Source organism: Micromonospora sp. SD19 (genome assembly GCF_054462275.1).
Map to the genome: position 1 here is coordinate 396815 of NZ_JBTLMN010000004.1, position 57671 is coordinate 454485.

A 57671-nucleotide genomic window follows, 5' to 3' on the forward strand; every position below is an offset into this window, starting at 1 on the left:
CCGCCGAGCCACACGTTGTCGCCGATGGTGATCGGTCGGGCCGCCTCCCACTTGTCCCGTCGCGGGCCGGGTTCGACCGGGTGTGTCGGGGTGAGCAGCTGCACGTTCGGGCCGACCTGGACGTCCGCGCCGAGGGTGATCCGGCCGACGTCGAGGAAGACGGCGTTGTAGTTGACGAAGCTGCGCGGGCCGATTCGGATCTGCCAGCCGTAGTCGCAGTAGAACGGCGGGCGGATCCAGGTGTCCTCGCCCAGTTCGCCGAGGAGGTCCCGCAGCGCCGTGATCCGGGCCTGGGGGTCGTCGGCGGGACTGGTGTTGAAGCGTTCCATCAGCCGGGCGGCCCGGGCCAGGTCGGCGACGATGTCCGGATCGTCGGCCAGGTACGGCTCGCCGGCGAGCATCTTGTCCTTCATGGAGGTCACCGCCCGATCATGCCGGCCCGGTTCGTCGGCTCGTGGCGGGTCCGTCATTTTTTGTACTTCATTTTGCATACCCAGTATGTAATTGTGGGATGTCAATGCGACTCCCATGTATCAAAGACGCTTGACCAGGAGGATCCGTTGCATCAGACAAGAAGATTGGCCGCCGTCGGCCTCGTGCTCACGCTGGCGCTATCCGCGCCGGCTCCCGCCTCAGCCACGGCCACCGCGCCCGCCTTACCCGGCGGCACCGGCCAGACCACGCCGGGTGGACCCACCGCCAACCGCTCGAGCACCGTCACGCTGATCACCGGTGACCGGGTCACCGTCACCGGTTCCGGCGCCGCGGTCCGGCCCGGCGCCGGCCGGGAGAGCGTGCAGTTCCTCGTCCGGCGCGAGCGCGGACGCCTCTCGGTGACGCCGACGGACGCGCTGCCGTTGCTGCGTTCGGGCCGGGTGGACCGGCGACTCTTCGACGTCACCGGGCTGGTCGAGGCGGGTTACGACGACGCCCACCGCGACACCCTGCCGCTCCTGGTGACGTACGGCGCGACGGGTGCCGCCCGGCGTGCCCCGGCCGCGCTGCCCGGCACCCGGCAGACCCGCGACCTGCCGGTGATTCGCGGCGCCGCGCTGGCCAGCGACAAATCCTCTTTGGGCGCGGTCTGGGAGACGGTGACCACCGGTCCCGCTGGGGCCCGGCTCGACGCGGCAGGGGGCGTCGAACGGATCTGGCTGGACGGCCGTCGACGGGTGACCCTCGACCACAGCGTGCCGCAGATCGGCGCGCCCGCCGCCTGGGCGGCCGGGTTCACCGGCGCGGGAGTGTCCGTCGCGGTGCTGGACACCGGCGTCGACGCGACGCACCCCGACCTGGCCGGCAAGGTGGCCGAGGCGCGCAACTTCACCGAGGCCACCGACGCTCGGGACACGGTCGGCCACGGCACCCACGTGGCCTCGACCATCGCGGGCAGCGGCGCGGCCTCCGGCGGCAAGTACCGGGGTGTGGCGCCGGACGCGACGCTGCTGGACGGCAAGGTCTGTGAGGACGCCGGCTGCAGTGACTCGGCGATCCTCGCCGGGATGCAGTGGGCCGCTGTCGAGAAGAAGGCCGCCGTGGTCAACATGAGCCTCAGCGGCTGGGACACCCCCGAGGTGGACCCGCTGGAGGAGGCCGTGCAGACGCTGACCGCGCAGACCGGCACCCTCTTCGTCCTCGCCGCCGGCAACGACGGCTCGGACGGCTCGGTGGGCTCCCCGGCCAGCGCCGACGCCGGGCTCGCCGTGGGTGCGGTGGACCGGGACGACGAACTGGCCGACTTCTCCAGCCGGGGTCCCCGGGTCGGCGACGACGCGGTGAAGCCGGACATCACCGCGCCCGGCGTCGACATCGTCGCCGCCCGGTCCGCCAACGGCTTCATCGGCGATCCGGTCGACGACCGTTACGTCACCATCTCCGGCACCTCGATGGCCACCCCGCACGTGGCCGGGTCGGCCGCGCTGCTGGCCCAGCAGCACCCGGGATGGCGGGCCGACCGGATCAAGGCCACCCTGATGGCCGCCGCCAAGCCGCACCCGGAGCAGACCGCCTACCAGCAGGGAGCCGGGCGGGTCGACGTCGCGCACGCGATCACCCAGCAGGTCACCACCGACCCGGTGAGTGTCTCGTTCGGGCGTGCGCTCTGGCCGCACGGTGACGACGCGCCGATCACCCGCACGGTGACCTGGCGCAACGACGGTCCGGCGGCGGTCACCCTGGAGCTGAGCGTCGAGGGCGCCGGCCCCGGCGGTCGCGCGCTGCCAGCCGGCCTGTTCCAGTTGGGTGCCAACCAACTCACCGTGCCGGCCGGCGGCACGGCCGCCACGACCGTCACCACCGACACCCGCCTCGGCGACGCCGACGGCTACTGGACCGGGCGGATCGTGGCCCGATCCGGGGCGGCGGTCGCGGTCACCCCGTTGGCAGTGAACCGGGAGGTGGAGAGCTACACGCTGACAGTGGAGCACCTGAACCGGGCCGGTGAGCGCACCGCTGACCACTGGACCTTGCTGCTCGGGATGGACACCTTCGGCGCCTGGGACGTCGTCAGCTCCGACGGGGTGGCCAGCGTTCGGGTGCCGAAGGGGCGCTACGGCCTCAGCGGTCTGGTCTTCGAGCCCGGTCCGGAGGATGAGCCGCGCGGGATGTCCCTGTTGGCGCAGCCCGAGGTGACAGTCGAGCGGGACACCCGGATCGTGGTGGACGCCCGCCGCGCCAAGCCGGTGCGGACGACCATTCCGGACCGGACCGCCGTACCGCTCCTGATCGACGTCAGCGGCAACTTCACCGCCGACGACGGCAGCGCGTACGCCGTCGGCCTCTGGGCCGAGACGTTCGCCGACCTGACCAGCGGTCAGCTCGGCAAGCCGAGCCCCGCCGACCGGTTCGTCGCCACCGTCAGCAGCCAGTGGACCACGCCGGACCCGACCAACAGCCCGTACCTGTACGCGCTGGCCGAGGCGATCCCCGGCCGGATGCCGACCGGGTTCGTCCGCGACTACACCCGACGGGACCTGGCAACCGTCGTGCACCGGTTCCATGGCGGCTACCCGGGCATGCAGGCCGAGCGGATCGTGTACCCCGTACTGGAGTACAACGTCGGCGGCTCCGCCCTGATCCTGCCCACCGCCGTGCCCGGCCAGCGGGTCGAGCACTACAACACCAAGGGGGTGACGTGGGAATCCGAGGTCTCCTTCGGGACGGTGGACGACGAAGGCTGGTTGAACCCCCAGACGGTGCTGTTCTCCGTCCCCACCGCGTACCGGGCTGGGCGGACGGTGCAGGAGATCTGGAACCAGGGCCCGTACGGACCGTCGTTCCCGAAGCCGCGCTGGCCGCACCAGAGCGTCACCCGCGACGGCGACACGATAGTGGTCGACGTGCCGATCCACAGCGACGCGGCCGGGCACCCGGGCGGCTCACTGAACGACAGCGCGCAGACCAAGCTCTGGCGCAACGGCAAGCTGGTCGGCGAGAGCGAGTACGCCGGCTACGGCGAGTTCACAGTGCCACCGGGCAGGGCGGACTACCGGCTCGTCACGTCGGCGAAGCGCAGCTTCACCGACCTGAGCACCGAGGTGGAGTCCAGTTGGACCTTCCGGTCGCGGCACGTCGCCGGTGACACGCCGGCCCGACTGCCACTGTCGGTGGTGCGCTTCGCGCCGCCGCTGCGGGTCGACAACAGCGCTCCGGCCGGTCAGGGCTTCGTCATCCCGGTACGGGTGCAGCGGCAGCCCGGCGCGCCCAGCGCCCGGGTGGAGAAGCTCACCGTCGACGTCTCCTACGACGGCGGGAAGACCTGGGGCAGGGCGAAGCTGGTCCGCACCTCGGCCGACGGCTGGTCGGCGCTGTTGCGGCATCCGGCCGGCACCGGCCACGTGTCGCTACGGGCCACCGCCCGGGACACCGCCGGTAACACGGTGACCCAACGGATCATCCAGGCGTACCGGTTGCGCTGAGGCGTACCCCGTCCGGGTCCGCGGCCGAACGCCGCGGACCCGGCGGGGCCGTCAGTCGTTGGCGTGCAGGGCGGCGTTCAGCTCGATGCCCCGGCCGGTGCGCGGCCGGGCCTCCAGCCCGCCGGTGACCGAGTTGCGCCAGAACAGCAGCCCGTCGACGCCGGACAGCTCCCGGGCCTTGACGACCCGGCCGTCGGGGAGCGTGATCTTCGACGCGGCGGTGATGTAGCAGCCGGCCTCGACCACACAGTCGTCGCCGAGCGAGATGCCGACGCCGGCGTTCGCGCCGACCAGGCTCCGCTCACCGATGCTGATCTTGTCGGTGCCGCCGCCGGAGAGGGTGCCCATGATGGAGGCCCCGCCGCCGATGTCGGAGCCGTCGCCGACCAGCACGCCCTGCACGATCCGCCCCTCGACCATCGAGGTGCCCACGGTGCCGGCGTTGAAGTTGACGAAGCCCTCGTGCATCACTGTGGTGCCGGCGGCCAGGTGCGCGCCCAGGCGGACGCGGTCGGCGTCGGCGATCCGCACCCCGGACGGCACCACGTAGTCGGTCATCCGGGGGAACTTGTCCACCCCGTACACCGACAGGTGCCGGCCGGCCGCCCGCTCGATCACCCGCAGCTCGTCCACCCGCTCCGGTGGGCACGGCCCGGCGGACGTCCAGGCCACGTTGGCCAGCTTGCCGAAGATGCCGTCCAGGTTGACCTGGTTGGGTCGCACCAGGCGGTGCGAGAGCAGGTGCAACCGGAGGTACGCGTCGGAGGCGTCCTTGATCGGATCGTCCAGCGAGCCGATCACGGTGACCACCTGCACGGTACGCAGACCGGGCAGCGGCCGGTCACCGAGCGCGGCCGGCGGCAGGTCGAGCACGTCCGCCTTGTCCTCGCCGGCGACCAGCGGCAGCTCGCCCAGGCCCAGCTTGCCGGTCGGGTACCAGGTGTCGAGCACCTGCTCGTCTGCGGTGACCGTAGCCAGGCCGATGCCCCAGGCGGAATCTGCGGACGTCACTGTTACACCTCTCGGTCACGGCCGGGCTGACCTCGGCTCGCTCCTCGCACTGACAGACCTGAAGGTACCGTGCGAACCATGGAGAACCCGCTGACCCCCGAGGTCCTCGCCGATCCGGTGCAGCTGACCCGCGCTCTGGTCGACATAGAGTCCGTGTCCCTCAACGAGAAGGCGATTGCCGACTGTGTCGAGGAGGTGCTGCGGGGCGTACCGCACCTGACCACCCACCGGCACGGCAACACGGTGATGGCGCGCACCGACCTCGGTCGGCCGCAGCGTGTCGTGCTGGCCGGGCACCTCGACACGGTGCCGTTGAACAACAACTTCCCGTCGACCATGCGCGGCGACCTGATGTACGGCTGCGGCACCTCCGACATGAAGTCCGGCACCGCGTACGCGCTGCACCTGGCGGTCACCCTGCCCGAGCCGCGCTACGACGTGACGTACTTCTTCTACGAGGCCGAGGAGATCGAGTCCCGGTACAACGGCCTCAACCTCGTCGCCCAGGCGTTCCCGGAGTGGCTGCAGGCGGACTTCGCGGTGCTGCTGGAGCCGACCTACGGCATCGTCGAGGCGGGCTGCCAGGGCACCATGCGTTCGGTGGTCACCACGACCGGGGTACGCGCCCACTCGGCGCGCTCCTGGCACGGGGTGAACGCCATCCACGCCGCCGGTGAGGTGCTGCGGCGTCTCCAGACGTACGAGGCCCGCCGGGTCACCATCGACGGTTGCGACTACCGCGAGGGCATGAACGCGGTACGGATCAACGGCGGGGTCGCCGGCAACGTGGTTCCCGACCACTGCGAGGTCGAGGTCAACTACCGGTTCGCGCCGGACCGTACGCCGGCCGAGGCGGAGGCGCACCTGCGGGAGGTCTTCGACGGCTTCGAGGTGACGGTCACCGACATGGCTGCCGGTGCCGCGCCCGGGCTCGAAGCGGCCCCCGCGAAGGAGTTCCTGGCGGCGGTCGGCGCCGCGCCGATCGGCAAGCTGGGCTGGACGGACGTGGCCCGGTTCGCGGCGATGGGCATCCCCGCGCTCAACTTCGGCCCCGGCGACCCGAACCTGGCCCACCACCCCGACGAGCACGTCGAGATCAGCAAGATCCGCGACGGCGCGGCAACCCTGCACCGCTGGCTAGCCCCAGCCTGACCGGTCGCGGCCCGGCTTCCGTCGGTGATCAAGAGGTTTGCGTCAGCCTGGCCCGTTGTCGGCGACGCAAACCTCTTGATCGGCTCCGGACGGGGTGGGGGAGGTGGGGATCGGGTTCTGCTGGCGGGTGCGGCGGCGTTCGGCCACCACGTCTCGGATCCGTCGCTGCATCTGGCGACGGATCCGGATCATCTCGCTATTGCTGATCACGCTGTCTCCTCCCCCGAAGGCGCGCGCCGGGGCATACCCGGTATGTGAATAGTAAGACGTACGGGAGCGTCGAATAGTTGCCCTTGATCGCGAACAATTTCTCGGCGTCCCCGCCCCGCGCACCCGGCCGGTGCTGCTCCACTACGGTTGCTCCATGAGCCAGAGCAACGGGCGGGAGGCCGGTCGCGGTCCGGGCCAGGAGCGGCATCGCGGTGCGGTCACCCTGCGCAGGGGGGCGATCCCGAGCAGCACCGCCGACCAGCGTCTGCTGGATTCGCGGGGGCGCGGCGACTGGAAGACCAAGGACGCCTGGCGCGCGCTGCGCATCCTCGCCGAGTTCGTCGAGGGCTTCGACACCCTCGCCGACGTGCCGTCGGCGGTCAGCGTCTTCGGCTCCGCGCGCAGCGCGCCGGACAGCGCCGAGTGCCAGTTGGCCGAGGAGTTGGGTGGCGCGCTGGCCCGAGCCGGCTACGCGGTGATCACCGGAGGTGGGCCCGGAGTGATGGAGGCCGCCAACCGCGGCGCCAGCGAGGCCGGCGGGCTCTCCGTGGGCCTCGGCATCGAGCTTCCGTTCGAGCAGGGCATCAACGAGTGGGTCGACCTGGCCATCGACTTCCGCTACTTCTTCGCCCGCAAGACGATGTTCGTCAAGTACGCCCAGGCGTTCGTCGTGCTGCCCGGCGGGTTCGGCACCATGGACGAGCTGTTCGAGGCGCTCACCCTGGTGCAGACCGGCAAGGTCACCCGGTTCCCGGTGGTGCTGATGGGCGTCGCCTACTGGCAGGGCCTGCTGGACTGGCTGCGCGACACGATGGCCGCCACCGGCAAGATCGGGCCGGTCGACCTGGACCTGATCTGTCTCACCGACGAGGTCAACGAGGCGGTCCGGTACATCGTCGAGGCGGAGGCCGTGCTCTCCGCCGAGCAGGAGGCGGTCCGCGAGGAGGCCGTCGCCCGGACCGGGGCGGACCAGCAGGCCGCCGCCGTCCAGGCCACCGAGCAGCCCCGGGATCACGACTGATGGCGGCGATCTGCGTCTTCTGCGCCTCCTCTCGTACCCTCGACCAGCGCTGGTTGGACCTGGCCGCCGAGACCGGTGCGGAGCTGGCCCAGCGCGGGCACACGCTGGTCAGCGGCGGTGGCTGCGTCGGCATGATGGGCGCGTTGGCCGACGGCGCCCGCTCCGCCGGTGGGCGCACCCTCGGCGTGATCCCGCAGTCGCTGGTCGACCTGGAGGTCGCCGACCTGGCCTCGGACGAGCTGCTGGTGACCGACTCGATGGCCACCCGCAAGACCGTGATGATCGACAAGTCGGACGCCTTCCTCACCGTGCCCGGCGGCCTGGGCACCCTGGACGAGTTGTTCGAGGTCTGGACGACCGCCACCCTCGCCCTGCACGCGAAGCCGATGGTGCTGATCGACACCGACGGGTTCTACCGCCCCCTGTTGGACTGGCTCGACGCGCTGGCCGATCAGACCTTCCTGAAGCCCGCCGGCCGCGACCTGCTGACCGTGACCACCACCGTTACCGAGGCCCTGGACATCCTCGAATCCCACCTGACCTGACCCGCACCCCTCCGCCCCTGCGGTGATCATGAAGTTGTCGACGTCGCTGTCGGCGTGTCGCGCCGCTAACTTCATGATCGACGAGGTGGGTTGGGGTGTGGGTGGGTTGGTGTCGGATGGGTCTGATGGGATGAGCTGATGCAGGCGTACCGGTTGGTGCGGCGGCCCGGTGGGCCGGCGCGGGGGGACGGGGCGACGCCTGACGGCGCTTCCGTGCCTGCCAGCGACGGCACGTCCGGCGGCGGTGTCGGGGCGGCGGGTGGGTCCGCGCGCCCGGGTGGGTCCACCGGCGTCGGTGGGGCCGAGCGTGTGGTCGGGCCTGAGGTGGCGGTCGGCGGCGGCTGGCGGGCCGATCCGGTGCAGGCCGAGGTGGTCGGGCACACCGACGGGCCGATGCTCGTGCTCGGTGGTCCGGGCACCGGCAAGACCAGCACGCTGGTCGAGGCGGTCGCCGCCCGGGTGGCCGAGGGGGTCGACCCCGAACGGATCCTCGTGCTGACCTTCGGCCGCCGAGGCGCCACCGCACTGCGGCAGCGCATCGAGGCCCGCATCGCGCAGGACGGCCACCGGGTGCTGCGGGAGCCGCTGGTGCGCACCTTCCCGGCGTACGCCTTCGGGTTGCTCCGCCGCGCCGCCGCCGAGCGGGGGGAACCGTCGCCCCGGCTGCTCACCGGCCCCGAGCAGGATCTGATCATCCGTGAGCTGCTGGACGTGGTGGGCGAGGAGCCCGAGGACGACCCGGTCGGCTGGCCGACCGACCTGCGCCCAGCCCTGCGGACCAGGGCGTTCGCCGGCCAGCTGCGTGACCTGCTGATGCGCGCCGCCGAACGCGGGGTGGGCTCGGCCGACCTGGCCCGGCTGGGTGAGAAGCTCGGCCGCGCCGACTGGCCCGCTGCCGCCCGCTTCCTGCGGGAGTACGTGGCAGTGCTCGCCCTGCGCGACGTCAGCAACCGCGGCTCCATCGCGTACGACCCGGCGGAGCTGGTCCGGGCGGCCACCGGGCTGCTGCGCGACGACGAGGAGTTGCTGGCCGCCGAGCGCCGCCGGCTCGCCCACGTCTACCTCGACGAGTTGGCCGACACCGACCCTGCCCAACTGGAGCTGCTCTCGGTCATCGCGGGCGGCGGCAAGTCGCTTGTCGCGTTCGCCGACCCCGACTCGTCCACGTACGCCTTCCGGGGCGCCGACCCGGCCGGGGTGACGCCGTTCACGCACCGGTTCCGGACGGCCTCCGGTGCGCCCGCCGCACAGGTGCTGCTGTCCACGTCGTACCGGGCCGGGCCGGGTCTGCTCGCGGCGATCGCCCGGCTGGGTCGCCGGTTGCGGGGTCCGGCCGCGCACCGCCGGCTGCACCCGCTGCCGGACGCGCCGCCTGGTGTGGTCGAGGTGCACACGTTCCGCTCGGCGACCAGCGAGGCCGCCTGGTTGGCCCACGCGCTGCGCTCGGCGCACCTGCTCGACGGCGTGCCCTGGTCCCGGATGGCGGTGCTGGTGCGGTCCACCGCGTTGCAGCTGCCCACCCTGCGACGGGCGTTGCACGCGGCCGGGGTGCCCACAGTGGTGCACGGTGAGGATCTGCCCCTGCACCTGCAACCGGCGGTCGCGCCGCTGCTGCTCCTGCTGCGGTGCGCACTGGAGCCGGAACGCCTCGACGAGGAGTCGGCTGTCGCACTGCTGCACTCGCCGCTGGGTGGGGCAGACCCGCTGGCCGAGCGGCGACTGCGGCAGGGCCTGCGGGCGCTCGCGCTGGCTGCCGGTGACCGACGTCCCTCCGGTGAGCTGATCGTCGAGGCGTTGCGCGATCCGGAGGAGTTGGCCGGCATCGACCGTCGCTGGGCGGAACCGGCGCAGGCGGTGGCCGGGCTGCTGGCCATCGCACGCGAGGCCGCCGATCGGCCGGGTTCGACAGCCGAGGACGTGCTCTGGGCCGTCTGGCAGGCCAGTGGTCTCGCCGAACGCTGGGCCGGCGCGATCAACCAGGGCCGCCCGGAGGCCGGCGAGGGTGACCTGGCCCGGCGACGGCGGGCCGAGGCGGCCGACCGTGACCTGGACGCCGTGCTGGTCCTCTTCGACGCGGCGGCCCGGTTCACCGACCGGCTGCCCGGTGCCCGTACCGAGGTGTTCCTCGATCACGTGCTCGCCCAGGATCTGCCGGCCGACACCATCGCGCCGACCGCCGACCGGGGTGCGGCGGTACGCCTGCTCACCGCGCACGCGGCGAAGGGCCTGGAATGGGACCTGGTCGCGGTGGCCGGCGTGCAGGAGGGCATCTGGCCGGACCTGCGGCTGCGCGGCAGCCTGCTCGGCTCCGAGCGGCTGGTCGACGTGCTGGCCGGCCGGTCGGTCGACGGCGCGAGAGCGGCGAACGTGGTGGGTCAGACCTCGGCGTTGCTGGACGAGGAGCGTCGGCTCTTCCACGTCGCCGTCAGCCGGGCCCGGCACAGGTTGCTGGTCAGCGCGGTGGCGTCGGCCGCCGTCGGCGGTGACGATCACGAGGAGCAGCCGAGCCGGTTCCTGCACGAGCTGATCCCGAACACCCCGCCCGGCACGCCGCCGCCCGGCACCCCGCCGACAGCGCCGGGCCCGCCGCCCGGTCCCCGCACCGAGCCGTCCTCCGGTGGCACCACCGCGGGTGAGGCCGGCGACGAGGGGCCGGACCATCCGGGGGCGCTGCCGGTGACCCGTCCACCCCGGGCGCTCACCCTGCCGGCGTTGGTGGCGGAACTCCGTACCGCCATCACCGACCCGGCCGCCCCGGCGACCCGGCGGCGCGCCGCGGCGGCCGAACTGGCCCGGCTTGCCGCCGCCGGAGTGCCCGGCGCGCACCCCGACGACTGGTGGGGGTTGCGGGCGCTCTCCGACGACCGGCCGCTCGTCGACGACGGCGACCCGGTGCGGGTCACCCCGTCGGCCATGGAGAGCGCGCTGCGGTGCAGCCTGCGGTGGCTGTTGGAACGGCATGGCGGCAGCGGGCCGACCAGCACCGCGCAGGGGGTGGGCAACCTGGTGCACGCCGCCGCGATGCTCGCCGAGGACGCCAGTGCCGACCGGGGCGCGCTGCTCGACTACGTGGCCGCCCGGTTCGACGCGATCGAGCTGGCGGCCCGGTGGATGGCCGGGCCGGAGCGGGAGCGCGCCGAGGCGATGGTCGACAAGCTGCTGCGCTGGCTGGCCACCAACCCGCGTCGGTTGCTCGCCATCGAGCACGAGTTCGCCGTCCGCCTGGACGATCCCCACCGGCCCGTCGAGCTGACCGGTCGGGTCGACCGGCTGGAGGTCGACGAGGCCGGGCGGTTGGTGGTGATCGACCTGAAGACCGGCAAGTCCACCGCTGTCACCGGCGCCGACCTGGCGGAGCACCCGCAGCTTGGCGCCTACCAGGCGGCGGTGGAGGCGGGGGCGTTCGCCGAGTTCGGTGACGAGTCCGGGGGCGCCGCGCTGGTGCAGCTGGGGACCACCGCCAAGGACGCCAGGGAGCAGAACCAACCGGCGGCCAGCGAGGGGCCGGCGGCCGGTTGGGCGACCGCGCTGGTCCGGCGAACCGCCGATACGATGGCAGCCGCCACGTTCGCGGCGGTGGCCAACTCGAAGTGCCGGGTCTGCCCGGTGCGCACCAGCTGCCCGGTCTCCGGGCAGGGGCGCCAGGTCGTCGAGCCGCCCACCGTCCGGCGCACCAGTGAGGGCGAGGAGTGAGCCGGTGTTGCGAGCCCCGCAGTCACGAACCAAGACGGCACAGTGAGGGCGAGGAGTGAGCCGGTGTTGCAGCCTGTGACGACACCGTGAGTCAGCCCACCCTGTTCGGCGCGGGTCCCGCACCGACGCCCCGGCTCGCGGACTCCGGCCCCCGGTACACGCCGGTGGAGCTGGCCAAGCTGCTGCGGTTGCCGGCACCGACCCGGGAGCAGGCCGCGATCATCGCCGCTCCGGTGGAGCCGCTGCTGGTGGTCGCCGGTGCCGGGTCGGGCAAGACCGAGACGATGGCCGCGCGGGTGGTCTGGCTGGTGGCCAACTCGTACGTGCGGCCGGAGCAGATCCTCGGGTTGACCTTCACCCGCAAGGCGGCCGGCGAGTTGGCCCATCGGGTACGCACCCGGCTCGACCAGCTGATCCGCCGCGTCGGCCGGCAGGGGCGGGACCCGTTGGACGATCCGCTCGCCGGTGAGCCCACCGTCTCCACCTACCACTCGTACGCGGGGCGGATCGTCACCGAGCACGGGCTACGGGCTGGCTACGAGCCGTCCACCCGGCTGCTCACCGAAGCGTCCCGCTGGCAGTTGGTGGACCTGCTGGTGCGCAACTACGACGGCGACATGTCCGAGGTGGACCGGATGCCGAGCACCATCACCGACGCGGTGCTGGCGCTCGCCGGGGAGTTGGACGAGCACCTGGTCGCGCCGGACGAGTTGGCGGCCTGGACCGGTCGGTTCTTCGCCGAGGTGCAGTCCCGGCCGGGTCGGGTGTACGCCGACGTGCGCAAGGCGCTCACCCTGCAGCAGACCCGGTTGCGGCTGCTGCCGTTGGTGCGGGCGTACGCCCGGCGCAAGGTGGACTTCGAGGCGATGGACTTCGCCGACCAGCTCGCCCGGGCGGCGCGGGTGGCCCGGGACCATCCGGCGGTCGGCGCGATCGAGCGGGACCGGTTCCGGGTGGTGTTGCTCGACGAGTACCAGGACACCAGCCACGCCCAGGTGGTGTTGCTCAACGCGCTGTTCGGTGGGGGGCACCCGGTGACCGCGGTGGGCGACCCGTGCCAGTCGATCTACGGCTGGCGGGGGGCCAGCGCGGGCACCCTGGACCGGTTTCCCACCGAGTTCGCCCGCGCCGACGGTGAGCCGGCCCCGGCGCTGGGGCTCACCACGAGTTGGCGCAACCGTCCGGAGATCCTCCGGGTGGCGAACGCGCTCTCCACCCCGCTGCGGGCGGCGGGTGCCCGGGTGCCGGAGCTGCGCTCGGCGTTGACCGTCCGGGACCCGATCCCGCACCGCAGCCCGGCCGGTGCGGCCGGGGGCACCGTGCACTGCGCGATGCTGCCCACGTACGCCGACGAGGCCGACTGGATCGCCGACAGCGTGCTGGCCGCCTGGCGTGGGGCTGCCGGGATGCCGGGCGTGGCCCCGGAGCACATCCCGGTGGCGCGGCGCCCGACGACCGCCGTGCTGGTTCGGGTACGCAGCCAGATCCCGGCGATCGAGTCGGCGCTGCGCGAGCGTGGTCTGCCGGTCGAGGTGGTGGGGCTGGGCGGCCTGCTGGACACTCCCGAGGTGCGCGACGTGGTGTGCACGTTGCGGGTGCTGGCCGACCCGACCGACGGGGCCGCGCTGTTGCGGCTGCTCACCGGTGCCCGTTGGCGGATCGGGCCGCGTGACCTGGTGGCCCTGCACCGCCGGGCTCGGGCCATCGCTACAGCTCGACGGCAGGTGGCCGCCGACGACGACGCGGAGATCAGCCCCGACCTGTTGGACGAGGCGACTCTGGTGGAGGCGCTGGCCGACCTCGGGCCGGCGCAGGCGTACTCGGCGGAGGGGTTCGCGCGGCTGCGCGCGTACGGCCGGGAGTTGGCGCTGCTGCGCTACCGACTGGACCAGGCGCTGCCGGACCTGATCGCGGACATCGAGCGAACCATCGGCCTGGACGTGGAGGTCGCGGTGCGGGCCGGCCGCGACGGCGCCGGCGACGCGGGCCTGGCCCGGGGGCACCTGGACGCGCTCGGCGACGTGGCGGCCCGGTTCAGCGGGGAGACGCCCGGCGCCACCCTGTCCGGTTTCCTGTCCTATCTGGCCGCCGCCGAGGACGAGGAGCGTGGTCTGGCGCCGGGCGAGGTCGAGGTGGTGGAGGGCGCGGTGCAGGTGGTCACCGCACACGCCGCCAAGGGTCTGGAGTGGGACGTGGTGGCGGTGGCCGGGCTCAGTCGCGGGCTGTGGCCCGGGCCGGTCCGCAACTCCGACCACTGGTTGGGCGGGCTGGGCGTGCTGCCGTTCCCGCTGCGCGGTGACGCCGACGGGCTGCCCGAGTTGGCGCTCGACGAGGCGGGCGACCAGCGGGCCGTGGCGCGGGCGGTGACCGACTTCACCGACGCGTGGCGGGCCCACGACGAGCGGGAGGAACGCCGGCTGACGTACGTGGCGGTGACCCGGCCGCGCCGGCTGCTGCTCTGCTCCGGTTACTGGTGGGGGGAGGGCACGAAGCGACCGCGAGGTCCGTCGGTCTTCCTGCGTGAGGTGTACGACGCCTGCCTCGACGGTGGGCCGGGGCACCTGATCGACGTGTGGGCACCGGAGCCGACCCCGGACGCGACGAACCCCACGGCCGAGGTGGTGCTCCGCGCGGAGTGGCCGGCCGACCCGTTGGGTGGTCGCCGGCCGGCGCTGGCCGAGGCTGCCGGGCTGGTGCGTCGCCTGATGGCCGACGGTCCGGCGGCGGCGCTCCCGGGACCGGTCGGGCCGGTCCTCCCCGGGCCGGTCGGGTCGAGTGGCTCGGTGCCCGCCGGATCGGTGGCGGCGGCCGGCTCGGCGCCCGCCGGGTCGGTGATGCCGGGCGGGCCGACTGTCGAGGCGGCCGAGCCGGAGGTGGACCCGGAGGTGGCGCGCTGGCAGCGTGAGGCGGACCTGCTGCTGGCCGAGCGCGCCGAGCTGACCCGGCTCTCCGGTGCGGTCGAGGTGGCGCTGCCCGGGGCGCTGAGCGTCACCCAACTCGTCGCGTTGCGGCGCGATCCGGCGGCGCTGGCCCGTACGCTGCGCCGGCCGGTGCCGACCGAACCCAACCCGTACGCGCGTCGGGGCACCGCCTTCCACGCCTGGTTGGAGCAGCGCTTCGGCGCGGACCGCCTGTTGGACCTGGACGAACTGCCCGGCGCTGCCGATGCCGATGCCGCACCCGACGAGGCGCTTGTCGAGCTTCAGGAGCGGTTCCTGGCCAGCGAGTGGGCCGACCGGTCACCGGTGGAGGTGGAGGTGCCGTTCGCCACGGTGATCGCCGGGGTGGTGGTACGAGGCCGGATGGACGCGGTCTTCGCCCGGCCGGGTGGCCGGTTCGACGTGGTCGACTGGAAGACCGGCGCGCAGCCCACCGGGCCGGCGGCTGAGGTGGCCGCCGTGCAGCTGGCCGTGTACCGGCTGGCCTGGGCGGAGTTGGCCGGTGTGCCGGTCGAGCGGGTGGGCGCGGCGTTCCACTACGTCCGGCACGGGGTGACCGTACGGCCCGCCGACCTGCTGGATGTGGCGGGCCTCACGGCCATGATCGCCCAGTTGCCCGAGGATTCTGCCCAACATTGACCACTGCGGGGAAAACCGTGGTAGGTTGACCGGGTTGCAGTTTTGGTTACCAGAGACTCTGTGTGCGCCTGGCGGGATTGTGGCCCCAGGCGCTCTTTGTTGTGTCCGGAGTTCTCCGGGCGGGGCGACCAGAAGCGACAGGCGATTCGCGCATCCCCGCGCGGAGCGCTCCTCTTCGGGCGTGCAACAAGTGCGCGTCCGACGTTCCGTCAAGGAGACGAAACACATGGCTATTGGCACCGTGAAGTGGTTCAACGCTGACAAGGGCTTCGGCTTCATCACCCCGGACGGCGGCGGCGCTGACGTCTTCGCCCACTTCTCGGCGATCCAGTCCTCCGGCTACCGGAGCCTGGACGAGAACCAGCGGGTCGAGTTCGAGGTGACCCAGGGCCAGAAGGGCCCGCAGGCGGAGAACATCCGCCCGCTCTGATCTTCGGATCGGTCAGCATTACCTGTCGCGCCCTCCGGGTGTGACGGTGACGGGACCGGCCCGCCCCGCCGCCGCCTGCGTCCGCAGGCGGCGGCCCGGCGGCGGGCCGGCCTGTACTCCCTTCGGTTCGTGCTTGTGAGTCCTGGCGGTCTCTTTCCGCTGGTTGACAGCGCCGACTTCGGCGCCCTCCCTCGACACGTGCCGCGTCGAGGAAGGCTTCCGCATGACCACAGTTATTCCCTCTTTCGCCCATACCGGTCTGGCGCCGGCGCTGCTCACCGCGCTGACCGCGCAGGGCATCACCGAGCCGTTCCCGATCCAGTCGGCGACGCTGCCCGACTCGCTCGCCGGCCGGGACGTGCTGGGAAGAGGCCGTACCGGCTCCGGCAAGACCCTCGCCTTCGGGCTTCCCCTGCTGTCGCGCACCGCCGGCCGTAAGGCCCGGCCGGGTCGCCCGCTGGCCCTGGTGCTGGTGCCGACCCGCGAACTGGCCCAGCAGGTCACCACCGCCCTGGCCCCGTACGCCCGCGCCGTCGGGCTGCGCTGCGCCACCGTCGTCGGCGGGCTGTCGCTGCAACGGCAGGCGGACGCGCTGCGTGCCGGTGCCGAGGTGGTCGTCGCCACCCCCGGCCGGCTGCACGACCTGATCAACCGTGGCGACGCCCGGCTCGACCAGGTCGAGATCACCGTGCTCGACGAGGCCGACCAGATGGCCGACATGGGTTTCCTGCCGCAGGTCACCAAGCTGCTGGAGCAGGTCGCGCCGCAGGGGCAGCGGATGCTCTTCTCCGCGACCCTGGACGGCGGCGTGGACCGGCTGGTCCGCCGCTTCCTGAGCAACCCGGTCACCCACTCGGTCGACCCGGGCACCGCGACCGTCACCGCGATGACCCACCACGTGTTGCACGTCGACGCCGCCGACAAGCCCGACGCGTTGACCCGGATCGCCGCCCGTGAGGGCCGCACCATCCTGTTCATGGGCACCAAGCACCGCGCCGACCGGCTGGCCCGTCAGCTGCTCTCCAAGGGCGTACGCGCTGCCGCGCTGCACGGCGGCAAGTCCCAGCCGCAGCGCACCCGGATCCTGGAGCAGTTCCGCAACGGTCAGGTGACCGCCCTGGTCGCCACCGACGTGGCGGCCCGTGGCATCCACGTGGATGGCCTGGACATGGTGGTCAACGTGGACCCGCCGACCGAGGCGAAGGACTACCTGCACCGGGGCGGCCGTACCGCCCGGGCCGGCGAGTCCGGTTCCGTGGTCACCCTGGTCCTGCCGGAGCAGCGCCGGGACGTGTCCCGGCTGATGGCCACTGCCGGCATCCGACCCGAGTCGGTCCAGGTGCGCCCCGGTGACGCGGCGTTGGCCCGGGTGACCGGTGCCCGTGAGCCGTCCGGTGTGCCGGTGACCATCGTCGCGCCGCCGGTGCCCGCCTCTCGGACGCGTACCTCCGGTGGTTCGGCCTCCGACGGCGGCGCCCGGCCGGCGCACCGCGCGTCGGGACGCTCCCGGCGCCCGCGTCGCCCCCGTACCGTCTGATCTTCCGCTCGTCGACCGACCCGTCCCGCTTCGGCTGGGCGGGTCGGTGTCGTTCCCGCCCATCGCGTGCCCTCCGGGCCGCCTCGTGATGAGGGCTCGGTCACCCGTTCGGCTGAGTCGGTAATCAGCCTCCGCTGGGTCGGCTGGCCGACTGCGCCCCGGCCGGTGGTGGTCGAGGCTGACGGACGGGGGAAGTCGGGCGGGGGGCCCGACACGGGAGGGGTGACCATGGCGGGCGAAGCCGGCTCGGGCGCACTGCGTGAACTGATCCTGGTGGTCGCGGTCGCGCTCGCCGGGTTGTTGCTCGCCATGGTCGCGGCCTTCGCGCCCTGGCATGCCACCCCGGCGGGCAATGCTCCCGCCGGTCTGGTGGAGCTGCACAGTCCTGGCGGCCCGGGCTCCGGCCCGGCGGACGCACACGTGGGCTGAGCAGCGACCGGCCTACCGGTGCCGGCGGAGGGGCAGGCCCGGTCAGGATCGGTGCGAGGTGTGGTCGGGTCGGCGGGGCACCGGCCCGACCACATCACCGTCGCCGCAACCCACCGCAACCCACGCATGCGCCGATCTTGCGCTTTCGGTTGTCAATTCGGCAGGATGCGTCCCTTTTGCCGCGACAGAAAGTGCAAGATCGCGGGATACGGGGACACGGGGGCGCGGGGGCGCGGCGCGGGCGGGCTAGGGGGTTGTGGGGGTTTGGGTTTGGGTTTGGGTGAGCAGGTTGGCGAGGGTGGTGCTGTCGACGACGGTGGCGATCGCCCCGTGCACCGCCAGCCAGACGTCGGTGAGCCCCGCGGCCACTCCGTGATAGTCGGCCCGCTCGGCCGGCAGGCCGCGCACCGTGGTGAGCGAACCGCCGACCGCGCGCAGCACGTCCCCGACGGTGATTTCGTGGGGCGGGCGGGTCAGCGCGTACCCGCCGTCGGCACCGCGGTGGCTGTGCAGCAGACCGGCCCGGCGCAGGTCGAGCAGGATGCCCTGCAGGAAGCTGAGCGGGATGCCCTGCACCTCGGCCAGGCTGGCAGCCTTCACCAACTCGCCGGCCCTGTCGCCGTCGCCGTCGCCACCACCGGCGGCGGCGACGGCGAGCATCGCCCGGAGCGCGTAGTCGCTGCGCGCGGAGACGAACACGTCACTGACCAGCCTGGTCCAGTACGCCCCAGCGACGCCGGATCGCCTTGTCCGCAGCGCCGAACGCGGCGTCCACGACCAGGCCGACGACCAGGATGACGATCATCGTGGAGAGCAGCCAGGGCGCGTCGGACAGTTCGCGGGAGTAGGTGAGCTGGGCGCCGAGTGAGGTCTGCGAGATGCCGACCACGAGCAGCTCACCGGCCATCAGGCTGCGCCAGGAGAACGCCCAGCCCTGCTTGAGCCCGGCGACGATCGCCGGCAGGGCGGCCGGAGCGATGACGTACCGGTAGAGGTTGAGCCCACGGGCGCCCAGGTTGCGGCCGGCGCGCAGCAGCAGCGGCGGCACGTAGTCCACTCCGGAGATCACCCCGTTGGCGATGGACGGTGCCGCTCCGAGCACCACCACGAAGAAGATCGCCTTCTCGCTCAGCTCGAAGAGCAGGATGGCCAGCGGGAACCAGGCGATCGACGGCATGGTCTGCAACGCGGTGATCATCGAGCCGATGGCGGCGCGCAGCACGGTGGACCGGGCCACCGCGAGGCCGAGCAGCAGGCCGACGGCGACCGAGAAGACGTACCCGAGGGCGGCCCGGCGCAACGTGGTGACCAGGCCGTCCCAGAGCTGCGGGCTCTGGGCCTGGGCCATCAGCTCGCGGCCGACCTCCAGCGGGCCGGGCAGCGAGTACGGCGGCTTCCAACCCGAGAGGACCACGAGTTGCCAGGCGGCGATGGCGATGGCCAGCGCGGCGAGCTTGGGCCAGGTGGCCGCCCAGAGGCGGGTGCCCCGGGAGACGTCCTTGTCCCGACCGGCGATCTCCAGCGCGTCCAGGCCGGTGATCTCGGCGTCGGTACGGGCCGAACTGGTGAGGGTGTCACTGGCCATGGCGGCCCACCTCCGTACGGAGCCGCTCGGTGACCTCGGCGGCGATGGCCGCGACCTCGGGGGAGTCGATCCGACGGGGGCGCGGGATGGTCACCTCGGTGGAGTAGATGATCCGGCCGGGTCGGCTGGAGAGCAGGATGATCCGGTCGGCCAGTCGGGCCGCCTCGCGGACGTTGTGCGTCACGAAGAGCACCGAGAGTTGGCGCTCGGACCAGATCCGTTCCAGCTCGTCGTGCAGGATGTCCCGGGTCATCGCGTCCAGCGCGCCGAACGGCTCGTCCATCAGCAGCACAGGGGTGTCCAGGGCCAACGTGCGGGCCAGCGCGACCCGTTGCCGCATCCCGCCGGAGAGTTCGTGCGGGCGCTTGCGGCCGAACTCGCCCAGGTGCACCGTCCGCAGCAGTTCGGCGACCCGCTCGCGGCGTTGGGCCCGGGGGAGCCGGCGCAGCTTGAGGGGGACCTCCACGTTGGCGTCGACGGTCAGCCACGGAAAGAGCGCCGGTTCCTGGAACATCAGGCCCGGGTTGACGTCGCCGGCCAGGGTGATCTGGCCACCGCTGACCCGGTCCAGCCCGGCCACCAGGTTGAGCAGGGTGCTCTTGCCGCAGCCGGACGCGCCGACCAGGCAGACGAACTCGCCGGGCGCGACGTCCAGCGACACACCGTCCAGGGCCAGGACGGCGCTCGACCCGCGTCCGTACACCTTGGTCACGCCGGAGAGCGCGACGGCTGTGGTCGCGCTCCGCGGCGTCGTCGTGGTCGACGTCATGGCTGGACGACCTCGGGCTTGCCGGCGGCCTTCAGCGCGTTGTTGAGGTACTTCAGGTCGTACAGGCCCTTGAGGTCCACCGGCTCGGTCAGCTGCACGTCGACGGCGTGGTCGAGCCCGGCCTTGAGGGAGGACGGGATCGGGTCGTTGGTGAACTCCAACGTCGGCCACGCCTGCTTGATCAGCTTCAGGTCCAGCGGCTTGCCGGTGATCTTGCCGATCGCGTCGGAGATGGCCTGCTGCGCCTCCTCCGGCTTGGTGTTGACGAACTCGTTGGCGGCCACCTGGCCGTCGACCAGCTTCTGCACCACGTCCGGGTGCGCCTTGAGGAACTTCGTGCTCACCAGCAGGTTGGTGATGACGAACTTCTTGTCGGGCCACAGGTCACGCTCGTCGACGAGCACCGTGCCGCCGGCGTTGACCAGGCGGGAGACGAACGGCTCGGGCACCCACGCCCCGTCGATCGCGCCACTGGTGAACGTCTCGATGGTCTGGGCGTTCTCCTGCGGCACGATCTTGACGTCACCGCCACCCTCCTTGGTGGTGGTGAGGCCCTGCTGCTTGAGCCAGTACCGGACCGCCACGTCCTGGGTGTTGCCCAGCTGCGGGGTGGCGATCTTTTTGCCCTTCAGGTCCTGCGCCCCGGTGATGCCGGGCTTGACCACCAGCGCCACGCCGCCGGACGCCGCTCCGGAGATGACCCGGACAGCCTCGCCCTTGGACTTGGAGAAGGCGTTCACCGTCGGGTTCGGACCGATGTAGGTGGCGTCCAGCGCGCCGGAGAAGACCGCCTCGATGGCGGCCGGGCCGGCGTTGAAGGTCTTCGGGTCCAGCTTGACGTCGGTGCCGAGCTTCTCCGCGAAGATGCCCTTCTCCACGCCGACGACCGCTGGCGCGTGGGTGATGTTGGGGAAGTAGCCGAGGCGCAGCGTCACCGGGCCGGAGCTGCCGCCCGCGCCCTCGCTGTCGTCGCCGCACCCGGCGGTGCTGCCCAGGGTCGCCGCGCCGAGGGCGGCGAGGGTCATCAGCGTGACCGTCCGGCGCAGGGGGAGCCGTCTCATCGTCCATCCAATCCGCAGTATTCCTACTTAGTTGGTAGGAAGAGTGGGCCAGGCCGTGGTCAGCGTCAAGACCCATCCACATGGCGGGATGGCGCGTCTCAGTTATGTCGGCATTTCCTACCAGCTTGCTGTGATAAGCGGCGTAGCGTTGGCGGGGAGCGACCGGCTGCTGGCCGGGACGAGCCCGGAGCGGATCGCCGCCGCAAAGGCCCGGTTCCGTCGGACCGACTCGGCCGCACCGCGAGGAGGCCGAACGGGTCGCCAACGAGGTGCTGACCCTGGTGACCGCCCCCGTCGCGGCGGCTCCGGGAAGGTCGCGGGTGGCGACCGTGTCGACGCGCTAGGGTCGACTCCGTGGCGGCGCGGAGATCCAGAATTCCAGCGACGAAGTATCCGGTCGAGCGGTTCACCCTCGACAACGGCCTGCGGGTGGTGCTCACCCCCGATCGCAGTGCCCCGGTGATCGGGGTGGCGGTGGTCTACGACGTCGGCATCCGCTCGGAGCCCGAGGGGCGCACCGGCTTCGCCCACCTCTTCGAGCACCTGATGTTCCAGGGCTCGGAAAACCTGGAGAAGCTGGCTCACTTCCGACACGTGCAGGGCGCGGGCGGCACCTTCAACGGCTCCACCCACCTGGACTACACCGACTACTTCGAGACGTTGCCGAGCAACGCGCTGGAACGCGCACTGTTCCTGGAGGCGGACCGGATGCGCGGCCCTCGGCTGACCGAGGAGAACCTGCGCAACCAGGTCGACGTGGTCAAGGAGGAGATCCGGGTCAACGTCCTCAACCGGCCGTACGGCGGTTTCCCCTGGCTGACCCTGCCGCCGGTCATGTTCGACACCTTCCCCAACGCCCACGACGGCTACGGCTCCTTCGACGACCTGGAGTCGGCGACCGTCGCCGACGCAGCGGACTTCTTCCGCCGCTACTACGCCAGCGGCAACGCCGTGCTCGCCGTCAGCGGTGACATCGACGTGGCCGAGGCGACCGAGCTGGTCAGCCGGCACTTCGGCGACGTGCCGGCCCGGCCGGCACCGCAACGGCCCGACTTCACCGAACCCGACCTGAGCGCCGAGCGGCGCACCTCGTACACCGACGCCCTGGCGCCGCTGCCGGCGGTGGCCGGCGCGTGGCGGGTGCCCGACCCGGTCACCGACTTCGCCGGCTACCTGCCGTACGTGGTGCTGGCCGAGGTGCTCACCGACGGCGACGCGTCGCGGCTGGTCGAGCGGCTGGTGCAGCGCGACCGCACAGTGACCAGCCTCGGCGGATACCTCGGTTTCATGGGCGACCCGTTCGACGTCCGCGACCCCACCGCGCTGCTGTTGCAGGCGCACCTGCCGCCCGGGGGTGACGTGGACAAGGTGCTGCGCACCATCGACGAGGAGCTGGACCGGCTGGCCACCGACGGGCTGACCGACGGTGAGCTGGCCCGCACCCAGGCCCGGATGGCGACCCACCTGCTGCGGGACACCGACGCGGTGCTCGGTCGGGCGCTGCGGATGGCAGTGTTGGAGCAGCAACGCGGCGAGCCGGGCCTGCTCAACGAGTTGCCCCGGCTGGTCGGCGAGGTCACCGAGGAGCAGGTCCGGGCCGCCGCGGCCACAGTGCGTCCGGAGCGTCGCGCCGCCATCGAAGTCATCCCCGGAGGTGCCCGATGACCGGGACTGTGGCCGCCGCGCCGCGCACGCTTCCCCCGCTCGGTCCGACCCGCAAGCTCAAGGTGCCCAAGCAGGCCGAGCGGACGCTGCCCAACGGGCTCACCGTGATCGCGGTACGCCGGCCCGCCGTGCCCCTGGTCGAACTGCGGCTCTGGGTGCCGTTCGGTCGGGTGCACCTGGCCCGCGGCGCGATGCTCTCGCAGACCATGCTCTCCGGCACCGGGTCGATGACCAGCGTGCAGATCGCCGCCGAGTTGCAGAAGGTGGGCGGCGGGCTCTCCGCGGGCGTCGACCCGGACCGGCTGATGCTCTCCGGCGCCGGCCTGGTCACCGGTCTGGACCGGATGCTGGAGCTGCTGGCCGAGGTGCTGACCGGCGCCAGCTACCCCAGCGACGAGGTGGCCACCGAACGGGACCGACTGGTCGACCGGATCCAGGTGGCGCAGAGTCAACCGGCGCACCTGGCCCGGGAGGCGCTGCTCAAGCGGATCTACGGCCGGCACCCGTACGCGACGCAGACGCCCGAGCCCGACCAGATCCGGGCCGTCCGACCGGCGGCCCTGCGCACCCTGCACTCGGAGCGGGTGCATCCGACCGGCGCGCAGTTGGTGCTGGTCGGTGACGTGCAGCCGGAGAAGGCGTTGGACGCCGCCGAGCGGGCACTCGGCGGCTGGTCGGGTGCCGGGCGTGTGGCCGACCTGCCGGCGACCCCGCCGCTGGAGCCGGGGCCGCTGCTGCTTGTCGACCGGCCGGGCTCGGTGCAGTCGTCGCTGCGGATCGCGCTTCCGGCGGTGTCGCGCACCGACCCGGACCACGCCCCGCTGCAACTCGCCAACCTGATCTTCGGCGGCTACTTCTCCTCCCGGTGGGTGGAGAACATCCGCGAGGACAAGGGCTACACGTACGGCCCGCACTCGGGTATCGAGCACTCCGTCGCCGGGTCGGTGCTGGTCGCCGCCGCCGACGTGGCCACCGAGGTCACCGGTCCGGCGCTGCTGGAGACGACGTACGAGCTGGGCCGGTTGGCGTCGCTGCCACCGAAGCCCGAGGAGTTGGAGCAGGCCCGGCAGTACGCTCTGGGCACCCTTCAGCTCGGCATGTCCACCCAGGCCGGGCTGGCCGCGTTGACCAGCGCGTACGCGGGCAACGGGCTACGCCTGGACTTCCTCGCCGAGTACGCGGCGCGGTTGGCGAAGGCGAGCATCGAGGACGTGGCGCAGGCGGCGGCCCGGTACCTGGCACCGGCTCGGGCGGCGATCGTGGTGCTCGGCGACGCGGAGCGGATCACCCCGGGGCTGGCCGCGCTGACCGCTGTCCACACCGAGCGACAGGCGTGAGCGGGGAGGCGGCGCCGCCGTTGGCGCGGTCCACGCTGGATCGGGCGGCGCACCGGCGGGGCGACTCGCAGTGGTTGACCGAGGCGTGGTTGCGCGCCCGGGTGCTGCTGATCGACTCGACCGACGACGGTCGGACGCTGGCCCGCACCGAGACGTCGCCGCCGACGTTGGTGCTGTTCGGGGCGGGTGACGTGCCCGCCGGCTCCGAGTCGGCGGCGATGTTCCTGGGGGTCGAGCCGGACGGGGTGCCGGTCTTCGCCGTCGACGCGCCGCTGCCGGCGATCCCGGGGACCCGGGCGGTCCACCTCCGCGAGGTGGGTCACCTGCTCGCCGACCGGGAGGCCGGCATCTTCACCACCGCGCTGGCACTCGTCAACTGGCACACCCGGCACGGTTACTCGACCAGCACCGGTGCGCCGACCGCGATGGACGAGGCCGGTTGGTCCCGGGTGGACCGCAACGGCGGGCGGATCTGGCCGCGTACCGACCCGGCGATGATCGTGCTCGTTCACGACGGGGTGGACGGCCCGGACGGCCGCTGCCTGCTCGGCAACAACGCCGGCTGGCAGGGCACCCCCGGTGGTCGCCGCTACTCCTGCCTGGCCGGCTACGTCGAGCCGGGCGAGTCGGCGGAGGCGGCAGTGTTGCGCGAGGTCCGCGAGGAGGTGGGCATCGGGGTCGAGCGCATCGGGTACGTGGGCAGCCAGGCCTGGCCGTTCCCCGGTTCGCTGATGCTGGGCTTCCTTGCCACCGCGAACCCGGCCGAGCCGGTGCGGGTCGACCCGTCCGAGATCGCGTACGCCCGGTGGTTCTCCCGCCAGGAGATCGGGGCGGCACTGGCCGGGCAGACGGTCGACGTGGGCGACGGGGCCCGACTGGTCCTGCCGCCGCCGTCGTCGATCGCGCTCTTCCTCATTCACCGGTGGCTGGACGGCTGGGTGGACGCCGACCGCTGAGCGCGGTCCCGGCCCGCGGCCGCCGTTGCCGCGACGGTCACGGGCCGGGAACACGGGCCGTCGTGGTCGGCGGGTGCGAGTAACGCGGCGGGGGAGCCGGTCCGACCACGACGGACGACCTGTGAATCAGGTGCCGGTACGGCCCGGTCTGTGTCGGAAGGCGGGCCGCGACTCGATCAGCGGGAGGACCTTGACCCGCTGCTTGCCGGCGCGGACCGCGCCGACGGTGGCCAGGGCGCGGGCCAGCAGCAGCGCGGCGTCCCGGTCCTCGGCGTGCACGATCTGACGTCGCGGCTCGGGCGCGGTCGTCTCGTCGCGAAGTCGATGGCCGTCCGCCCAGGCGGCGGCGATGTCCCCGTCGGCGACGGCGCGGATGTCGGTGCGAACGATCAGGAACCGCATGTGGGTCTCCGGATGAACCGCGACGGATGAGCAGTGTGGAAGTTCCACGTATCCGAGGGCCATGTTACGCCCCGTGTTCGTCTCAGCAACTGAAACGCGCCTATCGGTTTCGAGCCTCGTCCGATCAGTCGATGGCTGCTCAGCAGGGTTGGCGGGTCACCGGGCGACGGGTCGACGGGTGTGACGAGACGGGGCCGCCGGCGCTACGCCGACGGCCCCGTACCCGATGACCGGGTCAGTTCAGATCGAACTGGCCCTTCTTGGCGCCGGTGATGAAACCGAGCCACCCCGCGCGGTTGAACAGCAGCACCGGGCCGCCCCGGTCCTTGCTGTCGCGTAGGGCGACCGCCGACGGGCCGGTGGCGAGCGGGGCGACCTCCACACAGTTGGAGGTCTGGCTGCGGGTGCTGGTACGCCACGGGGCGTCCGCCAACGAGTGGGCGGAGACGGACGGCGTGTTGCGGATGTCGTTCATGGTTCTGCTCCTGATGTGCAGCGATCCGATGGGACGAGTGGTGCCGCACGCCCGACGGAGGTCCCCCGTGGATCACCGGTCCGTCAGTCGCCCCGAACCCTGGCGGCGTTGGGTCGGCGCCGTTGCCGGCCCGAACGCCACTGTGGATGGGGGCGTCGCCTCGGTCAGCCGTCCCGCCGCCTCGATCAGCCAGGAGAGGGTGTCCGAGGCGTTAAGTGCCGCCGTGCATAGCCACTCGAACACCACTTTATAGCGATTTAGCGTGATTGCCTCGGTCGACATGACGTCGGTGAAGCCACCTTCGATGGCCAATGTCTCCGGATCGAGGGGATCGGCGAACCGATAGACCGAGAACGCGGTCGGCGGAAGGAACCAACTGCCGATCTGGGTGTCCCGGAGCAGCACGTGCAGGGTCACGTTCGGCAGCAGGGCCAGCTCGCAGAGTTGGAGCAGCTGCTCGTGCAGCACCTCCGGCGGCCCGGCCCGGCGGCCGAGAGCGGCCTCCTCCAGCACGGCGGTGTAGCGGGGAGCGTGCGGCTCCCGGGTGAGCAGCGACTGGCGGGCCAATCGCGCCTGCACCTCGGTCTCCGGCTCGTCGCCGGGCTCCGGCTCGCCCGCGCCCGCGCTCACCTGGCGGGCCGACACGATCCGCAGCTGGGCGTACCCGGGGGTCTGCAACAGGCCCGGCACCAGCACCGGGTTGTACTCGGAGATTTCCGCGCAGCCCGCCTCCAACTCGGCCCAGCCGCGCTGCTGCTGCGTCATCACCGGGAAGTTCTTCAACCAGCCGCGCATGTCGCCGGCCTCGTTGGTGATGCCCAGCAGTTCGTCGTGCAGCGCCTGGTCGGCGCCGTAGAGGTCGAGCAGGTCGCCGACGTCCTGCGGGTCCGGTCGGCTGCGGCCATTCTCCAGGCGGGACAGTTTGGACGCGGAGGCCCAACCGATACGCTCGATGACCTGATCGCCGGTGAGGCCCGCGGCCTCACGCAGGCGGCGCAGCTCGATGCCCAACCGGCGACGACGCAGGATCGGGCTGGGTGCGGCAGGAGGCACAGTGTCCTCTTTCCCGTCGACCGCCGCAGACGCGACGGTAACTGTATGAAATTCGCCCCCCACGGTCAGTATGGACGGCGCGACCGGTGTCGGAGGTTCCGGCGAGGGCGTGTCTTGCGAAAATCGGACCACGGGAATGCCGGACGACGACGGACCCGCGGTCGCGGCCGTCGACCTCGCCCACCTGGGCACGCCATCCCGCCGGAGGGACCCATGCGCACGATCCTGCGCCGACCCGACTTCCGTCTGCTCTTCGGCGGCCTGCTGGCCAGCATGACCGCCGAGTCGATCCTGCTGCTGGCACTCGCCATCTGGGTCAAGGATCTGACTGGCTCGGACGGGTTGGCCGGTGCCACGATCTTCGCGGTCATCGCGCCGATGACGCTGGCACCGCTGGTCGGCTGGGTCGTGGACCGCTACCCGCGCCGACCGTTCTTCGTCGCCGCGAACGTGGCGACCGCCGCCCTGCTCACCCCGCTGTTCACCGTCCACGACGCGGGCGACGTCTGGGTCGTCTACCTGGTGGCCGCCCTCTACGGACTCTCGTCCATCACGCTCGGTGCGGCGCTCAGCGGGCTCATCCGCGAGTTGGTGCCGGTCGAGCTGCTGGCCGAGGCGAACGGCGTGCTGCAGACCGTACGCCAGGGGATACGACTGGTCGGCCCGCTGGTGGGCGCGGCTCTCTACGCGGCGCTCGGCGGCTGGGCGCTGGCCGGAATCGGCATGGTCGGATTTCTGACCGCGGCGGCGGTGGTGACCGCGCTGCCCGCCCCGCAACAGGTGCCGCCGACCGTACGGCTGCGGTGGCCGGCCGAGCTGGGCGCCGGCCTGCGGCACCTGGCCGGCGAGCCGGCCCTGCGGCGGGCCCTGCTCGGCTACGGGCTCGGCTCACTGGTGATGGGCTTCAGCGAGTCGCTCATCTTCGCCTACGTGGACCAGGGGCTGAACCGGGATGCCGCGTTCGTGGGTGTGCTGGTCACCGTGCAGGGCGTTGGTGGTCTGCTCGGCGGACTCTGCTCACCGACGCTGGTCCGCCGGCTCGGCGAGGTCGGCACGCTGGCCGCCGGGGTCGCCTTCTTCTCGCCGGCCGCGCTCGCGCTCGCGTACCCCGATCTGCGGCTCGGGTTCGCGGCGGTGCTGCTGGCCGGGGTCTCGCTCCCGCTGACGATGGTGGGTTTGCACACGCTGATCCAGCGCCGCACCCCGCCCGCGCTGGTCGGCCGGGTCGCCGCGGCCACCCAGGCGGTGGTCAGCGGGCCGCAGGCGTTCTCCATCGGGGCGGGTGCCCTGCTGGTCGGGTTACTGGACTACCGGCTGCTGTTCGCGCTGGTCGGAGTGGCCACCCTGGCCGCCGGTAGCTACCTGTGGCGGGGCCGCCACCTGAGCGCGCCGCCCGGGGCACCCGCACCGACGCCACCCACCCGCCCGACGCTCCCGGCACCCCGCCGACCGGTTGAGGACACCGACCGACCCGGACTTCCAACGCCCGCCGACCGTCGCCACCGTGACTCGTGCCCAGACACGACGAACGGCCGCCCCGGTGGGGCGGCCGTGCGCCGAGGATGAACCGGCAGATCAGGCGTTGAGGGTTTCCAGGTGCTGCTTGACCTGGGTGATCGAGGGATTCGTCAGCGCGCTGCCGTCGGCGAAGCGCAGCGTCGGCACCGTCTGGTTACCGCCGTTGACACTCATCACGAACTCCGCGGCCTTCGGGTCCTGCTCGATGTCGACCACCTCGTAACCGATGCCCTCCCGGTCGAGCTGCGACTTCAGCCGGTGGCAGTAGCCGCACCAGGGGGTGGAATACATCGTCAACATGGTCGGATCCTCCAACTCCTCCGGCCGCGGCTTGCCGATCAAGCCGAGGCTGTTCGCTGCAACGCTGGGAGGAGCTGAGATGATTCCTGGTTGTGGCGGTTCACTCAGCGTCGGAACAGGTGCTCGCCGGGCTGGACCCGGAGCAACGCGCCGCGGTGACCGCACCCGCCGGCCCGGTCTGCATCCTGGCCGGCGCCGGCACCGGCAAGACCCGCGCGATCACCTCCCGAATCGCCCACCGGGCGCTCTCCGGGGAGATCTCCCCCCGACACGTGCTCGCTGTCACCTTCACCGCCCGCGCCGCCGCCGAGATGCGGAGTCGTCTCACGGTGCTCGGGGTGGGTGGCGTCCAGGCGCGGACGTTCCACGCCGCCGCGCTGCGTCAGGTGCGGTACTTCGCGCCCCGGCTGCTGGCCGGGCGTGCCATGCCCGAACTGCTGGACAGCAAGGTACGACTGGTCACCCTCGCTGCCGCCCGGGTCGGCCTGCGTACCGACCGGGCCGCCGCCCGCGACCTGGCCGGCGAGATCGAGTGGGCGAAGTCGTCGCTCGTCGAACCGACGGACTACGTGGTGGCCGCGGCCCGGGCGCTGCGCGACACACCCCACGAGCCGGCGAAGGTGGCCGACGTGTTCACCGCGTACGAGCAGCTCAAGCGCTCGAACGGTGTGATCGACTTCGAGGACATGCTGCGGGCCGCGGTGTGGGGGATCGAGGAGCACCCGGACGTCGGTGAGCAGGTCCGTGGCCAGTACCGGCACTTCGTCGTCGACGAGTACCAGGACGTCAACCCCCTCCAACAGCGGTTGCTGGACGCCTGGCTCGGCGGCCGGGACGACCTGACAGTGGTCGGGGACGCCAGCCAGACGATCTACTCGTTCACCGGGGCGACGTCGGCGTACCTGGTCGACTTCCCGCGCCGACACCGCAACGCCACGGTGGTCCGGCTGGTCCGTGACTACCGCTCCACCCCGCAGGTGGTCGGGCTGGCCAACGCGGTGATCTCCCAGGCCCGGGGCACCGAGGCGCGCCTGCGCCTGGAACTGAGCGGCCAGCGCCCCCCGGGCCCCGAACCGGATCTGCGGATCTTCACCGACGAGCCGGCGGAGGCGAACGCGGTGGCCGCGCGTTGCCGTTCCCTGATCGACGCGGGCACCCCGGCGAAGGAGATCGCCGTGCTGTTCCGGGTCAACGCCCAGTCCGAGGCGTACGAGAAGGCGCTCACCGAGGCCGAGGTGCCGTACGTCGTGCAAGGCGCGGAGCGGTTCTTCGAACGGGCCGAGGTGCGCCAGGCGATGGTCGCGCTGCGTGCCGCCACCCGCTCGATCCCGGGAGAGACACCGTTGCCGGCCGCCGTCGTCGAGGCGCTCACCGCCGTCGGCTGGACCCCGGACACCCCACCGACCGGCGGTGCCGCCCGCGAGCGGTGGGAGGCGCTGTCCGCGCTGGTCCAGCTCGCCGAGGAGTACGCGGCGACCCCCGAGGTCGTGCCGATCGGCGAGGCCGCCTCGGTGGAACGCCCGGTCACCCTCACCGACTTCACCGAGGAACTGGCCCGCCGGGCCGCCCAGCAGCACGTACCGACCGTGGACGGCGTGACGCTGGCGTCCCTGCACTCGGCGAAGGGCCTGGAGTGGGACGCGGTCTTCCTGGTCGGTCTCGCCGAGGGCACCCTGCCCACCACGTACGCGAAGACCGTCGAGCAGGTCGAGGAGGAGCGCCGGCTGCTCTACGTCGGGATCACCCGCGCACGCGAGTGGCTCTGGCTGTCGTACGCGGCCGCGCGGTCGCCGGGCGGACGGGCCCGGCGGCCGTCGCGGTTCCTGCCCCACCTGGACCGCTCCGGCGGCACCGAACGGGCCAGCGGCGGCACCGGTCCGGCCCGCCGTCCCGAGCGGCGACGCACCCAGATCGTCTCCTGCCGGATCTGCGGTGCCACTCTGCTCGCCGGCCCGGACCGAAAGCTCGGCCGCTGCCCCACCTGCCCGTCCGACATCGACGATGAGCTGCACGAACGGCTGCGCGAGTGGCGGCAGCGGGTGGCCGGTGCGCAGAAGGTCCCGGCGTACGTGGTCTTCACCGACGCGACGCTCGTCGCGTTGGCCGAGCGGCGACCGGCCCGGTCGGAGGAGCTGATCGCCATCGCCGGTATCGGCCCCCGCAAGCTGGGCCTCTACGGGGAGTCGGTGCTGGCCCTCGTGGCAGGTGCCGGGGTGGACGATGTCTGCCCGGAGAAAACTTTCGAAATCTCGTCGTAAATTCGTTTGCCCTCGCCCCGGCGCGAGGAATAGCCTCAGGACACACCACGCGAGCGGCGCCATTCCGGCTGCTCACGGGGGCGGTCCAGTCGATTCGAGGAACGTGAGGGAGGTGGCCACCGTGAAGATCTTCACCTATGAGCGTCTGACGGCGATGCCGTCTGTCTGCGCTCCGCTGTCGGCTGTCCGGGTGGCCCTCACGGCTGCACGACCGTCGGTTCCGCAGGTGCACCAGGTTCAGGCCGAGCTGACCCTGACCGTCGCGCCCGTCGGAGTCGAGGGGACCAGTGGCTTCACGGGCATGGGCATCAATGACGTCAAGAAGCGCATGGATGTCCGCGGCGTTCCACCTCGAGGTAAACCGGTCTGACCATCAGACTCCGGCTCACCTCGAGGCCGCGGAACCCGCTTACCGGGATCCGCGGCCTCAGTTTTTTGCCCGCCGTAAGTACGTCGGAATGCGATCCACGAGATCGAAGTGAGAGAGAGGTGACCGGGAGATGAGTCTGGCGTTGGCCCCCCTCGACATGAGCGTCGAGATGGAGGCGAACCTGCCCTGCCGGAAGTTCGACCCCGACCTGTGGTTCTCCGACTCGCCCACCGAGCTCGAGCTGGCCAAGTCGCTCTGCGGGGACTGCCCGCTGCGCGTCGAGTGCCTGGCCGGAGCCGTTGAGCGAGCGGAGCCCTGGGGCGTCTGGGGCGGCGAGATCTTCGAGCGTGGCGCGGTTGTCCCGCGTAAGCGGCCCCGTGGCCGTCCGCGTAAGGAGGACGTCGCCCGAGACGCCGCGCTTCGGGTCGAGGCCGAGGCGCGCCTGGCAGCCAGTGGGCTGTCCGAGGTGCGTGGCGCGGTCCGGCTGGCAGCCTGACATGTTCCCGACCCGTTCCAACGACGCCGGTGTCCTACCGGCAGTGAGTGAGAAAACGATGTTGAACATTCCGAGTGGAGCCTTCGAGATGCAACTACTCAACGAAGCGTTGACCAGGGCTCGAATGCGCCGGCCTCAGGCCGGTCGTACCACCACGAGCACTGAGGCAACCCGATCCGCCCGTACCGTCGCCATGACCGGCCGCAATCAGGCGGCTCGCGACCTGGGCGTTCTCTAGTACCACTCCACTCAGAAGGGCGGGTGCCGACCGGCACCCGCCCTTCCTCACGTTCTCAGGCGACCGGGGCCTCGACCTGCTCAGGCGACCGGGGCGAAGCCGGGCAACCAGCGCTCCAGGATGCTCCGGTAGGGGGCCTTCGCCTCCAACTGGCAGAGCACCCCGATCGATCCGAGCGTCACCCGGTGGATCAGCAGGTACGACGGTGGCAGGTTGAGCTGCCGGCTCAGCTGGTACGTGGGGGAGCGAGGGCTGGCCAGTCGACCCGCCTCGGCCCGCAGCCAGGCTCGGGTGAACCGGAAGCCGTCCGCCGCGATGGGCTCCAGCATGGGACGGATGAAGTCGAGCACCCCCTCGGCGTCGATCTCGTCGGCCGAGCCGATGAACCCCTCCGACCGCAGCCCCGCCACGACCTCGTCGGCGTTGCCGCGCAGGGCCATCGCGGCGATCCGACCGATCGGCTCCGGAGTGCCCTCCGGCATACGGGCCACCGCCCCGAAGTCGATCACGCCGAGCCGACCGTCGGGCAGCAGCCGGAAGTTTCCCGGATGCGGGTCGGCGTGCAGCAGCCCGGCCCGCTGCGGCGCGGAGAGGTGCAGGGTGGCCATCAACCGGCCGGCCTCGTTCCGATCCTCCTCGGTGCCCTCCCGGATGATGTCGGCCAGCGGGGTGCCCGTCACCCACTCGGTGACCAGCACCCGCGGCGAGGCGTTGACCACCTCCGGGATGTAGATCTCCGGATCGTCGGCGTACGCGGACGCGAAGGCGCGCTGCGACTCGGCCTCCAGCTCGTAGTCCAACTCCTCGGTGATCCGTTCGCGCAGTTCGGCCAGGAGCGGCTTGACGTCCAGGCCGGGCTGGATGGCCCGGAACATCCCGCCCAGTCGGGAGAGCTGCTTGAGGTCGGCGAGCAGGGCGTCGCCGGCCCCCGGATATTGGATCTTGACCGCCACGTCGCGGCTGTTCGGTGCGCCCGCCGCGTCGAACCCCGGCTCGCGCCAGCGCGCCCGGTGCACCTGACCGATGCTCGCGGCGGCGGCCGGAACGTCGTTGAACTCGACGAACAGGTCCCGCCAGTCGGGGCCGAGCTGCTCGGCCAGCACCTTGTGCACGCTGGCGGCCGGCAGCGGCGGCGCGGCCTCCTGCAACTTCGTCAACGCCTGCCGGTAGGGCGCGGCGATCTCCTCCGGCAGAGCCGCCTCGAAGACCGACAGCGCCTGGCCGAACTTCATCGCCCCGCCCTTGAGCTGACCTAGGACGCTGAACAGCTGCTCGGCGGTGCGCTGTTGGATCTCCGCCGAGATCACGTCGGAGGCGAGCCCGGTGACGCGCTTTCCCATCCCGAGAACGGTCCGGCCGGCGAAGCCGAGCGGCAGGGCGGCGAGCTTGGCGGTGCGGGACACGGCGCGGCGCGGGATGTCGGTCACCCGGTCATTGTTACCGACCGGAGGGCCCCCCTGCTGCTCTGCGGCCGGGCTGGTGCGGACACTCGACCCTGCGAGCACCCGCACGCCGGGTGTGGCGGCCAACCCCGACGACGGAAACGGCCGGCACCGGCGATCTCCATGGCACCACCAAGCGTCTCCGGTTGGCCCCCGTCCAGCTGCGTCAGCGCCTCGGCCAGCGCGTACCCGCAGGCGGCGAGCAGGGTGCCGGTCGTTCCGGCGGCCACCGGGTCGGCGACGGCGAGTTGAGCGGCGAGCCGCGGCCAGTCCGGGTCGCGGTCGGCCCGGTGCAGCTCGACGCAGTGCAGGCAGGGCCCGGCGGGCGGGCGGACCAACGGCCCGATCACCGGTACGCCTTCGCGGAGTGTGACGAGCAGGTGCGGCTGCCGACGCTGGGCGAAACCGGCGGCGAGCAGCGCGGGAGGCCGGTCCATGCCGAGCTGGATCACCAGGTCGACCCGCCCGGCGCGGCTCGGGTGGGTGCCGGTGCCCGGCGCGACGCGATCGACCGCGGCCCGTACCGCCGATGCCAGCGGGCGACCCAGGTCGGCGGCGGGGATGCCGGTGCCGATCAGGTCGACGGCGCGTACCGGGCCGGTGAGCTGGGGAATCACCTGGCCCACGCCGGACTGGGCCAGCGCCACCGTCAGGGGCCCGCCGAGCGCCCCCGCACCGGTGAGCAGGACGCGGGCCGCCCGCCGCCGACGCAGGACCTGAGCCGGGGTGCCGGGCAGCCGGGAGGCGGTCAGGGCCAGCGCGCCGGCCTCCGCCGCGAGTCGGGCCCGGACCGGGCCGGTCAGGTCGCGGGGGACCAGGCTGTGCGCCGGCACCAACAGGCCGGCAGCTTGCAGCGCGTCGAGCAGGGTACGCGCGTCGTTGGCGCTGACCTGGGCGGTCGTCGCCTCGGCCAGCACGGTGCGCTCGCTGCGGGTGCCGTCGAGCAGGTCGAGCAGGTGGGCCGCGCGGGGGTTGGCCAACTCCAGCAGGACTGCCGGACCGGGGCCGACGCCGAGCTGGAGGGTGTGCCGGTCCCGCCAGAGCCGGTTGAGGCCGGGCAGCAGGGTGGGGCGGAGCAGTGCGGTGCGGCTCATGTCACGAATCGTGACCGCGTCTTCGCGCTCGGTCGATCGTTGTCCACAGGCGGTCAGGCCGCTGTCCAGCGCTATCCACAGGATCTGGCGGGTTTTCCACAGCCCGCGAGCCGTGTTGTCAGCCAGCCGACAGGGCCGCCCCCCGACGCCGGTGGCGTCGAGTGCCGATCGGCAACGGGGGTGGGGTGGCCACCGGCCACCCCACCCCCGTTCATCCCGTTCGGGTCAGACCTTGGCCTTGCCCAGGATGCGGTTCACTGTTGTTCCGCATACCGGACACTTGCCCTTGGCCATGTTCATTCCGGTCTTCGAGACCTCGACGTGCCCCTCGAAGTCCCGCTTCTCCTTGCACTTCACGCAGTAACCGTTGTAGGTCGTCTGGGCCTGGTCGGCCACGGTGCCCTCCTCGTCTCGTCCGCCGGTCAATGCCGTTCCGGCGGGGTGCCCGGCGGCGGGCCACACGGGGCGCCGGCGCTGGGTCTCACTCCGCGGCCACCTTCGTGACCGCTGGTTCGCGGACCCTACCCAGGTCTGGGCAGTTCCATGTCAGCTGTGCATCGACACTGTGAGCAAGTCGACGTCGAGAGTGTGCATGGCGAAATAGGTCGGATAAGTCAGTTTGGCGGGGACACGCCGACCAAACCCTGACAGCCACCCGTGCGAGTGCCCCCGCGGGGGCATCCGGGACGGTGATCACCTACGGTGGGGACGTGCCGCGTACCCGCGTCATCGGCGTTCACGAAGGGTGACGAGATGGCGCGATGGCGCATCCGTCAAGAAATTTTCGGGACGCCTGGCGACCAATCACCATTTTCTGGGCGCGTGTCGTGCGGTTGACTCTTGCGGACCCCTGGTCAGTGGGCATTAGCTTTCCTTCGTGACACGTAGCCGAGGCTGCGCGGGCCAGTGATGGCGGGGACGCGCAAGCCTGTCGTCGAGGTGCGGCGCAGCCAGCGTCGACGACGCACGGTGTCCGCGTACCGTGACGGTGAGCGAGTGGTCGTCCTCATCCCCGACCAGTTCTCCCGCGCCGAGGAGAGCGAGTGGGTCGACCGGATGCTCGCCCGACTCGCCGCGCGTGAGGGGCGACTGGCCCGCTCCGACGCCGAGCTGCTGGCCCGCGCCAACCGGCTCATCGACCTCTATCTCGCCGAGTACCCCGCGAAAGCGGTCCCGGCCAGCGTCCGGTGGGTCACCAACCAGAACGGCCGGTGGGGTTCCTGCACCCCGGCGGACCGCAGCATCCGCATCTCGCACCGCGTCCAGGAGATGCCCGAGTGGGTGATCGACTACGTGTTGCTCCACGAGTTGGCGCACCTCATCGTGCCCAGCCACAACGCCCGGTTCTGGGCGCTGGTCGGTCGCTATCCCAAGGCGGAACGCGCCCGCGGCTACCTCGAAGGGGTCGCCGCCGCCTCCTGCGCACCGCTCCCCACCTGATCCACACCCTCCCACCCCCCCCGGGGGCGCGTGGGTTCCGGCGCACCAGGCCCCGTCGGGTGCCGCGCCGGACACCATCTGAGGCGCGATCAGCCTAGATCCACTCGGGTTCCTGAATATCGCGCTATTGATGGCCCTGGGACACCGCGACTTCAATGAAACCGAGTCGATCATGCCGCCAGGCCGCGCCGGGTGGGTCGGGTCGGGTCGGGCCGGGTGGGTCGGGTCGGGCCGGGTGGGCCGGGTCGGGTCGCGCCGGGTGGGCCGGGTCGGGTCGGGTCGGGTAGGTCGGGCCGGGTGGGCCGGGTCGGGCCGCGCCGGGTGGGCCGGGTCGGGCCGGGCAGGGTGGGCCGGGCCGGGTGGGGTGGCGGTACGGGGTGGGGCGCTAGGGTCGGGGGATGGCGCGACGGGTGGTGGTGGCGTTACTCGGGCCGGTGCACTGGTCGCCGCCGGGCGTTGACCTGGCGGAATGGCGGGCGGCTCTCGCGGAGGACGTCATCGACCTGCTGGCCACGCTCAACGAGGTGGAGGTCGCGGTAGCGGTGACCCCGGCGGACCGGGCTCTGGCCGACGCGCTGGTGTGGCCCGGCACGGCCGTGTACGAGGTTGCCGAGCCGACGCCGAACGCCGTGTTCGCCGCGCTGGAGGGGTACGACCAGGCGGCGGTGCTGGTCAGCGACGTGCCTGACCTGCCCGCCCTGACCGTCGGCAAGCTGCTGCGCCCACTCACCACCCGACCGGTCGCGGTGGCTCCGGTCGAGGGCGGCGGCCCTGGTCTGCTCGGGGTCGCGTCACGACTGCCCGCGCCGGAATGGCTGCCGACGCTGGAGCTGGACACGGCGACGCCGGCCGAGGCGCGCGCCAATGCCCCGCGCCCGGGTGACGTGGCGGTCACCGCCGGGTGGCGACGACTGCGGGGCCCGGCCGACCTGGCCACGCTGGACCCGGCCTTCGAGGGTTGGGAAGCGACCCGTGCCCTGCTCTCCGGGTCGGCCCGACCCGCCTGAACCGTCAGCCCGGCCTGCTCCGCGATCCGGCCTGCTCCGCGATCCGGCCTGCTCCGTTGACGTGCCGAACACGCGCCCGGGGCACCCGCTGTCGATCAGGCGGGAACCCCGGGCATCGGCCATCAATGCGCGGACGTCAGGACTTGGCGTCACCCTCGCCGTCGGTCTCGTCGGACGGACCGGACTGACCCGACGGGCCGGACTGACCCGACGGGCCGGACTGACCCGAGGGACCGGGCTGACCCGGCTGACCGGGGGCCTTCTCCTCGACCCCGCCGGGGGCGGTGAAGTCGAAGTTGTCCAGCTCGCTGAGGTCCATGTCGTTCATCGCGAAGGCGACCGGGTCGGCGAAGTCGTCGTCCGACGGGAGCAGGTCCGGGTGGCCCCAGACCGCGTCGCGGCCCTCGATGCCACGGTGCTGGGTGAGCGCCGCCCAGAGCGCCGCGGCCTCGCGCAGCCGGCGGGGACGCAGCTCCAGGCCGACCAGCGCGGCGAAGGTCTGCTCGGCGGGACCGCCGGCGGCCCGACGACGGCGGAACGCCTCGCCCAACCGGACGACGTTGGGCAGCCGGTCGCTGGCGGCGCTGTCGACGACGTGGCACACCCACCCCTCGACCAGGGCGAGCGCGGTTTCCAGGCGGGCCAGTGAGGCCTTCTGCGCCGGGGTGTCCTCCGGGGTGAAGATGCCCTCCAGGGCGATCGCCTGCATCGACTCGGGGTCGGTCGGGTCGACCCGACCCATCGCCTCCTCGATCGCCTCCCGGTTGACCCGGATGCCCGAGGCGTACATCTCGACCGCGCTGAGCACGTGCCCACGCAGCCACGGGACGTGCTGGAACAGCCGCTGGTGGGCGGCCTCGCGCAGCGCCACGTAGAGGCGGACCTCGTCCTCGGGCAGCTCCAGGCCCTCGCCGTACGCCCGGATGTTGGCCGGGATCAGCGCGGCCGTGCCGGCCGGGCCGAGCGGGAGCCCGATGTCGCCGGCGGAGAGCACCTCCGCGGCGAGCGAACCGAGGGCCTGGCCCAACTGGCCGCCGAAGAGCGCACCACCGAGGGAGGCCACCATCGACTGCATCGGGCCGAGCTGGGCGCGCGCCTCCGGTGGCACCAGGTCGCCCATCGCGCCGACCATCCGGCTGGCGACGGGGTCGCACAGCTTGCGCCACACGTCCAGCGTCTTGAAGATCCACTCGTTGCGGTTCCACGCAACGGGGTTCTGGATGCCGGAGGGCCACGCCGAGGCGGGCTCCAACCACAGGTCGGCCAGGCGCAGCGCCTCCTCGACCGCGTTGCGTTCGTACATCGACACCGCCGGGTCACCGGCGGCCGCGAGCTGGCTGGCCGCAACCTGCCGGGCCAGGTCCCAGTTGACCGGCCCGCTGCCCGGCGCGGAGAGCAGGTGCTGCAACTGCGACATGAACTGCTGCATCTGCGCGGGATCGTTGGGGTCTGGTGGCTGCCCACCCGGGAGCGCGAAACCGAACGGAATATCAGGCACGACATCTACGGTACGCGGACCGCGCCCCAGGTCGCCGTCGCTGGCGTTGCGCTGAGGGCGAAGTCGCGCGGCGCATCCGCCGGGTGACCCGTGCCCGGTCGGTACGCTCTGCGGCATGAGACGTCGTGGCCTGACGGTCCTGCTCGGTGCCCTGTTCACCGCCCTGCTGAGCATCGGGGTGCTCCGGGTGCCGATTCCGTACGTGGTGCTGGGCCCGGGTCCGACCGTCAACACCCTCGGGACGGCCGACGGTAAGGAGGTCATCCAGGTCTCGGGTCGGGAGACCTCGACCTCGGCCGGCCAGTTGCGGCTGACCACGGTGGGGGTGCAGCCCACTGTGCGGTTGCGGGGGGCGATCGCTGGCTGGTTCTCCGACGACGAGGCGGTGGTGCCGCGCGAGCTGGTCTACCCGCCGGGGGAGTCGACGGAGCAGGTCGAGCAGCGCAACGCCGAGGACTTCAAGGCGTCACAGACCAGCGCGGAGACCGCCGCGCTGCGGAAGTTGGGCTTTCCGGTGCAGGTGGTGATCAAGACGGTGGCCGGGGACGGCCCGGCGGCCGGGGCGTTGAAGGCGGGCGACCTGATCACCTCGGTCGACGGCCAGCCGGTGCCGGTGGCCGCGAAGGTCACCGAGCTGGTCCGGGCGAAGCCGGCGGGCACGGCGTTGACCATCGGCTACACCCGTGACGGGGTGCCGGCCACCGCGACGGTGACCAGTCAGGAGCAGGACGGCCGACCGCGGATCGGTGTCGAGATCGATCAGCAGCAGCCGCATCCGTTCACGCTCGGCATCGACCTGGGCGACATCGGTGGGCCGAGCGCCGGTCTGATGTTCGCCCTGGGGATCGTGGACAAGCTGACCCCGGCCGACCTGACCGGCGGTCAGGTCATCGCGGGCACCGGCACCATCGACGACGAGGGCGCCGTCGGCCCGATCGGCGGTATCGCCCAGAAGCTGGTCGGCGCCAAGCGCGCCGGGGCCAAGGTCTTCCTGGTGCCGGCGGACAACTGTGCCGAGGCGGTCCGCAATCCGCAGCCCGATCTGCCGCTGTTGCGGGTGGGCTCGTTGGACGAGGCGATGACCGCTCTGGAGACGTTGCGAGCGGGTGGTCAGCCGACGCGTTGCTGACGGGTGTGACCGTGCCCCGACACGCTCAGGAACACCCCGTACTCTGGGTGCCTGGTCGGAGCCGATCATATCGAGCGTGCGGAGCCAACAGTGGTCATGCGTAGCAGCAGCCCCCTTCCGAGGATGAGCCGGCGCGGGCGCGTCACGATCGCCGTCCTGGTCGGGGTGTTCGTGCTCTTCACCCTGCTCGGCTGGGGTGTGCAGGCGTGGACCGACTGGCTCTGGTTCGACGAGGTCAACTACACCCAGGTCTTCACCGGCGTCCTGCTCACCCGGCTGGTGCTGTTCCTCGCCATCGGCCTCGGCATGGCGGTGATCGTCGGCGGCAACCTGTGGCTGGCCTACCGGCTGCGCCCGCGACTGCGCCCGCACTCGGTGGAGCAGGCGACCCTGGAGCGCTACCGGATGGTGCTCACCCCGCGGCTGGGCACCTGGATCGCGCTGACCGCCGCGGTGGTCGGGCTCTTCGCCGGCCTCTCGGCGCAGAACCGGTGGAACCAGTGGCTGCTCTTCCGCAACGGCGGTGACTTCGGCGTCAAGGACCCGGAGTTCGGGGTCGACATCGGCTTCTACGTGTTCCAACTGCCGTTCTGGCGGTACCTGCTCGGGGTCGCCTTCACCGCTGTGGTGCTGGCCGTGATCGGCGCGCTGGCGGTGCACTACCTCTTCGGCGGTGTCCGCCTGCAGGGCGTCGGTGACCGGATGAGCAACGCGGCCCGCGCCCACCTGAGTTCCCTGGTCGCGGTGTTCGTGCTGTTGAAGGCCGTCGCGTACGTGCTGGACCGGCGGGCGATGCTGCTGGAGTACAACGAGGGCGCCAAGTTGTACGGCGCCGGCTACGCCGACGTCAACGCGCTGCTGCCGGCGAAGGAGATCCTCGCCTACATCTCGATCGTGGTGGCGATCGCGATCATCGTGTTCTCCAACGCCTGGATGCGGAACCTGGTCTGGCCGGGCATCTCGCTGGCGCTGCTCGGCGTGTCCGCGGTGGCCATCGGCGGCATCTACCCCTGGGCGGTGCAGACCTTCGAGGTCAAGCCGAGCGCCAAGGACAAGGAAGCGCCGTACATCCAACGCAGCATCGACGCGACGCGGGCGGCGTTCGGGTTGGCGGCCACCGAGACGACCCCGTACGCGGCGAACAACCTCACCCCACCGGGGAACCTGGCCACCGACACCTCGGTGGTGTCGAACGTGCGGCTGCTCGACCCGCAGCTGGTCAGCGAGACGTACACCCAGCTCCAGCAGGTGCGTGGCTTCTACGACTTCGGTCCGAAGCTGGACATCGACCGGTACGGGGTGAACGGGAATGTCTCCGATTACGTGGTCGGCGTCCGGGAGATCAACTATGGCGAGCTGACCGACCAGCAGAACACCTGGATCAACCGGCACACCGTCTACACCCACGGGTACGGGCTGGTGGCCGCACCGGCCAACCAGGTGGTCTGCGGTGGTCAGCCGTTCTTCGTCTCCGGCTTCCTGGGCGAGAAGACCCAGGAGGCGTGTTCCTCGCAGACCGAGCAGATCCCGGCCAAGCAGCCGCGCATCTACTACGGCGAGCGGATGGAGGCCGACGACTACGCCATCGTCGGGCAGTCCGACCCGAACAAGAAGGCCGAGTTCGACCGGCCGGTCGGTGAGGGCGGCGGCGAGTCCTACACCTACACCGGTGAGGGCGGCGTGGAGATCGGCTCCTTCACCCGGCGACTGCTGTACGCCATCAAGGAGCAGGAGTCGAACTTCCTGCTCTCGGAGGCGGTCAACAAGGATTCCAAGCTGCTGTACGTGCGTAACCCGCGCGACCGGGTGGAGAAGGTCGCGCCGTTCCTCACCCTGGACGGCGACCCGTACCCGGCGGTGGTCGACGGTCGGGTGCAGTGGATCGTCGACGGCTACACCACGGCGGCCTCCTACCCGTACGCGGAGAAGGTCAACCTCCAGACCGAGACCACCGACGAGTTGACCAACCGGGGCACCTTCCAGCTGGCCCGGGAGGACGTCAACTACATGCGTAACTCGGTGAAGGCCACTGTCGACGCGTACGACGGCACGGTGAAGCTCTACGAGTACGACGACACCGACCCGGTGCTGAAGGCGTGGAACAAGGCGTTCGGCGGTGACCTGGTGCTGCCGAAGGCGGAGATCCCGGTCGAGCTGAGTGAGCACCTGCGCTACCCGGCGGACATGTTCAAGGTGCAGCGCAACCTGCTCACCAAGTTCCACGTGACCAACCCGGGTGACTTCTACTCCGCGCAGGACTTCTGGCAGGTGCCCAACGTGCCGGACGCCCCGGACAGCGGTCAGAAGCAGCCGCCGTACTACCTCTTCACCCAGTTCCCGGGGCAGGAGAGCCCCCGGTTCCAGCTCACCTCCGCGGTCACCCCGAACGGCCGGCAGAACCTCGCCGCGCTGATCTCCGGGTCGTACGTCGACGGGCAGCCCCGGTTGGAGGTGCTGGAGTTGCCGGATCAGACCCGGATCTCCGGCCCGGTGCAGGTGCACCAGCAGATGACGAACAACGCGAACATCCGTCAGCAGCTGAACCTGCTCTCCAGCAATCAGGCGCAGGTGCAGTACGGCAACCTGCTCTCGCTGCCCTTCGCCGACGGGATGCTCTACGTCGAGCCGGTCTACGTGAAGAGCAACCAGCAGGACGCGTACCCGCTGTTGCAGAAGGTGCTGCTCTCGTACGGTGACGGCGGCTCGTTCGTGGCGCTCGCCGACAACATCAACGACGGCATCAAGCAGTTGGTCGAGCAGGGTAAGAAGGCCGGGCAGGGCACGTCGCCGCCGCCGACGACCGGGGGCAACCCGACGACACCGACCCCGACGCCGACTCCTTCGGGGACGGCGGCGCCGACGCCGACCCCGAGCGCCGGCACCCCACCGCCGGCCGGTGACCTGGCCGCCGCCGCGGACCGGGTGCAGACCGCGATCACCGAGGTCCGGGCCGCGCAGGCGTCGGGCGACTTCGAGCGGTACGGGCGGGCGCTGAAGGCCCTCGACGAGGCGCTCACCGCGTTCCAGCAGGCACAGCAGGCAGCTGGTGGGTCTGGTGCCAGCCCGAGTGCCGGCGGCTGACCCGGCACGCCCGCACGTACGTCTCGGAGCCCTCGTCGTCGGACCGCACCGGTCCGGACGGCGGGGGCTCCGCCGCGTCCGGAGCCGTGCCCGGCTGTCACCTCGCTGACAGGCGCGGACGTGCCGCAACCTGCGGCACCGGCCCGTCGTCCTCATTTGCAACGGGGTGGATGAGGGGGAGCAGTGGTGAGAGATGCGCAGAGCTTCGATGACTTCTACCGCAGCACCGCACGGCGGATGATGCGGTACGGCTATGCGGTGATCGGCGATCACACCGAGGCGCAGGACCTGGTGCAGGAGGCCTACGCCCGGGCCTGGCGGCAGTGGGGGCGGCTGTCGTCGCATCCGGCGCCGGAGGCGTGGCTGCGGCTGGTGGTGTCCCGGCTGGCGACCGATCGCTGGCGGCGGCTGCGCAGTCTGCGGGGCGCCTTGCGGTTGGCCGGGCCACCGCCGACGGTGTCGCCGCCCAACGAGGACAGCGTGCTGCTGGTCCAGGCGCTGCGTCAGGTGCCGGCGACCCACCGGCGGGCGTTGGCGCTGCACTACCTGTTCGACATGCCGGTCGAGGAGATCGCCCACGAGATCGACGTGCCCGTCGGCACGGTGAAGTCGTGGCTGTCCCGCGGCCGGGCCCGGCTCGCCGCGTTGTTGCCCGATCTGGCTGTCGTGGAATTGGAGGCCACCGATGTCGCGTGAACTGTCCGAGCTGTACCGGTCCCTCGCCGCCGACGCTGACGCCGCCGATCTGGGCGTTCCCGAGGTGCTGCGGCACCACACGGACCGTCGGGCCCGGTTCCGTGCGGCCGGGGGAACGCTGGCCGTGGCGCTGGTGGTGGTGGGCGCGGTGATCGGTGCCCAGGTGGTCACCCGGCCGCCGACGTCCGTAGCCGTACCGGCCGGCACGCCGACGCCGACGCCGACGCCGACGCCGTCGGCGAGCGTGACCGGCGCTCCGTCATCGCCGCCCGTCTCGCCGACGACCCCCGGCCGCTCCCCGGGCACGTCGACGGCTCCGGGTGGTACCGGCACGCAGCCGCCCAGGACGCCGACGAGCATCCCGGACCGGGCGTTCTTCGCGGTTCCGTCGGCCAACCAGACCGGCATCGCGCCGCAGTTTCGCGACGAGGCCGTGCTGCCGGGCCTGTGCGGCGCGGACATCGGGAGCGAGGCGGTCGTGCACCGCCGCACCCGGCTGCTGATCTACAAGCTGCCGCAGACCCCCAAGGGGTACGTCCCGGACGGCACCTACACGCACTCGATCACGATCTACCGGGCCGGGCGCGCCGACGACGTGCTGGACGAGTTGCGGCAGGCGGTGCGGGACTGCCCCGAGCAGAAGCTGCCGGGCGGCGACACGGCGGTGCGGAGTCGACAGCGGCTGCTCCCGGACAGCGGGTTCGGCGACGAGTCGGTGCTGTTCGAGATGCGTAGCGCGGGTCAGGACGTCAACGGCGACCCGACCGGTGTGCAGGACGTTCGGTTGGTCCGGGCGATCCGGGTCGGCGACGTGGTGACCATCCTCTGGGAGCAGGGCTGGGAGGGCACCTCCAGCCAGCGGGCGCAGGTCGACGCGGACGGTCGACGCGCGGTCACCGCCATTCGGAGGTGGCTCGGCTGACCGGGGTGTGCCGGCCGCCAGCCGGCGGATTCGGATGTCGTTTTGCGGGGCCCGGGGGTGGTGCGCTACGGTTAGCGAGCCGACGCGGGGTGGAGCAGCTCGGTAGCTCGCTGGGCTCATAACCCAGAGGTCGCAGGTTCAAATCCTGTCCCCGCTACGAGAGAAACAGCAGTTCGAAGCCCGCCTCCGGGTCACCGGGGGCGGGCTTCGACGTTGCGGGGGTGCCGGGCCGCGGCGGTTGGTGACCCCCACTGATCATGACTGGGACGGATGGGATAGTCTTAACCAGTCGACGCGGGGTGGAGCAGCTCGGTAGCTCGCTGGGCTCATAACCCAGAGGTCGCAGGTTCAAATCCTGTCCCCGCTACCACTGAAAGTGATATGAGTCCGGCCCTCACACTGTGGGGGCCGGACTTGTTTGGTGCCGCTGTGACCCGAGCGTTCCCGGGAGGGGCCGGCACCGTGCAGGCACCGGCCCCGGCGGGTGCTACCGCAGGCCGAAGGCCCGGGTGACGGTCTGGGTGACGCCGCCGCCGTTGCGCTGCGTGGCGGTGACCCGGATCGACACGAAGTCGGCCCGCTGCGGCGCGTTCAAGGACGCCTGCCAGGCGCCCTTTTTCTCCCGCAGGTCCTGCCGCTGCCAGGTCGCCCCGTCGTCGTACGAGATCTCCAGTCGGAGCGACGACACGGCGTCCCGGGCCGCGGTGCTGCCCACCACCACGGGGCTGACCGTGAGGTCCGTTCGGCGCTTCGTCCGACCCGCGAGGTCCACGTCCGTTCCGTAGTCCAGTTGGACCAACGGGATGGCCTGCACCTGCGTGCTGCCGCCGGAGACGAAGCTCCACTCGGTGTGCGTGGCGGTCGAGTACGGGCTGAACTCGGGGTTGCCCGTGGTCTCGACGACCAGTCGGTACGGCAGCTTCTCCGGCGACAGGTCACCCGCGCCGACCTCCGGCCAGCCGTTGAACTGGGTCAGCTGTTTGTCGCCCTGATAGAACGTGGCGACCTGCGACATGCTGGCCCCGCCACTGTGTGCGGCACCCGCGTCGCCGAACCCCTGGATGTAGGCGCTCATGGCGGTCTCGCCCCGGAACGGGATCTCGGTGCTGAGCAGCCGTGGCCGGGTGATGGGCCCGAACCAGCGGTCCTTCTGCACGCTGCCCGGCCGGTAGGCGATGGCCTCCGTGTTGGACCGTGCCCAGTCGGCGACGTCGGCGTACTGCATCCACGTGACGCCGCCACCCGCGGAGACCCAGTCGGTACGCGGCCCCGGCGCGACCGGTTCGAACGGGAACGGGCGTGCCGCCGCGTACTCGTACGGTGGGAAGTCCACCCGCGTCTCGCTGGACTGCTTGCCCGGGGGCGGGGAGAAGGTGAGATCGATCCGGGCGAGGTTGCCCGGGTCGGTCTTGGCCGACGGGTCCTTCGGCACCGCGCCACGGTGGTAGTCCACCAGGTCGTACAGGTACGTGGCCCTGGGATGGGCGACGACGACCAGCCGGAGCGGCTTGCGGCCGGCAGCGCCGATCTTCTGGATCAACGCCTCACCCTCGTCCATGGGCACCGAGGCCACCGGGATCGGTCCGGTCGTCACGGCGTCGGGGTTGCCGTACCAGTCGCTCTTGCGGCCCGCGCGGTCGTTGACCACGACGAGCATGGCCGCGCCGGCGGTGTGCGCCGCCGCCGCCTGATCCGTGGGGGTCACCGATTCGTTGCCGCGCACGACCACGGCCTTGCCGCGGGCGGCGAGGCCGGCGTAGTCGGCGGTGCCGCCGGCACCCGCGAAGACGGCGTCCAGGCGCGTGGTGCCGTCGGGCAGCGGCGGGGAACCGGGCTGCGCGAGCGGGTCGTTGAGCTGCTGGCCGGGGTAGCTGATGGCCAGCGGCGTCTGCTCGGCGCGGATCCGGGTGGTGAAGACGAAGCTGCCCTTGCGCACCTTGTTCCCGGTAGGCAGGGCCCACAGGCTGTCGTAGCCGGCACCCGGCCAGAACGTCTCGCGCAGGGCGTTCCAGTCGGTGGGTGTCGGTTCGCTCTCGGTGAAGGAGCGGTAGACGTCGATGCGGCTGTTGACGACGGCGGTCGGCTGGGCTGTCGCCACCTTCACCTGGCGGGCCCGCGCGGCGTCGAGTTCCACCACCCGATCGGTGCTCAGGTCGACCTCGGGAGCGGTCAGCATCGCGAGCCCGAGGGAGCGGGGCCCGTGCAGACCTTCCACGTCCGCCGCCGCGACGACGGTGTACGAGCCGGGCGCGAGGCGGGCGGTGAGCTTTCCGTCCGGCACCCACATGAAGGCCGAACCGGTGTCGGCGTTGACGACCTCGACCTCACCGCTCATGGGTCGCCCGGCGCGGTCCTTCAGGTGGATGGTGAGGTCGTGCTTCTCGGACTCCACGGCGAGCCCGACGGCAGTGTGCACCTCGCCGGTCGCGAACCGGGCCGTGACCTGGGCGGAGTACCTGCCGGCGGGGAGACCGGCCGGGGCCACCACGACGTCGGCGGTCGCGCTCGCCCGGGCGGGCACCGTGAGGCCCTCGGCGGTCGCCGTGAACGTCCGCGCGGGGGAGGCGCCCTGGTCGACGGAGAGCGTCAGAGTGATCGGGCTGTCCGTGGTGTTGGTGTAGGTGATGGTCCGCCTGATCGGCTGTGGGGTGCTGCCCGGCGACCACCCGACGAGTCCGGCGTCCACCGACCCGGTCGCGATGACCTGGTCCTGATGGTAGGCGGCGGCGACGTTCAACCGACCGCTGCCGGCCTGGTAGGCGTCGTAGTCGGGCGTGCGGACGCTGGTGCTCATCAGCGCGTCCTTGATCTGCCGCGCACTCCAGGTCGGATGCTTCTGGGCCAGCAGCGCGGCCGCCCCGGCGACGTGGGGCGCCGCCATCGAGGTGCCGCTGTCGACGTAGTAGTAGCCCTCACCCCAGGAGATGTGCTGCGAGCGGGCCGCCAGCACGTCCACCCCGGGAGCGGTCATGTCGGGCTTGAGTGCCTCGTCGTTCATCCGGGGCCCGACGCTGGAGAAGCCGGCCAGGTGGTCGGAGGTGTCCACCGCGCCGATGGTCAGCGCGGCGTCCGCGGTGCCTGGGGCACCGAGGGTGTACGGATCTGGTCCGCTGTTGCCGGCGGCCACGACGAAGAGCGCACCCGTCTCGGCGGTCAGCTGGTTGACGGCCTGGCTCAGCGGGTCGTCCTGGGTGTGCCACGCGCTCACGCCGAGGCTCATGTTGATCACCTTGGCGTGCTCGGCCCGCGCCGCCCACTCCATGCCCGCGATGATCCCCGAGATGGATCCGCTGCCGTACTCGTCGAGGACCTTGCCGATCACCAGGTCGGCGTCGGGTGCCACCCCCCGTTCCCGGCCGCCGGAGGCTGCGCCCGTCCCGGCCACTGTGGAGGCGGTGTGGGTGCCGTGCCCGTTCCGGTCGATCACGTCCTGGCCGGGGATGAAGCTCCGGGAGGCCACCACCCGGTCGGCCAGGTCCGGGTGGGTGGTGTCCACCCCGCTGTCCAGGACGGCGACGCGGACCCCGTCGCCGGTGCCACCCGCGGCCCACGCCGCCGGAGCGCCGACCTGGGCGGTGGTGTCGGCCAGGCTGGCCGTCGCCTTGCCGTCGAGCCACACCTTGTCGATGCCGGCGGTGAAGGAGGGTGCCGAGGTGGCAGCGCTGCGGGCGGTCGGTGACCGCCCGTCGGTGAGGGCCGACCAGAAGTCCGCGGCCTGTGACCGGCGGGTGCGGATCGCCTCACCCCGGACGGAGGGAAGCTGCTGCGTGGTCTGCGTGCCCGGCAGCGTGGTCGCGGTCCTGAGCTTCGCCGACCCCGTCGTACGGGTGACGATCAGGGGGAGTTCGGCGCTCCGCGCGTCGTCGTAGCCCTGGGCGATGAGCTGGGTGACGTCGAACAGCTGCTTGTCGAGCCGGCCGGTGGCGAGGTAGGGCACCGCCTCGTCCGGGTAGACGTAGGTGTCCCGGCCCTCGGTGGAGATGCGTACGGAGCCGGTGGCGCCGGGCGCGCGCTTGACGTCCACCGAGGGAGTCGCACCGGGCCGGCCCGGGGTCACCGTCACCCGGTCGCCGGTGATCAGCGTGACCGTGACGGGGGTACGGTCCGCGGCACCGCTCGGAGCGGGTTTCGTGGGCGGTGCCGGTGGGGGCGGCGGGGCGCCGTGCGCCGCGGTGGGGGTGAGGAGAGCGGCGACGAGGGTGACGCCGACCGCTGCCGCCGCAGATCTTCGGGTGCGAGAGATCCGCGCACTGTCTACAGAGTTGACCATGAGGCGAATCCGATCACCTCAAGACATTCATGTAAAGATCATCATCTTTGCCGGGGCGTTGCGAACACGTTGCGCGCCGGCCGGAGCGTTCCGGACATTCCGCTCCCGGGAAATCCGCGTGGACCAACGTGCCGAGGTTGCGCCCTTCGGCGAGGATGGGCACATGTCTTCATTCGGTAAGTGGTGGGGCCGCCTGAGCGCGGTCTTCGGTGCGGTCGTACTGGCGGTCTTCGTGCCCGTGGCGGCCTGGGCGTCCACGGGCACCGGCGAACTCGTGGTGGAGGCCGCCCGGCGGCGTGGCCGCAGCGGGTTCGGGGTGCTGCCGCTGCTCTGCTGCCTGGTGGTGGTCGCGATCGTCGTGTTCCTGGTGCTGCGTCTGATGCGCAACCGCCGGGGTGGCCCGCCGCGCTGACCGGGTCGGCGGCCCCGACGGTCACCGGCGGCCGGTCCCGGGACCGGCCGCCGGTGTTCACACCGCCAGGGCCGCGATGGCCTGGGACAGGAAGCGGGCGGTGGCCTCGCGGGTGCCGTCGCGCTTGACCCGGATGCGCTCGGCGGCGGTGACCAGCAGGGTGCGCACCTTGGCGTGCCCCTTCGGCGGCGGCGCGGGCGCCGGCCCGAGCAGGTCGGCGATGCTGGTGCCGAACGCGGCGGCACGTCGCTGGGCCGCGTCGGTGATGCTGCCCTCGGCGTAGCGGCGCACGGCGGAACTGGCGTTGAGCCCACGCTCGTGACCGAGGACGGCACCGACCTCACCGTTGTTGGTCAAGAAGTTGATGACGTCGGCGACCGTGTCCGGGTGGCGGGTGCCCCGGAACGCCGCCCAGTACATCGACGCCCGTGCCCACTGGGCGCCCGGCGGGCCGGGGAAGCCGACGATGCCCAACTCCGACTCGGTGAGTCGTTGCAGCTCCGGTAGCTGGTGCGACCAGGCGAAGGACGCGGCGGTCGCCCCGCTCACCACCAGCTGTCGGGCCGGCTCGCCGCTGTCGGCCTGCTCGACCAGCGCCGCGCTCGGCGTGGCCCGTGCCCGGCGAGCCCGCTGCCACAGCTCGAACCACGCGATCAGCTCGTCCGCGCCGAAGCCGAGCTGGTTGCCCCGGTAGAACTCGCCACCCTGCGCCCGCAGCCAGAGCCAGAGCGCCCGGTAGTCGCCCGACCCGTCCATGGTGCCGGCCACCCGCCGGTCGCTGACCTCGGTGACCTCGGTGGCCCAGGAGATGTAGTCGGCCCAGGACATCCCGGCCCGTGGCTCCGGCACCTGCAGCTCCCGCAGCAGGTCCCGGTTGAACACCACGACGGCGTGGGTCTGCCCGGCGGCCACCGCCATCGTCCGCCCCTCCACCGTGCCGTAGCGGATCAGGCCCTCCGGCAGGCCCCGAAGATCCAGGTGCCGGTCGGTGAGGTCGAGGATGACCTGACGTCGGGTGTACTCCGTCAGCATGGCGTCGTCGATCTGGATCAGGTCCGGTACGTTCCCGCCGCCCGCCTGGGTGGCCAACCTGTCGTAGTAGCCGTCGGCGCCCTGCCAGGTGACCCGGAAGGTGACCCGGGGGTTGCGGGTCGAGTACAGCTGGAGCGCCTTCTCGGTGAGCGCGGCCCGGTTGGCGTCACCCCACCAGAAGACCGACAGCTCGACGGGCCCGTCCTGGGTCGAGGTGGCGGCTCCGTCGCTGCAACCCGCCAGCCCGCCGGACGCGAGCAAAGGCGCACCGAGCAGCGCGCTGAGCAGTCGGCGCCGGCCCGGGTCGGCGCCGAGGCGGTCGAGCGGGGGTCGAACAACGGGCACGGCGCTCTCCTGGGCCTACGGGGGTGGCGGTCGGACCATTCACGCAGGCAGCGCACGAAGGTGTCAACGTCCGTCCGGTCACCCTCGGCCGGGTGGTCGAATCTGGGCCTTCCGCTGTCGCGTGGTGTACTAGGGCGCGTGGAACTTCTGCACTCGGGCAAGGTCCGGGACGTCTACGCCGACGGCGACGACCTGATCCTGGTGGCCTCGGATCGCATCTCGATCTACGACGTGGCGCTGCCGACGCCGATTCCGGACAAGGGTCGCCTGCTCACCGCGCTCTCGCTCTGGTGGTTCGAGCAGCTCGCCGACCTGGTGCCGAACCACGTCATCTCGGCCACCGACGTGCCCGCCGAGTTCGCCGGGCGGGCCATCCGCTGCCAGCGGCTGGACATGGTCCCGGTCGAGTGCGTCGCCCGCGGTTACCTGACCGGTGGCGGCCTGCGGGAGTACGAGCGCACCGGCGCGGTCTCCGGCGTACCGCTGCCGCGAGGGCTCGGCGAGGCGTCGATCCTGCCTGAGCCGATCTTCACGCCGTCGAGCAAGGCGCCGGCGGGCGAGCACGACGAGCCGATCACGTACGACGACGTGGTGGACAAGGTGGGCGCGGCGACCGCCGAGCGACTGCGGCAGATCACCCTCGACATCTACCGGCGCGGTGCCGAACTGGCCGCCGACCGGGGCATCCTGATCGCCGACACCAAGATCGAGCTGGGCTGGGCGCCGGACGGCACGCTGGTCCTCGCCGACGAGCTGCTCACCTCCGACTCGTCGCGGTTCTGGCCGGCCGAGTCGTACCAGCCGGGGCGGGTGCAGTTCTCCTACGACAAGCAGTACGTGCGGGACTGGGCCACCGGCAGCGGCTGGGACAAGCAGCCCCCCGCCCCGGACGTGCCGGCCGAGGTGGTCGAGGCGACCCGGGCCCGCTACGTCGATGTCTACGAGAAGCTCACCGGTAACCGCTGGGACTGACCGGGATACCGCGCTTTCCCCGTACCTGCTGGACCTGACCGTCATCACCGTCGAGGATGGACCCGTCACTCTTCGTGGAGTCTGGGGCGGTCGGATGAACGGCGACATGTGGATCAGGGCGCTCAAGGCGGCCCGGGCCGGTGCGGGTGTCTCGCAGGAGGCCCTGGCGGAGCTGATCAGGTGGAGCCCGTCCACCATCGCGGCTATCGAGACCGGGCGGCGCCGGCCCACCCCCCAGTTCGCCGAGGCGGCGGACGCGGCGCTGAACACCGGCGGGCTGCTGGCCGAGCTGCTGGCGGTGGCGGCCCGGCAGGAGTCGCCGGCCTGGTTCGCGCCGTGGCGGGCGATCGAGGCCGAGGCGGTCGCCCTCCGCACCGTTCAACCGTCGCTCGTGCCGGGCCTGCTCCAGACCGAGGCGTACGCGCACGCGGTGCTCAGCGCCCAGGGCACCCACACCCCGGAGCAGGTCGCCCAGCTGGTCGCCGGCCGGCTGGCCCGCCAGGAGCTGCTGACCGGCCCGGCCCCGAAGCGGTTCACCGCGATCGTCGACGAGACCGCGCTGCGCCGCGTGGTCGGCGATCGGGACGTTCAGCTCGCCCAGTTGGAACGGCTGGTCGAGTTGGCCACCCTGCCCCACGTGCGGCTCTACGTGATCCCCGCCGGGGTGGGCGCGCACCCCGGGCTGGCCGGCGGCTTCGTGCTGGCCAACCTGACTGACGGCGACGAGGTGGCCTACGTCGACGGGGTCTTCGGTCAGATCGTCGACCGGCCCGACACCGTGGCTACCATCAGGACGATGTGGGACACGCTGCTGGGCGAGGCCCTGCCGGCGGGCGTGTCCGTCGAGCTGATCGGAAAGCTGGTGAACGAGCTGTGAACTCCGCCCCCACCCCTCGGTGGCGCGTGTCGACCCGGAGCGGTAACGGCGGCGACACCTGCGTGGAGGTGGCCGACAACCTGCCGGGTCAGGTGTTGGTCCGCGACTCCACCGACCGCGCCGGTGCCGTTCTCACCTTCGCGCCGGCGGCCTGGCGCGCGTTCGTGGCGCGGGTCCGCGCCGGCCGCTGAGGTCAGTCCACCCAGTCCAGAGTGCGCCGCACGGCCTTGCGCCACTGGCGCAGCTCCTGATCGCGCAGCTCCGGGGCCATCGCCGGCTCCCACTGCGCGTCGGAACGCCACTGCGCCCGCAGGGTGGCCAGATCCGGCCAGAAACCGACCGCCAACCCGGCCGCGTACGCCGCACCCAGGCAGGTGGTCTCGGTGATCCGGGAACGGACGACAGGCACGTCGAGCACGTCCGCCAGGAACTGCATGAGCAGGCCGTTGGCGGTCATGCCGCCGTCCACCCTCAGGCGGCGCAGCGCCACATCCGAGTCGGCGTTCATCGCGTCGACCACCTCGCGGGTCTGCCACGCCGACGCCTCCAGCACCGCCCGCGCCAGGTGCCCCTTGGTGATGTAGCCGGTCAGGCCGGCGATCACCCCGCGGGCGTCGCTGCGCCAGTGCGGGGCGAACAGCCCGGAGAACGCCGGCACCACGTAACAGCCGCCGTTGTCGTCGACGGTGCGGGCCAGCTCCTCCACCTCGGCCGCCGAGGAGATCAACCCCAGGTTGTCCCGCAGCCACTGCACCAGTGAGCCGGTGACCGCGATGGCACCTTCCAGGGCGTACGCCGGTGGTTGGTTCTTGATCCGGTAGGCGACGGTGGTGAGCAGGCCGTGGGTCGACGGAACCGGGCTGGCACCGGTGTTGAGCAGCAGGAAACTGCCGGTGCCGTAGGTGCACTTCGCCTCGCCCGGCTGGAAGCAGGTCTGCCCGAACAGGGCGGCCTGCTGGTCGCCGAGCGCACTGGCCACCGGCACCCCGCCGAGCACGCCGGTCGCCGAGCCGTACACCTCGGCGGAGGAGCGGATCTCCGGGAGCATCGCCGCCGGCACGCCCATGGCGTCCAGCAGCTCCGGGTCCCAGTCGAGCGTCGTGAGGTCCATCAGCATGGTCCGGCTGGCGTTCGTCACGTCGGTGACGTGCGCGCCGGTCAGCTTCCAGATCAGCCAGCTGTCCATGGTGCCGAAGAGCACCTCGCCGCGCTCGGCGCGCTCGCGCAGGCCGTCGACCTCGTCGAGCAGCCAGCGCAGCTTCGGCCCGGCGAAGTAGGTGGCCAGCGGCAGGCCGGTGCGGGTCCGGAACCGCTCCTCGCCGTACGCCGAAGCGAGCTCGCGCAGCAGCGGCCCGGTCCGGGTGTCCTGCCAGACGATGGCGTTGGCCACCGGGCGGCCGGTGGCCCGGTCCCAGACGACAGTGGTCTCCCGCTGGTTGGTGATGCCGACGGCGGCCAACCCGGACGCGTCGGTGCCGGCGGCCCGCAGCGCCTCGGCGACCACCTGCTGGACGTTGTCCCAGATCTCCTCGGCGTCGTGCTCCACCCAACCCGGTCGGGGGAAGACCTGCCGGTGCTCGCGCTGGGCCACGGCGACGATGTCCCCGGCCCGGTCGAAGACGATGCACCGCGAGGAGGTGGTGCCCTGGTCGATGGCGGCGACGTACTGGGGGGTCACCGCAGCACCGTACCCGGACGGCGGAGTGGCGCGACAGGCGTCGCTGTGGGTTCCGGCCCACCGCCGTCGGCTGCCGTCCGCGTCCCCTACGATGTGCGAACGTGCGCGACATCGCAGTTTTCAGTGGAACCGCCCATCCCGACCTGGCTGCCGAGATCTGCGCTCACCTGGGAGTGCCGCTGCACCCGGTGCGGGTCTCCCGGTTCGCCAACGACTGCCTGGAAGTCCAGTTGCAGGCCAACTGCCGGGAGCGGGACGTCTTTCTGATCCAGCCGCTGGTGCCGCCGGTGCAGGAGCACCTGGTCGAGCTGCTGCTGATGATCGACGCGGCTCGGGGCGCCTCCGCCGGTCGGATCACCGTGGTGCTGCCGCACTACGCGTACGCCCGCTCGGACAAGAAGGACGCGCCGCGGATCTCGATCGGCGCCCGGCTCGTCGCCGACCTGCTCACCTCGGCCGGGGCGGACCGGGTGCTCGCGATGACCCTGCACTCGCCGCAGGTGCACGGCTTCTTCAGCGTCCCGGTGGATCATCTGCACGCGCTGCGGGAGCTGGCCACCCACTTCCGGCGCTACGACCTCAGCAACACCGTGGTGGTCTCACCCGACCTGGGCAACGCCAAGGAGGCCGCGGCCTTCGCCCGGCTGCTCGGCACACCGGTGGCGGCCGGGGCGAAGCAGCGGTTCAGCGACGACCTGGTCAAGATCAGCGCGGTGATCGGTGACGTGACCGACCGGGACGTCATCGTGCTGGACGACGAGATCGCCAAGGGCAGCACGGTGGTCGAGTTGATGGAGCATCTGCGCGGCCTGAAGGTTCGGTCGATCCGGCTCGCCTGCACGCACGGCCTCTTCTCCGGCGACGCGTTGCAACGGCTCAGCGACCAGGACGGCGTCCTGGAGATCGTCTGCACCAACACGGTGCCCATCCCGGACGCCAAGCGGGTCCCCAAGTTGCGGGTCCTGTCGGTGGCCCCCGCCCTGGCCGAGGCGACGCGCCGAATCCACAACGGAGAATCCGTCTCCGCCCTCTTCGCCTGACCCACCCCGTCTCCCCGCCCTGCTCTTCCCCGCGATCTTGCGGTTTGTGTCGCCGGGATGAGTGGTTTCGGGTGATTCGCCGCGACAGCAAGTGCAAGATCGCGTGCGGGTGGGGTGGGGCGGGGTGGGGTGGGGTTAGTGCGGGGTGGGATTTTGGGTGGGTAGGCCGGTGGTGATGCGGACTGTGGTGCCGGCGGTGCCGGTGGACACCTCCATCGCGTCGGTCAACTCGCGGGCCAGCCAGAGCCCCCAGCCGCCGGCGGTGTCCGGGGCCGGCCGACTGCGGTCGCCCAGTCGCTGCGGGCTGATCCCGCGCCCGTGGTCGGCGATCTCGCAGACCAGCACACCCGACTCCTGCCAGAGGCGCAGCCAGCCGCGCCCGCCGCCGTGGCGCACCGCATTCGTGATCAGCTCGTTGATCGCGAGCACGAAGTCGTCCAGCCGCTGGCCCCGCAGGCCCGAGGCATGCGCGCAGGAGGCGACCGAGTGTCGAATCTCGGTCACCTGAGCCTGGTCAAAGGCGTCGGCGATCAGGAGGGCAGGTTCGATGGGCACAACCGTACGCGGTGCGTGCGGATCTGCGTTCGTCATGGGCCCGTCCCGGCGGCGCATCTCGGAGTATTTCGCGGCTTTTCCACCGTACGTCAGGGTTTCCCGAACCGCACTCGCTGATCGCCGGGCGGCCGAACCGTTGTGGCATCCTGACCGCCATGCCGTCGCCGCCGGGTGGATTCGAGGTGCCGCTGTGGCGTGCCCTCACCGTGTTCAGGCTGGCCTCCCTGGCGTACGTCTGCGCGCTCGCGGTGCGCGACGCAGACCGGTACGCCCACCCGTACGCCGTCGGCGCCCTGATCCTGCTGATGATCACCTGGACCGGGGCGACCGCTGTCGGGTACGCCCGACCGTCCTGGCGGCGCTGGCCGCTGCTGCTGGCCGACCTCGCGGTGGTGGTGGCCATCGTGCTGGCCACCCCGTGGGTGGTCGGTCGGACGGCGCTCACCCACGGCGTACCCACCCTCGGGGTGGCCTGGATGGCCGGCCCGGTGCTGGCCTGGGCCGTCTCCGGCGGCCGGCGGCGGGGCACTGTCGCCGCGCTGATCGTCGCCGGAGCGGACCTGGCCACCCGGGAGCGGATCGGTCAGTCCTCGTTCACCGGGGTGATCCTGATGCTGCTCGCCGGAGTGGTGGTCGGGCACGTGGCCCGGCTGGCGGCGAGCGCCGAGGAGCGGCTGCAACGCGCCGTGGAGCTGGAGGCCGCCACGCGGGAGCGGGAACGGCTGGCCCGGGGCATTCACGACTCGGTTCTGCAGGTGCTGGCGCTGGTCCAGCGGCGCGGCGCCGACCTGCCCGGGGAGGCCGGCGAGCTGGCCCGGCTGGCCGGTGAGCAGGAGGCCGCACTGCGCACGCTGATCACCGGTGCCAGCCCGACCGCCGCGAACCTCCCGGAGGGGGGCGAGGCGGTGGACCTGCGGACCCTGCTCGGCCGGTACGCCTCGGCGACGGTGGCGCTCTCCGCCCCGGCCACGCCGGTGCCGCTGCCCCGACAGGTGGCCGGCGAGTTGGCGGCGGCGACCGGTGCGGCACTGGACAACGTGGGACGGCACGCCGGTGGGCGGGCCTGGGTGCTGATCGAGGACGAGGGGGAGACGGTGACCGTGTCGATCCGTGACGAGGGGCCGGGCATCCCGGACGGCCGGCTGGCCGAGGCGGCCGCCCAGGGGCGGCTCGGGGTGACCCAGTCGATCCGGGGCCGGGTGACCGACCTGGGCGGGACGGTGCGGATCGTGTCCGCACCCGAGGCGGGCACCGAGATCGAGCTGAGCGTGCCGAGGTCGGCGCGGTGAACCAGATCCGGGTCATGGTGGTGGACGACCATCCGATGTGGCGGGAGGGGGTGGCCCGCGACCTGACCGAGGCCGGCTTCCTGGTGGTGGCGACCAGCGGGGAGGGGCGACAGGCCGTTCGGGTGGCCGCCGCCGCCCGGCCCGACGTCGTCGTCCTCGACCTGCAACTGCCGGACATCTCCGGCGTCGAGGTGATCCTGGGGTTGCGCACGGCGCTGCCCGCCGTACGGGTGCTGATGCTCAGCGCCAGCGGCGAGCAGCAGAGCGTGCTGGACGCGGTCAAGGCCGGTGCCACCGGTTACCTGGTGAAGTCGACAGCGCCCGCCGAGTTCCTGGAGGCGGTCCACCGCACCGCGGCCGGCGAGGCGGTGTTCACCCCCGGCCTGGCCGGACTGGTGCTCGGCGAGTACCGCCGGTTGGCCGCCGGACCGGGGCGGGGGAGCGCCGGCGCTGCCGAACCCGCGACGCCCCAGCTCACCGAACGGGAGACGGAGGTGCTGCGGCTGGTGGCGAAGGGGATGTCGTACAAGCAGATCGCCCAGCGGCTCGGCCTGTCGCACCGCACCGTGCAGAACCACGTGCAGAACACCCTGGGCAAGCTGCAACTGCACAACCGGGTCGAGCTGACCCGGTACGCCATCGAACGCGGCCTGGACGACTGAGCGGACGGACGTCAGATCGAGCGGACGTCAGACCGAGCGCGGTGGCTCCGTCTCGTGGATGGCCAACTCCTCGGCGGTCGCCCCGCCGCCGGCCGATCCGGCGTCGTACGCCACCGAGTCGGTCTCCTGGTCGGTGTGCGACCCCTCGTCCGGTTCCACCAGCCGGCCCACAGTGGCGTCGGCCACCGTGCCGAGCTGACCGTGGTCGTACAGCGAGACCGGCG

At 72.0% G+C, this 57671-nt stretch carries 49 protein-coding genes and 2 tRNA genes (2 of these 51 running past the window's edge); 31 read left to right on the plus strand and 20 right to left on the minus strand.

The window, feature by feature from the left end; translation table 11 throughout:
• Positions 1-422 carry the 5' portion of a sugar O-acetyltransferase gene (locus tag ACX27O_RS17465; protein WP_307857893.1) on the minus strand. It extends 136 nt beyond the left edge of the window, so the window shows 422 of its 558 coding nt (coding positions 1-422); the start codon lies at positions 420-422; its stop codon lies beyond the left edge, outside the window.
• Positions 423-596: 174 nt separating this feature from the next.
• On the opposite strand from ACX27O_RS17465, the gene ACX27O_RS17470 reads away from it, so the two are divergent.
• Positions 597-3917, plus strand: a complete 3321-nt coding sequence (locus ACX27O_RS17470; RefSeq protein ID WP_458939759.1) for a S8 family serine peptidase — start codon at positions 597-599, stop codon at positions 3915-3917.
• A gap of 51 nt (positions 3918-3968) precedes the next feature.
• On the opposite strand, the gene dapD is transcribed toward ACX27O_RS17470, so the two are convergent.
• The gene (dapD, locus tag ACX27O_RS17475; protein ID WP_030337555.1) at positions 3969-4928 is read right to left on the minus strand and encodes a 2,3,4,5-tetrahydropyridine-2,6-dicarboxylate N-succinyltransferase; all 960 of its coding nucleotides are present in this window, start codon (positions 4926-4928) and stop codon (positions 3969-3971) included.
• A 78-nt stretch (positions 4929-5006) separates the two neighbouring features.
• Here dapD and dapE point away from each other — a divergent pair, with 78 nt between their 5' ends.
• Complete coding sequence (gene dapE, locus ACX27O_RS17480) at positions 5007-6080, plus strand: succinyl-diaminopimelate desuccinylase (RefSeq protein ID WP_030337557.1); 1074 nt, start codon at positions 5007-5009, stop codon at positions 6078-6080.
• A gap of 42 nt (positions 6081-6122) precedes the next feature.
• On the opposite strand, the gene ACX27O_RS17485 is transcribed toward dapE, so the two are convergent.
• The gene (locus ACX27O_RS17485; protein ID WP_156057972.1) at positions 6123-6290 is read right to left on the minus strand and encodes a hypothetical protein; all 168 of its coding nucleotides are present in this window, start codon (positions 6288-6290) and stop codon (positions 6123-6125) included.
• Positions 6291-6444: 154 nt separating this feature from the next.
• On the opposite strand from ACX27O_RS17485, the gene ACX27O_RS17490 reads away from it, so the two are divergent.
• The 7 genes from ACX27O_RS17490 to ACX27O_RS17520 all read left to right on the plus strand — a co-directional run bounded on the left by ACX27O_RS17490 (position 6445) and on the right by ACX27O_RS17520 (position 17523).
• On the plus strand, positions 6445-7311 hold the full coding sequence (locus ACX27O_RS17490; RefSeq protein ID WP_030337558.1) for an LOG family protein: 867 nt from the start codon (positions 6445-6447) through the stop codon (positions 7309-7311).
• On the plus strand, positions 7311-7856 hold the full coding sequence (locus ACX27O_RS17495; RefSeq protein WP_387222478.1) for an LOG family protein: 546 nt from the start codon (positions 7311-7313) through the stop codon (positions 7854-7856). Before ACX27O_RS17490 ends, ACX27O_RS17495 begins: the two co-directional genes overlap by 1 nt.
• Before the next feature lie 138 nt (positions 7857-7994).
• Positions 7995-11549, plus strand: a complete 3555-nt coding sequence (locus ACX27O_RS17500) for an ATP-dependent helicase (protein ID WP_458939736.1) — start codon at positions 7995-7997, stop codon at positions 11547-11549.
• Positions 11550-11635: 86 nt separating this feature from the next.
• The gene (locus ACX27O_RS17505; RefSeq protein WP_458939737.1) at positions 11636-15127 is read left to right on the plus strand and encodes an ATP-dependent helicase; all 3492 of its coding nucleotides are present in this window, start codon (positions 11636-11638) and stop codon (positions 15125-15127) included.
• 226 nt (positions 15128-15353) lie between these two features.
• The gene (gene cspE / locus ACX27O_RS17510; protein WP_007464836.1) at positions 15354-15557 is read left to right on the plus strand and encodes a transcription antiterminator/RNA stability regulator CspE; all 204 of its coding nucleotides are present in this window, start codon (positions 15354-15356) and stop codon (positions 15555-15557) included.
• 223 nt (positions 15558-15780) lie between these two features.
• Complete coding sequence (locus ACX27O_RS17515; protein WP_030337563.1) at positions 15781-17094, plus strand: DEAD/DEAH box helicase; 1314 nt, start codon at positions 15781-15783, stop codon at positions 17092-17094.
• A 228-nt stretch (positions 17095-17322) separates the two neighbouring features.
• The gene (locus ACX27O_RS17520; RefSeq protein WP_036412564.1) at positions 17323-17523 is read left to right on the plus strand and encodes a hypothetical protein; all 201 of its coding nucleotides are present in this window, start codon (positions 17323-17325) and stop codon (positions 17521-17523) included.
• 246 nt (positions 17524-17769) lie between these two features.
• Here ACX27O_RS17520 and ACX27O_RS17525 read toward each other — a convergent pair whose 3' ends face one another.
• Genes ACX27O_RS17525 through ACX27O_RS17540 form a run of 4 tightly spaced genes read right to left on the minus strand, consistent with a single transcriptional unit; the run spans position 17770 to position 20938 of the window.
• Complete coding sequence (locus ACX27O_RS17525; protein WP_458939739.1) at positions 17770-18222, minus strand: RrF2 family transcriptional regulator; 453 nt, start codon at positions 18220-18222, stop codon at positions 17770-17772.
• A 1-nt stretch (position 18223) separates the two neighbouring features.
• Entirely contained in the window at positions 18224-19108 is an 885-nt protein-coding gene (locus ACX27O_RS17530) for an ABC transporter permease (RefSeq protein WP_030337566.1), read from the minus strand.
• Positions 19098-19877, minus strand: coding sequence for an ABC transporter ATP-binding protein (locus tag ACX27O_RS17535; RefSeq protein WP_458939740.1), 780 nt, complete (start codon positions 19875-19877; stop codon positions 19098-19100). Before ACX27O_RS17535 ends, ACX27O_RS17530 begins: the two co-directional genes overlap by 11 nt.
• The gene (locus ACX27O_RS17540; protein WP_210857823.1) at positions 19874-20938 is read right to left on the minus strand and encodes an ABC transporter substrate-binding protein; all 1065 of its coding nucleotides are present in this window, start codon (positions 20936-20938) and stop codon (positions 19874-19876) included. The genes ACX27O_RS17535 and ACX27O_RS17540 overlap by 4 nt, the downstream gene beginning before the upstream one ends.
• Positions 20939-21292: 354 nt before the next feature.
• On the opposite strand from ACX27O_RS17540, the gene ACX27O_RS17545 reads away from it, so the two are divergent.
• Genes ACX27O_RS17545 through nudC form a run of 3 tightly spaced genes read left to right on the plus strand, consistent with a single transcriptional unit; the run spans position 21293 to position 24896 of the window.
• A complete protein-coding gene (locus ACX27O_RS17545) occupies positions 21293-22603 on the plus strand; it encodes a M16 family metallopeptidase (RefSeq protein ID WP_030337570.1) in 1311 nt (436 codons plus the stop codon).
• Positions 22600-23940: a M16 family metallopeptidase gene (locus tag ACX27O_RS17550; protein WP_210857824.1), complete on the plus strand. Its 1341-nt coding sequence runs from the start codon at positions 22600-22602 to the stop codon at positions 23938-23940. Before ACX27O_RS17545 ends, ACX27O_RS17550 begins: the two co-directional genes overlap by 4 nt.
• Entirely contained in the window at positions 23937-24896 is a 960-nt protein-coding gene (nudC, locus tag ACX27O_RS17555) for an NAD(+) diphosphatase (protein ID WP_210857825.1), read from the plus strand. Before ACX27O_RS17550 ends, nudC begins: the two co-directional genes overlap by 4 nt.
• 126 nt (positions 24897-25022) lie before the next feature.
• On the opposite strand, the gene ACX27O_RS17560 is transcribed toward nudC, so the two are convergent.
• The 3 genes from ACX27O_RS17560 to ACX27O_RS17570 form a co-directional block, all read right to left on the minus strand.
• On the minus strand, positions 25023-25298 hold the full coding sequence (locus tag ACX27O_RS17560) for a hypothetical protein (RefSeq protein ID WP_210866497.1): 276 nt from the start codon (positions 25296-25298) through the stop codon (positions 25023-25025).
• A 235-nt stretch (positions 25299-25533) separates the two neighbouring features.
• Positions 25534-25773 carry a DUF397 domain-containing protein gene (locus ACX27O_RS17565; RefSeq protein WP_030337575.1) on the minus strand — a complete coding sequence of 80 codons (240 nt, stop codon included), beginning with the start codon at positions 25771-25773 and terminating at the stop codon, positions 25534-25536.
• 72 nt (positions 25774-25845) lie between these two features.
• Complete coding sequence (locus tag ACX27O_RS17570; protein WP_030337576.1) at positions 25846-26826, minus strand: helix-turn-helix domain-containing protein; 981 nt, start codon at positions 26824-26826, stop codon at positions 25846-25848.
• Positions 26827-27039: 213 nt separating this feature from the next.
• Between ACX27O_RS17570 and ACX27O_RS17575 the strand changes: the two genes are divergently transcribed.
• Positions 27040-28392: an MFS transporter gene (locus ACX27O_RS17575; RefSeq protein ID WP_210857828.1), complete on the plus strand. Its 1353-nt coding sequence runs from the start codon at positions 27040-27042 to the stop codon at positions 28390-28392.
• A 9-nt stretch (positions 28393-28401) separates the two neighbouring features.
• Here the strand turns inward: ACX27O_RS17575 and ACX27O_RS17580 are convergent, their stop codons facing one another.
• Positions 28402-28644 carry a mycoredoxin gene (locus ACX27O_RS17580; RefSeq protein WP_030337579.1) on the minus strand — a complete coding sequence of 81 codons (243 nt, stop codon included), beginning with the start codon at positions 28642-28644 and terminating at the stop codon, positions 28402-28404.
• 92 nt (positions 28645-28736) lie between these two features.
• Here ACX27O_RS17580 and ACX27O_RS17585 point away from each other — a divergent pair, with 92 nt between their 5' ends.
• From ACX27O_RS17585 to ACX27O_RS17595, 3 genes are all read left to right on the plus strand, one after another.
• Positions 28737-30902 (plus strand): ATP-dependent DNA helicase UvrD2, encoded by a 2166-nt coding sequence (locus ACX27O_RS17585; RefSeq protein ID WP_210866498.1) that lies wholly within the window; start codon positions 28737-28739, stop codon positions 30900-30902.
• A 121-nt stretch (positions 30903-31023) separates the two neighbouring features.
• Positions 31024-31272, plus strand: coding sequence for a hypothetical protein (locus ACX27O_RS17590; protein WP_030337582.1), 249 nt, complete (start codon positions 31024-31026; stop codon positions 31270-31272).
• A 130-nt stretch (positions 31273-31402) separates the two neighbouring features.
• Positions 31403-31768 (plus strand): WhiB family transcriptional regulator, encoded by a 366-nt coding sequence (locus tag ACX27O_RS17595; protein ID WP_030337583.1) that lies wholly within the window; start codon positions 31403-31405, stop codon positions 31766-31768.
• Between the two features lie 318 nt (positions 31769-32086).
• Here the strand turns inward: ACX27O_RS17595 and ACX27O_RS17600 are convergent, their stop codons facing one another.
• The 3 genes from ACX27O_RS17600 to ACX27O_RS17610 all read right to left on the minus strand — a co-directional run bounded on the left by ACX27O_RS17600 (position 32087) and on the right by ACX27O_RS17610 (position 34938).
• Positions 32087-33433, minus strand: a complete 1347-nt coding sequence (locus ACX27O_RS17600; protein ID WP_030337584.1) for an ABC1 kinase family protein — start codon at positions 33431-33433, stop codon at positions 32087-32089.
• Positions 33430-34542: a TOMM precursor leader peptide-binding protein gene (locus tag ACX27O_RS17605; RefSeq protein ID WP_358128426.1), complete on the minus strand. Its 1113-nt coding sequence runs from the start codon at positions 34540-34542 to the stop codon at positions 33430-33432. The genes ACX27O_RS17600 and ACX27O_RS17605 overlap by 4 nt, the downstream gene beginning before the upstream one ends.
• A gap of 225 nt (positions 34543-34767) precedes the next feature.
• Positions 34768-34938 (minus strand): DUF5679 domain-containing protein, encoded by a 171-nt coding sequence (locus ACX27O_RS17610; RefSeq protein WP_167457767.1) that lies wholly within the window; start codon positions 34936-34938, stop codon positions 34768-34770.
• A gap of 513 nt (positions 34939-35451) precedes the next feature.
• Here ACX27O_RS17610 and ACX27O_RS17615 point away from each other — a divergent pair.
• Together ACX27O_RS17615 and ACX27O_RS17620 are read left to right on the plus strand one after the other, a co-directional pair.
• The gene (locus ACX27O_RS17615) at positions 35452-35982 is read left to right on the plus strand and encodes a M48 metallopeptidase family protein (protein ID WP_030337586.1); all 531 of its coding nucleotides are present in this window, start codon (positions 35452-35454) and stop codon (positions 35980-35982) included.
• 398 nt (positions 35983-36380) lie between these two features.
• Complete coding sequence (locus ACX27O_RS17620; RefSeq protein WP_357638914.1) at positions 36381-36989, plus strand: hypothetical protein; 609 nt, start codon at positions 36381-36383, stop codon at positions 36987-36989.
• Positions 36990-37125: 136 nt separating this feature from the next.
• Here the strand turns inward: ACX27O_RS17620 and ACX27O_RS17625 are convergent, their stop codons facing one another.
• Complete coding sequence (locus ACX27O_RS17625) at positions 37126-38418, minus strand: zinc-dependent metalloprotease (protein ID WP_357638934.1); 1293 nt, start codon at positions 38416-38418, stop codon at positions 37126-37128.
• A gap of 184 nt (positions 38419-38602) precedes the next feature.
• Between ACX27O_RS17625 and ACX27O_RS17630 the strand changes: the two genes are divergently transcribed.
• The 6 genes from ACX27O_RS17630 to ACX27O_RS17655 all read left to right on the plus strand — a co-directional run bounded on the left by ACX27O_RS17630 (position 38603) and on the right by ACX27O_RS17655 (position 44685).
• Positions 38603-39616, plus strand: coding sequence for a YlbL family protein (locus ACX27O_RS17630; RefSeq protein ID WP_030336608.1), 1014 nt, complete (start codon positions 38603-38605; stop codon positions 39614-39616).
• Between the two features lie 96 nt (positions 39617-39712).
• Positions 39713-42697 (plus strand): UPF0182 family membrane protein, encoded by a 2985-nt coding sequence (locus ACX27O_RS17635; protein WP_458939741.1) that lies wholly within the window; start codon positions 39713-39715, stop codon positions 42695-42697.
• Positions 42698-42883: 186 nt separating this feature from the next.
• The gene (locus tag ACX27O_RS17640; RefSeq protein ID WP_030336612.1) at positions 42884-43393 is read left to right on the plus strand and encodes a SigE family RNA polymerase sigma factor; all 510 of its coding nucleotides are present in this window, start codon (positions 42884-42886) and stop codon (positions 43391-43393) included.
• Entirely contained in the window at positions 43383-44315 is a 933-nt protein-coding gene (locus tag ACX27O_RS17645; protein ID WP_458939742.1) for a hypothetical protein, read from the plus strand. Before ACX27O_RS17640 ends, ACX27O_RS17645 begins: the two co-directional genes overlap by 11 nt.
• A gap of 83 nt (positions 44316-44398) precedes the next feature.
• A tRNA-Met gene (locus ACX27O_RS17650) sits at positions 44399-44472 on the plus strand.
• Positions 44473-44608: 136 nt separating this feature from the next.
• Positions 44609-44685, plus strand: a tRNA-Met gene (locus ACX27O_RS17655).
• Between the two features lie 117 nt (positions 44686-44802).
• On the opposite strand, the gene ACX27O_RS17660 is transcribed toward ACX27O_RS17655, so the two are convergent.
• On the minus strand, positions 44803-48585 hold the full coding sequence (locus ACX27O_RS17660; protein ID WP_458939743.1) for a S8 family serine peptidase: 3783 nt from the start codon (positions 48583-48585) through the stop codon (positions 44803-44805).
• Between the two features lie 163 nt (positions 48586-48748).
• On the opposite strand from ACX27O_RS17660, the gene ACX27O_RS17665 reads away from it, so the two are divergent.
• Entirely contained in the window at positions 48749-48997 is a 249-nt protein-coding gene (locus ACX27O_RS17665) for a hypothetical protein (protein WP_030336617.1), read from the plus strand.
• 57 nt (positions 48998-49054) lie between these two features.
• Here ACX27O_RS17665 and ACX27O_RS17670 read toward each other — a convergent pair whose 3' ends face one another.
• Complete coding sequence (locus ACX27O_RS17670) at positions 49055-50374, minus strand: ABC transporter substrate-binding protein (protein ID WP_030336619.1); 1320 nt, start codon at positions 50372-50374, stop codon at positions 49055-49057.
• A gap of 138 nt (positions 50375-50512) precedes the next feature.
• On the opposite strand from ACX27O_RS17670, the gene ACX27O_RS17675 reads away from it, so the two are divergent.
• The 3 genes from ACX27O_RS17675 (at position 50513) to ACX27O_RS17685 (ending at position 52414) form a co-directional block, all read left to right on the plus strand.
• Positions 50513-51346 carry a phosphoribosylaminoimidazolesuccinocarboxamide synthase gene (locus ACX27O_RS17675; RefSeq protein WP_030336621.1) on the plus strand — a complete coding sequence of 278 codons (834 nt, stop codon included), beginning with the start codon at positions 50513-50515 and terminating at the stop codon, positions 51344-51346.
• 94 nt (positions 51347-51440) lie between these two features.
• On the plus strand, positions 51441-52223 hold the full coding sequence (locus ACX27O_RS17680; RefSeq protein ID WP_210859989.1) for a helix-turn-helix domain-containing protein: 783 nt from the start codon (positions 51441-51443) through the stop codon (positions 52221-52223).
• A gap of 26 nt (positions 52224-52249) precedes the next feature.
• Positions 52250-52414, plus strand: a complete 165-nt coding sequence (locus ACX27O_RS17685) for a DUF397 domain-containing protein (protein ID WP_307857923.1) — start codon at positions 52250-52252, stop codon at positions 52412-52414.
• Between the two features lie 2 nt (positions 52415-52416).
• Here the strand turns inward: ACX27O_RS17685 and glpK are convergent, their stop codons facing one another.
• Positions 52417-53901 (minus strand): glycerol kinase GlpK, encoded by a 1485-nt coding sequence (gene glpK / locus ACX27O_RS17690; RefSeq protein WP_210866763.1) that lies wholly within the window; start codon positions 53899-53901, stop codon positions 52417-52419.
• Between the two features lie 101 nt (positions 53902-54002).
• Here glpK and ACX27O_RS17695 point away from each other — a divergent pair, with 101 nt between their 5' ends.
• The gene (locus tag ACX27O_RS17695) at positions 54003-54941 is read left to right on the plus strand and encodes a ribose-phosphate diphosphokinase (RefSeq protein WP_030336628.1); all 939 of its coding nucleotides are present in this window, start codon (positions 54003-54005) and stop codon (positions 54939-54941) included.
• Between the two features lie 135 nt (positions 54942-55076).
• Here ACX27O_RS17695 and ACX27O_RS17700 read toward each other — a convergent pair whose 3' ends face one another.
• Positions 55077-55532 (minus strand): ATP-binding protein, encoded by a 456-nt coding sequence (locus tag ACX27O_RS17700; protein ID WP_210859980.1) that lies wholly within the window; start codon positions 55530-55532, stop codon positions 55077-55079.
• Positions 55533-55651: 119 nt separating this feature from the next.
• Here ACX27O_RS17700 and macS point away from each other — a divergent pair, with 119 nt between their 5' ends.
• Both macS and ACX27O_RS17710 read left to right on the plus strand, forming a co-directional pair.
• Positions 55652-56785, plus strand: a complete 1134-nt coding sequence (gene macS / locus ACX27O_RS17705; protein WP_030336632.1) for a MacS family sensor histidine kinase — start codon at positions 55652-55654, stop codon at positions 56783-56785.
• 14 nt (positions 56786-56799) lie between these two features.
• Entirely contained in the window at positions 56800-57447 is a 648-nt protein-coding gene (locus tag ACX27O_RS17710) for a response regulator (protein ID WP_030336633.1), read from the plus strand.
• Positions 57448-57474: 27 nt separating this feature from the next.
• Here ACX27O_RS17710 and ACX27O_RS17715 read toward each other — a convergent pair whose 3' ends face one another.
• Positions 57475-57671: the final stretch of a DUF5709 domain-containing protein gene (locus ACX27O_RS17715; RefSeq protein ID WP_030336635.1), read on the minus strand. It continues 376 nt past the right edge of the window; only the last 197 of its 573 coding nucleotides appear in the window; the start codon falls outside the window, past its right edge; it ends in the stop codon at positions 57475-57477.

Coding starts and splice junctions, on each gene's coding strand:
- dapE (WP_030337557.1), top strand. CDS start 5,007: ATGGAGAACCCGCTGACCCCCGAGGTCCTCGCCGATCCGGTGCAGCTG.
- ACX27O_RS17490 (WP_030337558.1), top strand. CDS start 6,445: ATGAGCCAGAGCAACGGGCGGGAGGCCGGTCGCGGTCCGGGCCAGGAG.
- ACX27O_RS17495 (WP_387222478.1), top strand. CDS start 7,311: ATGGCGGCGATCTGCGTCTTCTGCGCCTCCTCTCGTACCCTCGACCAG.
- ACX27O_RS17500 (WP_458939736.1), top strand. CDS start 7,995: ATGCAGGCGTACCGGTTGGTGCGGCGGCCCGGTGGGCCGGCGCGGGGG.
- cspE (WP_007464836.1), top strand. CDS start 15,354: ATGGCTATTGGCACCGTGAAGTGGTTCAACGCTGACAAGGGCTTCGGC.
- ACX27O_RS17515 (WP_030337563.1), top strand. CDS start 15,781: ATGACCACAGTTATTCCCTCTTTCGCCCATACCGGTCTGGCGCCGGCG.
- ACX27O_RS17520 (WP_036412564.1), top strand. CDS start 17,323: ATGGCGGGCGAAGCCGGCTCGGGCGCACTGCGTGAACTGATCCTGGTG.
- ACX27O_RS17530 (WP_030337566.1), bottom strand. CDS start 19,108: ATGGCCAGTGACACCCTCACCAGTTCGGCCCGTACCGACGCCGAGATC.
- ACX27O_RS17535 (WP_458939740.1), bottom strand. CDS start 19,877: ATGACGTCGACCACGACGACGCCGCGGAGCGCGACCACAGCCGTCGCG.
- ACX27O_RS17540 (WP_210857823.1), bottom strand. CDS start 20,938: ATGAGACGGCTCCCCCTGCGCCGGACGGTCACGCTGATGACCCTCGCC.
- ACX27O_RS17550 (WP_210857824.1), top strand. CDS start 22,600: ATGACCGGGACTGTGGCCGCCGCGCCGCGCACGCTTCCCCCGCTCGGT.
- ACX27O_RS17560 (WP_210866497.1), bottom strand. CDS start 25,298: ATGCGGTTCCTGATCGTTCGCACCGACATCCGCGCCGTCGCCGACGGG.
- ACX27O_RS17565 (WP_030337575.1), bottom strand. CDS start 25,773: ATGAACGACATCCGCAACACGCCGTCCGTCTCCGCCCACTCGTTGGCG.
- ACX27O_RS17575 (WP_210857828.1), top strand. CDS start 27,040: ATGCGCACGATCCTGCGCCGACCCGACTTCCGTCTGCTCTTCGGCGGC.
- ACX27O_RS17580 (WP_030337579.1), bottom strand. CDS start 28,644: ATGTTGACGATGTATTCCACCCCCTGGTGCGGCTACTGCCACCGGCTG.
- ACX27O_RS17595 (WP_030337583.1), top strand. CDS start 31,403: ATGAGTCTGGCGTTGGCCCCCCTCGACATGAGCGTCGAGATGGAGGCG.
- ACX27O_RS17605 (WP_358128426.1), bottom strand. CDS start 34,542: ATGAGCCGCACCGCACTGCTCCGCCCCACCCTGCTGCCCGGCCTCAAC.
- ACX27O_RS17615 (WP_030337586.1), top strand. CDS start 35,452: ATGGCGGGGACGCGCAAGCCTGTCGTCGAGGTGCGGCGCAGCCAGCGT.
- ACX27O_RS17620 (WP_357638914.1), top strand. CDS start 36,381: ATGGCGCGACGGGTGGTGGTGGCGTTACTCGGGCCGGTGCACTGGTCG.
- ACX27O_RS17625 (WP_357638934.1), bottom strand. CDS start 38,418: ATGCAGCAGTTCATGTCGCAGTTGCAGCACCTGCTCTCCGCGCCGGGC.
- ACX27O_RS17630 (WP_030336608.1), top strand. CDS start 38,603: ATGAGACGTCGTGGCCTGACGGTCCTGCTCGGTGCCCTGTTCACCGCC.
- ACX27O_RS17635 (WP_458939741.1), top strand. CDS start 39,713: ATGCGTAGCAGCAGCCCCCTTCCGAGGATGAGCCGGCGCGGGCGCGTC.
- ACX27O_RS17645 (WP_458939742.1), top strand. CDS start 43,383: ATGTCGCGTGAACTGTCCGAGCTGTACCGGTCCCTCGCCGCCGACGCT.
- ACX27O_RS17660 (WP_458939743.1), bottom strand. CDS start 48,585: ATGGTCAACTCTGTAGACAGTGCGCGGATCTCTCGCACCCGAAGATCT.
- ACX27O_RS17665 (WP_030336617.1), top strand. CDS start 48,749: ATGTCTTCATTCGGTAAGTGGTGGGGCCGCCTGAGCGCGGTCTTCGGT.
- ACX27O_RS17680 (WP_210859989.1), top strand. CDS start 51,441: ATGAACGGCGACATGTGGATCAGGGCGCTCAAGGCGGCCCGGGCCGGT.
- ACX27O_RS17700 (WP_210859980.1), bottom strand. CDS start 55,532: ATGACGAACGCAGATCCGCACGCACCGCGTACGGTTGTGCCCATCGAA.
- macS (WP_030336632.1), top strand. CDS start 55,652: ATGCCGTCGCCGCCGGGTGGATTCGAGGTGCCGCTGTGGCGTGCCCTC.
- ACX27O_RS17710 (WP_030336633.1), top strand. CDS start 56,800: ATGGTGGTGGACGACCATCCGATGTGGCGGGAGGGGGTGGCCCGCGAC.